General features: G+C 41.2%; 51 protein-coding genes, 1 tRNA gene and 2 pseudogenes. 31 read left to right on the forward strand and 23 right to left on the reverse strand.

Annotated features, from left to right (window positions below; genetic code table 11):
* Positions 1–147 precede the first annotated feature (147 nt).
* Positions 148–564: pseudogene (locus tag PL8927_RS14275) on the forward strand (transposase); the annotation flags it as partial.
* 31 nt (positions 565–595) lie between these two features.
* Here PL8927_RS14275 and PL8927_RS14280 read toward each other — a convergent pair.
* Together PL8927_RS14280 and PL8927_RS14285 are read right to left on the reverse strand one after the other, a co-directional pair.
* Positions 596–1,666 carry a hypothetical protein gene (locus PL8927_RS14280; RefSeq protein ID WP_083622666.1) on the reverse strand — a complete coding sequence of 357 codons (1,071 nt, stop codon included), beginning with the start codon at positions 1,664–1,666 and terminating at the stop codon, positions 596–598.
* Positions 1,667–1,968: 302 nt separating this feature from the next.
* Positions 1,969–3,186, reverse strand: a complete 1,218-nt coding sequence (locus PL8927_RS14285) for a glycosyltransferase family 4 protein (RefSeq protein WP_083622669.1) — start codon at positions 3,184–3,186, stop codon at positions 1,969–1,971.
* A gap of 347 nt (positions 3,187–3,533) precedes the next feature.
* On the opposite strand from PL8927_RS14285, the gene PL8927_RS14290 reads away from it, so the two are divergent.
* Entirely contained in the window at positions 3,534–4,352 is an 819-nt protein-coding gene (locus tag PL8927_RS14290) for a hypothetical protein (protein WP_083622671.1), read from the forward strand.
* 76 nt (positions 4,353–4,428) lie between these two features.
* On the opposite strand, the gene PL8927_RS14295 is transcribed toward PL8927_RS14290, so the two are convergent.
* The 6 genes from PL8927_RS14295 to PL8927_RS14320 form a co-directional block, all read right to left on the reverse strand.
* Positions 4,429–6,903: an ATP-dependent Clp protease ATP-binding subunit gene (locus PL8927_RS14295; RefSeq protein ID WP_083622673.1), complete on the reverse strand. Its 2,475-nt coding sequence runs from the start codon at positions 6,901–6,903 to the stop codon at positions 4,429–4,431.
* Between the two features lie 222 nt (positions 6,904–7,125).
* A complete protein-coding gene (locus PL8927_RS14300) occupies positions 7,126–7,734 on the reverse strand; it encodes a hypothetical protein (protein WP_083622675.1) in 609 nt (202 codons plus the stop codon).
* A 315-nt stretch (positions 7,735–8,049) separates the two neighbouring features.
* On the reverse strand, positions 8,050–8,430 hold the full coding sequence (locus PL8927_RS14305) for a DUF1823 family protein (RefSeq protein ID WP_083622677.1): 381 nt from the start codon (positions 8,428–8,430) through the stop codon (positions 8,050–8,052).
* Between the two features lie 74 nt (positions 8,431–8,504).
* Positions 8,505–9,065 (reverse strand): Uma2 family endonuclease, encoded by a 561-nt coding sequence (locus PL8927_RS14310; protein ID WP_083622680.1) that lies wholly within the window; start codon positions 9,063–9,065, stop codon positions 8,505–8,507.
* Between the two features lie 307 nt (positions 9,066–9,372).
* On the reverse strand, positions 9,373–9,756 hold the full coding sequence (locus tag PL8927_RS14315) for a PIN domain-containing protein (protein ID WP_083622682.1): 384 nt from the start codon (positions 9,754–9,756) through the stop codon (positions 9,373–9,375).
* 16 nt (positions 9,757–9,772) lie between these two features.
* Positions 9,773–10,033 carry a hypothetical protein gene (locus PL8927_RS14320; protein ID WP_083622685.1) on the reverse strand — a complete coding sequence of 87 codons (261 nt, stop codon included), beginning with the start codon at positions 10,031–10,033 and terminating at the stop codon, positions 9,773–9,775.
* A gap of 432 nt (positions 10,034–10,465) precedes the next feature.
* Between PL8927_RS14320 and brnA (PL8927_RS14325) the strand changes: the two genes are divergently transcribed.
* The 4 genes from brnA (PL8927_RS14325) to PL8927_RS14340 all read left to right on the forward strand — a co-directional run bounded on the left by brnA (PL8927_RS14325) (position 10,466) and on the right by PL8927_RS14340 (position 12,323).
* Positions 10,466–10,690: a type II toxin-antitoxin system BrnA family antitoxin gene (gene brnA, locus PL8927_RS14325; RefSeq protein ID WP_083622688.1), complete on the forward strand. Its 225-nt coding sequence runs from the start codon at positions 10,466–10,468 to the stop codon at positions 10,688–10,690.
* Positions 10,691–10,895: 205 nt separating this feature from the next.
* On the forward strand, positions 10,896–11,252 hold the full coding sequence (locus PL8927_RS14330) for a DUF433 domain-containing protein (protein ID WP_331281825.1): 357 nt from the start codon (positions 10,896–10,898) through the stop codon (positions 11,250–11,252).
* Positions 11,243–11,608, forward strand: a complete 366-nt coding sequence (locus tag PL8927_RS14335) for a DUF5615 family PIN-like protein (protein ID WP_083622690.1) — start codon at positions 11,243–11,245, stop codon at positions 11,606–11,608. Before PL8927_RS14330 ends, PL8927_RS14335 begins: the two co-directional genes overlap by 10 nt.
* Positions 11,609–11,678: 70 nt before the next feature.
* Complete coding sequence (locus PL8927_RS14340; RefSeq protein WP_083622792.1) at positions 11,679–12,323, forward strand: Uma2 family endonuclease; 645 nt, start codon at positions 11,679–11,681, stop codon at positions 12,321–12,323.
* A gap of 99 nt (positions 12,324–12,422) precedes the next feature.
* On the opposite strand, the gene PL8927_RS14345 is transcribed toward PL8927_RS14340, so the two are convergent.
* The 4 genes and pseudogenes from PL8927_RS14345 to PL8927_RS14360 form a co-directional block, all read right to left on the reverse strand.
* Positions 12,423–12,665: a hypothetical protein gene (locus PL8927_RS14345; protein ID WP_083622691.1), complete on the reverse strand. Its 243-nt coding sequence runs from the start codon at positions 12,663–12,665 to the stop codon at positions 12,423–12,425.
* Positions 12,666–12,672: 7 nt separating this feature from the next.
* Positions 12,673–13,956: pseudogene (locus tag PL8927_RS14350) on the reverse strand (NAD(P)(+) transhydrogenase (Re/Si-specific) subunit beta); the annotation flags it as partial.
* Positions 13,956–14,252, reverse strand: coding sequence for an NAD(P) transhydrogenase subunit alpha (locus tag PL8927_RS14355; RefSeq protein WP_079677602.1), 297 nt, complete (start codon positions 14,250–14,252; stop codon positions 13,956–13,958). The pseudogene PL8927_RS14350 and the gene PL8927_RS14355, both read right to left, overlap by 1 nt.
* Positions 14,253–14,272: 20 nt before the next feature.
* A complete protein-coding gene (locus tag PL8927_RS14360; RefSeq protein ID WP_083622695.1) occupies positions 14,273–15,430 on the reverse strand; it encodes a Re/Si-specific NAD(P)(+) transhydrogenase subunit alpha in 1,158 nt (385 codons plus the stop codon).
* Between the two features lie 394 nt (positions 15,431–15,824).
* Here PL8927_RS14360 and PL8927_RS14365 point away from each other — a divergent pair, with 394 nt between their 5' ends.
* The 4 genes from PL8927_RS14365 (at position 15,825) to brnA (PL8927_RS14380) (ending at position 20,559) form a co-directional block, all read left to right on the forward strand.
* The gene (locus PL8927_RS14365; RefSeq protein WP_231506013.1) at positions 15,825–16,307 is read left to right on the forward strand and encodes a DUF29 domain-containing protein; all 483 of its coding nucleotides are present in this window, start codon (positions 15,825–15,827) and stop codon (positions 16,305–16,307) included.
* Between the two features lie 442 nt (positions 16,308–16,749).
* On the forward strand, positions 16,750–19,626 hold the full coding sequence (locus PL8927_RS14370; protein ID WP_083622698.1) for a pre-peptidase C-terminal domain-containing protein: 2,877 nt from the start codon (positions 16,750–16,752) through the stop codon (positions 19,624–19,626).
* Between the two features lie 455 nt (positions 19,627–20,081).
* Complete coding sequence (locus tag PL8927_RS14375) at positions 20,082–20,354, forward strand: BrnT family toxin (protein ID WP_083622701.1); 273 nt, start codon at positions 20,082–20,084, stop codon at positions 20,352–20,354.
* Positions 20,335–20,559, forward strand: a complete 225-nt coding sequence (gene brnA, locus PL8927_RS14380; RefSeq protein WP_083622688.1) for a type II toxin-antitoxin system BrnA family antitoxin — start codon at positions 20,335–20,337, stop codon at positions 20,557–20,559. The genes PL8927_RS14375 and brnA (PL8927_RS14380) overlap by 20 nt, the downstream gene beginning before the upstream one ends.
* A 115-nt stretch (positions 20,560–20,674) precedes the next feature.
* On the opposite strand, the gene PL8927_RS14385 is transcribed toward brnA (PL8927_RS14380), so the two are convergent.
* Positions 20,675–20,881: an addiction module protein gene (locus PL8927_RS14385; protein WP_083622704.1), complete on the reverse strand. Its 207-nt coding sequence runs from the start codon at positions 20,879–20,881 to the stop codon at positions 20,675–20,677.
* 221 nt (positions 20,882–21,102) lie between these two features.
* Between PL8927_RS14385 and PL8927_RS14390 the strand changes: the two genes are divergently transcribed.
* The 9 genes from PL8927_RS14390 to PL8927_RS14430 all read left to right on the forward strand — a co-directional run bounded on the left by PL8927_RS14390 (position 21,103) and on the right by PL8927_RS14430 (position 27,297).
* Positions 21,103–21,612, forward strand: coding sequence for a DUF2808 domain-containing protein (locus PL8927_RS14390; RefSeq protein WP_083622707.1), 510 nt, complete (start codon positions 21,103–21,105; stop codon positions 21,610–21,612).
* A gap of 119 nt (positions 21,613–21,731) precedes the next feature.
* Positions 21,732–21,869 (forward strand): 50S ribosomal protein L34, encoded by a 138-nt coding sequence (gene rpmH / locus PL8927_RS14395; RefSeq protein WP_071782564.1) that lies wholly within the window; start codon positions 21,732–21,734, stop codon positions 21,867–21,869.
* A 110-nt stretch (positions 21,870–21,979) separates the two neighbouring features.
* The gene (gene rnpA / locus PL8927_RS14400; protein WP_083622709.1) at positions 21,980–22,384 is read left to right on the forward strand and encodes a ribonuclease P protein component; all 405 of its coding nucleotides are present in this window, start codon (positions 21,980–21,982) and stop codon (positions 22,382–22,384) included.
* A complete protein-coding gene (locus tag PL8927_RS14405) occupies positions 22,356–22,748 on the forward strand; it encodes a PH domain-containing protein (RefSeq protein ID WP_083622712.1) in 393 nt (130 codons plus the stop codon). Before rnpA ends, PL8927_RS14405 begins: the two co-directional genes overlap by 29 nt.
* A 165-nt stretch (positions 22,749–22,913) precedes the next feature.
* Positions 22,914–24,071 carry a membrane protein insertase YidC gene (gene yidC, locus PL8927_RS14410; protein ID WP_083622715.1) on the forward strand — a complete coding sequence of 386 codons (1,158 nt, stop codon included), beginning with the start codon at positions 22,914–22,916 and terminating at the stop codon, positions 24,069–24,071.
* Between the two features lie 2 nt (positions 24,072–24,073).
* Positions 24,074–24,550, forward strand: a complete 477-nt coding sequence (locus tag PL8927_RS14415) for a Jag family protein (protein ID WP_083622717.1) — start codon at positions 24,074–24,076, stop codon at positions 24,548–24,550.
* Between the two features lie 52 nt (positions 24,551–24,602).
* Positions 24,603–25,106, forward strand: coding sequence for a YceD family protein (locus PL8927_RS14420; RefSeq protein ID WP_083622720.1), 504 nt, complete (start codon positions 24,603–24,605; stop codon positions 25,104–25,106).
* A 71-nt stretch (positions 25,107–25,177) separates the two neighbouring features.
* Positions 25,178–26,689: an AAA family ATPase gene (locus PL8927_RS14425; protein ID WP_083622723.1), complete on the forward strand. Its 1,512-nt coding sequence runs from the start codon at positions 25,178–25,180 to the stop codon at positions 26,687–26,689.
* A gap of 149 nt (positions 26,690–26,838) precedes the next feature.
* On the forward strand, positions 26,839–27,297 hold the full coding sequence (locus PL8927_RS14430; protein WP_083622799.1) for an SH3 domain-containing protein: 459 nt from the start codon (positions 26,839–26,841) through the stop codon (positions 27,295–27,297).
* Between the two features lie 42 nt (positions 27,298–27,339).
* Here the strand turns inward: PL8927_RS14430 and PL8927_RS14435 are convergent, their stop codons facing one another.
* The 7 genes from PL8927_RS14435 to PL8927_RS14465 form a co-directional block, all read right to left on the reverse strand.
* Positions 27,340–28,152 carry a Uma2 family endonuclease gene (locus tag PL8927_RS14435; protein WP_083622726.1) on the reverse strand — a complete coding sequence of 271 codons (813 nt, stop codon included), beginning with the start codon at positions 28,150–28,152 and terminating at the stop codon, positions 27,340–27,342.
* A gap of 57 nt (positions 28,153–28,209) precedes the next feature.
* Positions 28,210–29,598, reverse strand: a complete 1,389-nt coding sequence (locus tag PL8927_RS14440; protein WP_083622728.1) for a hypothetical protein — start codon at positions 29,596–29,598, stop codon at positions 28,210–28,212.
* A gap of 31 nt (positions 29,599–29,629) precedes the next feature.
* Entirely contained in the window at positions 29,630–29,902 is a 273-nt protein-coding gene (locus tag PL8927_RS14445) for a DUF433 domain-containing protein (protein WP_083622730.1), read from the reverse strand.
* A gap of 71 nt (positions 29,903–29,973) precedes the next feature.
* Complete coding sequence (locus tag PL8927_RS14450; RefSeq protein ID WP_083622732.1) at positions 29,974–30,183, reverse strand: type II toxin-antitoxin system HicB family antitoxin; 210 nt, start codon at positions 30,181–30,183, stop codon at positions 29,974–29,976.
* A 10-nt stretch (positions 30,184–30,193) separates the two neighbouring features.
* Complete coding sequence (locus PL8927_RS14455; protein ID WP_083622734.1) at positions 30,194–30,517, reverse strand: hypothetical protein; 324 nt, start codon at positions 30,515–30,517, stop codon at positions 30,194–30,196.
* Positions 30,518–30,570: 53 nt separating this feature from the next.
* Positions 30,571–30,795, reverse strand: coding sequence for a hypothetical protein (locus PL8927_RS14460; RefSeq protein ID WP_083622736.1), 225 nt, complete (start codon positions 30,793–30,795; stop codon positions 30,571–30,573).
* A gap of 44 nt (positions 30,796–30,839) precedes the next feature.
* A complete protein-coding gene (locus PL8927_RS14465) occupies positions 30,840–34,082 on the reverse strand; it encodes a CHAT domain-containing protein (RefSeq protein ID WP_083622738.1) in 3,243 nt (1,080 codons plus the stop codon).
* A gap of 497 nt (positions 34,083–34,579) precedes the next feature.
* Here PL8927_RS14465 and PL8927_RS28040 point away from each other — a divergent pair, with 497 nt between their 5' ends.
* From PL8927_RS28040 to PL8927_RS14475, 3 genes are all read left to right on the forward strand, one after another.
* On the forward strand, positions 34,580–34,756 hold the full coding sequence (locus PL8927_RS28040) for a hypothetical protein (RefSeq protein ID WP_186440354.1): 177 nt from the start codon (positions 34,580–34,582) through the stop codon (positions 34,754–34,756).
* A 100-nt stretch (positions 34,757–34,856) separates the two neighbouring features.
* Entirely contained in the window at positions 34,857–36,449 is a 1,593-nt protein-coding gene (locus tag PL8927_RS14470) for a peptidoglycan-binding domain-containing protein (RefSeq protein WP_083622802.1), read from the forward strand.
* A gap of 117 nt (positions 36,450–36,566) precedes the next feature.
* Positions 36,567–36,875 (forward strand): transposase, encoded by a 309-nt coding sequence (locus PL8927_RS14475; protein ID WP_331281826.1) that lies wholly within the window; start codon positions 36,567–36,569, stop codon positions 36,873–36,875.
* A 280-nt stretch (positions 36,876–37,155) separates the two neighbouring features.
* Here the strand turns inward: PL8927_RS14475 and PL8927_RS14480 are convergent, their stop codons facing one another.
* Both PL8927_RS14480 and sigC read right to left on the reverse strand, forming a co-directional pair.
* Positions 37,156–37,701 carry a transcriptional repressor gene (locus PL8927_RS14480; protein WP_083622804.1) on the reverse strand — a complete coding sequence of 182 codons (546 nt, stop codon included), beginning with the start codon at positions 37,699–37,701 and terminating at the stop codon, positions 37,156–37,158.
* A 154-nt stretch (positions 37,702–37,855) separates the two neighbouring features.
* The gene (gene sigC, locus PL8927_RS14485; RefSeq protein ID WP_083622740.1) at positions 37,856–39,106 is read right to left on the reverse strand and encodes an RNA polymerase sigma factor SigC; all 1,251 of its coding nucleotides are present in this window, start codon (positions 39,104–39,106) and stop codon (positions 37,856–37,858) included.
* A 521-nt stretch (positions 39,107–39,627) separates the two neighbouring features.
* Here sigC and psbZ point away from each other — a divergent pair.
* The 8 genes from psbZ (at position 39,628) to PL8927_RS14525 (ending at position 43,601) form a co-directional block, all read left to right on the forward strand.
* Entirely contained in the window at positions 39,628–39,819 is a 192-nt protein-coding gene (gene psbZ / locus PL8927_RS14490) for a photosystem II reaction center protein PsbZ (RefSeq protein ID WP_083622742.1), read from the forward strand.
* 97 nt (positions 39,820–39,916) lie between these two features.
* Positions 39,917–40,501 carry a 6,7-dimethyl-8-ribityllumazine synthase gene (ribH, locus tag PL8927_RS14495; protein WP_083622744.1) on the forward strand — a complete coding sequence of 195 codons (585 nt, stop codon included), beginning with the start codon at positions 39,917–39,919 and terminating at the stop codon, positions 40,499–40,501.
* Positions 40,502–40,581: 80 nt separating this feature from the next.
* Positions 40,582–40,653, forward strand: a tRNA-Gly gene (locus PL8927_RS14500).
* Between the two features lie 102 nt (positions 40,654–40,755).
* Positions 40,756–41,259, forward strand: coding sequence for a hypothetical protein (locus PL8927_RS14505; protein ID WP_083622746.1), 504 nt, complete (start codon positions 40,756–40,758; stop codon positions 41,257–41,259).
* A gap of 184 nt (positions 41,260–41,443) precedes the next feature.
* Positions 41,444–41,668 (forward strand): type II toxin-antitoxin system HicB family antitoxin, encoded by a 225-nt coding sequence (locus PL8927_RS14510; RefSeq protein WP_083622749.1) that lies wholly within the window; start codon positions 41,444–41,446, stop codon positions 41,666–41,668.
* A gap of 25 nt (positions 41,669–41,693) precedes the next feature.
* Positions 41,694–41,831 (forward strand): hypothetical protein, encoded by a 138-nt coding sequence (locus tag PL8927_RS14515; RefSeq protein WP_156093199.1) that lies wholly within the window; start codon positions 41,694–41,696, stop codon positions 41,829–41,831.
* A gap of 98 nt (positions 41,832–41,929) precedes the next feature.
* Entirely contained in the window at positions 41,930–42,334 is a 405-nt protein-coding gene (locus PL8927_RS14520) for a hypothetical protein (protein WP_083622751.1), read from the forward strand.
* Between the two features lie 4 nt (positions 42,335–42,338).
* Positions 42,339–43,601 carry a glutamate-5-semialdehyde dehydrogenase gene (locus tag PL8927_RS14525; protein ID WP_083622754.1) on the forward strand — a complete coding sequence of 421 codons (1,263 nt, stop codon included), beginning with the start codon at positions 42,339–42,341 and terminating at the stop codon, positions 43,599–43,601.
* Here PL8927_RS14525 and PL8927_RS14530 read toward each other — a convergent pair.
* A complete protein-coding gene (locus PL8927_RS14530; RefSeq protein ID WP_083622756.1) occupies positions 43,598–44,431 on the reverse strand; it encodes an acyl-CoA desaturase in 834 nt (277 codons plus the stop codon). The genes PL8927_RS14525 and PL8927_RS14530 overlap by 4 nt on opposite strands.
* Before the next feature lie 85 nt (positions 44,432–44,516).
* Here PL8927_RS14530 and PL8927_RS14535 point away from each other — a divergent pair, with 85 nt between their 5' ends.
* Positions 44,517–45,749, forward strand: a complete 1,233-nt coding sequence (locus tag PL8927_RS14535; RefSeq protein WP_083622806.1) for a methionine gamma-lyase family protein — start codon at positions 44,517–44,519, stop codon at positions 45,747–45,749.
* Positions 45,750–45,819 lie beyond the last annotated feature (70 nt).

A 45,819-nucleotide genomic window follows, 5' to 3' on the forward strand; every position in this document is an offset into this window, starting at 1 on the left:
TAAAATAGCGCAAAAACCTTGCAGGAGTCGGGGAAAATGTACCGTAAAGACGAACAACCAAGGACACCAGCAGAGGAGTTCAAACTGCCATTTGAGGGAAAACTCTCAGAAGAGAATCGCTGGGTAATCATGGCCCAATGGATACCCTGGGAAGAATCAGTCCATGTAGATAAAATTTACCGGACTAGAGACAACCGAGCTTGGTGTAAAGACAGAGGAATTAGAATCAGTGGCCCCCCATTAGGGAGACCGCCAGCAAATCTTAGTAAAGCTACTAAGAAACAGGCGTTAGAAGATGAAAAGATTCGGAATTCAATTGAGGGCAAATTTGGGCAAGGGAAAAGAAGATTTAGCCTGAATCGGATTATGAATAAACTAGCTCATACTTCCGAAACGGCAATTGCTATTACTTTTTTAGTCATGAATCTCTCTGCCATTCTTAGGCAGATTTTGGTGTCAATTTTTTTAGTCAATTACTTTTTTCGAGTCATTGATTATCACAACTTATCGGTTAACTCCTTTCCTCCAAAAAAACTGATTTACCCTTCTAACTTCATTCGCTAGTTAATCATTCGTTTCCTTTTCTGTTACTTATTCAGCAAGCCCTAATTATTAATGTTAATAAAGATTTATGTATTTCCTCAAAAGATTCTTTTTTATGAGAAAACAACTTGACAGCAAAAGATATTAGCGCATCGTCATCCTGAGAAATCTTTTTAATTAAATCCGTAATACATACTTTTTCTTCAAAAGCTCGATACAAACTATAAATTTTCGCTTTATTTGATAGTTGATCCCACTCACTTGTTGAATTAGCTTTAAAACTATCCCATATAAAATCCACTTGAACTTTTGGCTTAAATGACTGAAAGATCTTTGGTTCTCCCTTTAAATTATTAGGAAGTTCGTGTATTAGGGTATTTTGTTCTTGTTCAGGACGATACTTAATGTAGATAGATACTTCATCGACTATTTCTTCTGTTTCTTCTATTTTTTCTGTTTCTGTACACTCTTGATAAATCTGATCATAGATATTCCAATAAGCTTCTGTCGTTAATATCCTTGATGCCATTAAATCCTTGAGTTTATTACGAAGGCTTTTTGATTCAATATAAACTCGTATTGGAATATCATTATAGAGCTCTGAATAATCTTCTGTTTCTAATTGCTCTAGCTCCTTGCAAAGCTCTGTTGATTCTAAATAAAGTATGTCAGGAATACTTTTTAGAAGATCAATCTTTTTCTTTGCCTCACTCTTATATAACAAATTAAGCAATTTCAATTTTAGGAAACACAGTTTTATGAGGGTATCTTTTTTTTCATCGTTTTTTTCATCGTTACTGATGGCACGATATAAAGATGTATTAAAAAAGAGTTCCCAGACACTTTTTTCGTTGCTCTGAGCGCATTTTGATAAAGTTTCTAAATCACTATCGGTTACTAGCTCAATATTAATTGCTTCCGGCTCGGATTTATCCTGTGGATGGTCAAGCTCAAATATAACAAAAACTTCTGGTTCTATCAAGAATTTATCGCATAAAATCCCATTTGTGTAGAAAGAATATTCCTGAGTTGTAGTAACAGACACAGAGCCAAAATACTTTTCTTCACCAGTTTTTAAACGTAAGCTTGTATAACGACTGACCCGCCCAACTACTTTAGTCATAAACCTGCACTGAACAATCCTAGTTGATACAAAGAATATTATATCTTACAAGAAGTTTTATTCAAGGTGGCGATTAGTTTTTGATTGCGGGCGATCGCATATTGCCTAACATAACCATCAGAAGCCCGATATTGCCCCTCCTTAAGCCTTGAAATAAATTTCAGGCTAAAAGCTCAAACCCGTTAAAACGGGTTAAGAAAGACAAGTATTTAGTTATCTTTAGATAACTTTAGCTTTCAGCCCGAAATGAGCGTTCAGGGCATTATAACTAAGTAAGGGCGGGAGAACCCCGCCCCTACGGATTAAACAACATGGCTCAATTCTAAACGCCGTTCTTGTAACAAATCTCGATAGAGATGTTCTAATTGAGTAATATTTTGGCTGAGGGTATAGCGTTCTAAAACCCGTTGACGGGCTTTCTGACCCACAATCGGAATCATTTCAGGATGATCTCGTAATAGAGGTAATAGAGTTCGCAGTTGGGAAGTAACGCCTTCAGTTTTTATAATAATTCCGGCGCCACCTTCCATCACCTCCCCATCAGCCCCCGCATCCGTCGCCACACAAGCAGTCCCACAGGACATCGCCTCTAATAAAGAGATCGATAACCCTTCCACTCTCGACGGTAAAACAAAGACATCCGACCCCCGCAGAATTTCAATGCGTCGGTCTTCATCTCCGACAAACCCAAACCAGATGATCCCATCTTCTGGCCCATAGGAGGCTTGTAAAGAGGCTTCTAATGGCCCATCGCCGACAATGACTAATAGACAATTTGACCCCATTTCCGACTTTTTCCAGGCTTTCAGCAGGGACTCAACGTTTTTTTCCGTTGCTAGACGTCCCTGATAGACAAAAACCCGTTCAACTCCCAATTCTTCCTTAAAACAGGATGGCCCCGGAGAATATTTATCCACATCTACCCCATTCGGAATTACCGCAACCCGATGTTTCGCCACACCCAGACGGTTTAACATCTCCCGTTGAACTTGGGAAAACACAATTACACGGTCATAGTTTGCTAAAAAAGGCGCGTAGATTTGATAGGTTAAATGTTGTGTCCCCGATTTGAGATTGCGGAATTTGTAGTCAAAGGGGGTGTGAAAGGTCGCCACCAAGGGGATATTCAGTTCTGCACAAATTTCGGGTAAGACGAAATCCAAAGGCGAAAGAGTCAAGGACGCATGAACAACATCCGGTTTCAGCCGTTGTAAGGACTGCGTGAGGACTTTGCTGGAACTGAGGGTGGGAATGGTATAGACTTGGGATTTATAGAGACAGGGTAAAGACACCTCTTGAGTCATGGGAAAGGGTGTCACCTTGCTATTGTTATCCTCTGTAAAAATTTTCCATTTACCGTTTTCCAGTTCCCATTCCGAGTTTCGCTCCGTTGCACTGTAGGCGGCAAAGTGGAGAAAACTGACTCGATGGCCCCGATCTAGCAGGGCGTTGGTAATTTCCCTAGAATAAGTAACGTTACCGCAGAAGGGTGATTTTTTTCCAAGCCAAGCAATGTGCATTCAAGTGATTTGGAATTTATTAAAATGGGTTTGTTGAGCATGACTTTACCACGATTACCGCGTTCTGTCCTAATATTAGTGGAACTGATCAGGTCAACAACCGACTACTGACCTGAACACAGGTTCAGTAGGGAACTTTCTGGGGGAAGAAAGATGACAGCGAGGGGAATTCCGCCACATCAGATGCTACTCTCAACAATAAAATGTGAGACTATAGCACTACGCATTACAGTTAGGACACTTCTAAATCCAGAAAACTCACTCACTGCTTACTGTTCCCTATTCCCTGTTCCCTGTTCCCTGTTCCCTGTTCCCTGTTCCCTTATTTTTTATTCAAACATCATAATATGGCTGACAATAAAAAAGACATTTGGGATAAAGCTGCGGTTATTGCTAATCTAATTTCTGCTGCGATAATTGCTGGTATTGGTATGGCGATTAATAGTTATCAACAGCAACAGAATTTAATGATTCAAGAGCAAAGAGCGATGATTGATCAAGTTCAAAATCAATTTAGAAATCAACTCGCAAATGCTCAATTAGTTGAAACCTTGATTGATGAATTATCGGATAGTAATGCCCAGAATAATCTTAAACAAGATATTGCTTTAACTGCTTTATATAATACCTTAAAAGACCAAAATAAACAATTAGTAACGGATATTTCAGAACGAATTATTATTAATATGGCTAATTATAATGATTCTACTTTTGTCTATGCCTATGAAATTTTAAAGCAGGAAGCACCGGAACGCGCCAAACCCATTTATAATCAAATGTTAAGAAAAATTCATCCGGTTTTAATGTCGGGACAGCCAGTTAAACCCAATGCTGATTTGATTTATAAACTGTCTCAATTAAATAATGAACATAATCTCCATTTTGTCTATATTCATATTCAAAATGAACAATTGAGATCGGTTGCTAAAGCTTTAGAAAATAGTTTAAATCAACAAGAAGAAACATTATTAGCTCCTAGTGTTAAATTAATTCCCGGAGAATATTCTAATGAAATTCGTTATTTCTATGATCAAGATTTACCCACTGCTACCCACATTAAAACATTGACGGAAAAACTATTGAATAAACCCTTTGTTCTTAAGAAATTTGGCACAGAAGGTACAGAAGCTCCTCAAGGTCAAATTGAAATTTGGATGGCTGGGTGAGGAGACTTTTTAATCTTACCTGCTCTAAAAGATAGGCAAAGCCCATCCTAGGAAAGATGGGTTTTGCCTATTTCTATTAAGAATGAGTGATCGCGTATTCATTGATTGAATTTAGGGCTTGATCTCCGGGTAAAATTGTGACTTTACCTTCAGGATCAACATCAACAAATGCGCGATCGCCATCTTTAATTGTTCCCGCTAATAACGCTTCTGCTAGAGCATCTTCTAACAGATTCATTAGTGCTCGACGTAAGGGTCTTGCTCCATACTTGGGATCAAAACCCACATTGACTAAATGGTCTTTGAACCGTTCACTTACCGTTAAGGTAATCTCCCGTTCAGTTAACCGAGCTAAGAGTTCTCGCAGTAAAATATCTGCAATTTGCTTAATTTCAGATTTCTGCAATTGACGGAAGACAATAATTTCATCTAAACGGTTAAGAAACTCAGGACGGAAATATTGTTTCAATTCCTCATTCACTAAATTGCGAATGCGGTTATATTGTTGATCTTCTTCCGAAGCAGACCATTCAAAACCTAAACCGCCACCGCCTTTTTCAATCACCTTAGAACCGACGTTAGAAGTCATGACGATCAAGGTATTTTTGAAACTGACAACCCGACCTTTAGCATCGGTTAAGCGTCCATCTTCTAAAATTTGTAATAACAAATTGAAGACATCCGGGTGAGCTTTTTCAATTTCATCAAATAACACCACCGTATAGGGACGACGACGCACTGCTTCTGTTAATTGTCCGCCTTCTTCATAGCCAACAAATCCAGGAGGAGAACCAATTAATTTAGAAACCGTATGGCGTTCCATATATTCCGACATATCTAAGCGAATCATCGCTGCTTCTGACCCAAAGAAATAGGCGGCTAAGGCTTTAGTTAATTCCGTTTTTCCGACTCCTGTAGGGCCAGAAAAAATGAAACTAGCAATGGGTCGGTTGGGATTTTTTAACCCCACACGAGCGCGACGAATGGCGCGAGAAACGGCGTTTACCGCTTCATTTTGACCAATCAATCGTTGATGTAAAGTATCTTCCAAGCTCAATAATTTTACCGATTCAGATTCGGTTAATTTAGTCACCGGAATGCCTGTCCAAGCTCCTAATACATCGGCGATATCTTCTTCAGTAACAACTAAAGAAGTTGAGGTAGAACTCAGTTTTTCCGCCGGGGTTTCTAGTTTATCCTTAATTTCCAATTCTCGATCGCGCAATTCACTGGCTTTATCGAAATCTTGCAGTTTTACCGCCGTTTCTTTTTCCGCAATAACTTTCGTTAATTCCCGTTTTAATTCGCGTAATTCTGGGGGAACTTTGGAATTCATCAGCCGAACTCGTGAACCCGCTTCATCAATTAAATCAATGGCTTTATCGGGTAAAAAGCGATCGCTAATATAACGATCTGATAAGGTCGCCGCCGCGTATAAAGCTTGATCAGAAATTGTTAACTGATGGTGTTGTTCATAAGCACGACGCAACCCAAACAGAATTTCAACGGTTTCTTCAACGGAGGGTTCACCGACCATCACGGGTTGAAACCGACGTTCTAAGGCCGCATCCCGTTCAATATATTTGCGGTATTCATCAAGGGTTGTCGCCCCCAAACATTGCAATTCACCCCTTGCTAGGGCGGGTTTCAGCATATTAGAGGCATCCATTGTACCTTCAATTGCACCTGCACCGACGAGAGTATGAATTTCATCAATAACTAAAATAATATTGCCCGCCGTGCGAATTTCTTCAACAATGGTTTTGAGTCGTTCCTCAAATTCACCTCGAAACCGGGTTCCGGCGATTAAGGTTCCCATGCTCAAGCTAATCACTTGTTTATTTTCCAGCATATCGGGAACATCGTTATTGACAATGCGTTGAGCTAACCCTTCCGCAATGGCGGTTTTCCCGACTCCGGGTTCACCTACCAACACGGGGTTATTTTTCGTGCGACGTCCTAGAATTTGAATCACACGCTCAATTTCTTTTTGGCGACCCACCATCGGGTCTAGTTTGCCTTCGGCGGCCAGTTGGGTTAAGTTAGTACCAAATTCGTCTAAGGTTGCAGTTTTGGCAGAACCTCGGCGATTGCTGCTTCCGGCGGCGACTGTGGTATCTTCCCCTAAAGCTCTAATCACTTCGGTACGCAGTTGAGAACGGTCAACGCCCAGATTTTCTAGGACTTTTGCCGCCACCCCTTCGTTGTCTTGTAATAATCCTAATAAAATATGTTCGGGGCCAATATAGTTATTCCCCATTTGGCGGGCTTCTTTCATGGCCGTTTCAAAGATGCGTTTGGCCCTGGGGGTAAAGGGAATTTCTACCGGGAGAAAACCTGACCCACGACCAATAATGGCTTCAACTTCTTTTTGCACCTCGCGCAGGACTAACCCTTGCTTTGTCAGCGTTTTGGCTGCAATATTGGTTCCTTCACTCATTAAACCGACGAGCAGTTGTTCGGTTCCAACAAAGTTATGTCCCAGGCGTCGGGCTTCTTCCTGAGCTAACATCACCGCCTTAATTGCTTTATCCGAGAAGTATTCAAACATTTTCTATGTTCACTCCCTTATGACGTTTGATTTTTATAGAGTTGTCATCCCTCTGGCGAGAGTGATGATGGATTTTAATGTCCAGATGTAAACTTTTGTTTAGATACTATACCTAATGTACCCTTATTGGGCTAAATGTGCAGTGAGGAGAGCCGTATTTTCCCTATCCGGTTGCAAAATCACCCTAGGATGCTTGAGGGGTAACGCATACCAGCCTAGGGGTTAATTTTTCAATTCTTCGCTAAAGTCAACTCCTGTACCTTTGGTATACATACCGTCGGGAACACCATCCCCATTTGAATCAACTAAGTTGGCTCCGGCTTGAAAATAACATTGTAAAGAGATTTTTTCATCTCCTGAAACTAAAATATTAATATCACCGCCATGAGTTGCACATTCAAAGCTCATCCGTTCGACTTGTTCCCTATTTCGATTTAAAATAGCTTGAATTTTGGGATCATCGCTAGAAATTTTTACCCCAAATTGTTGTTCATAACCGGGTAAAGGAAGAACCCCTAATGGTAGTCCGAGTCGTTCTCCATTCTCTATTTTAGGTTCCCAACAACTCAAATAAACAACTTTATATAGGTCGGAATTAGAGTCTACTTCTAACCCTAAAAGTTGAGGAGGTAAACAGTCCCGTTGATAACTCTGGGTTTTTTCAGGAAAATTAGACTGTAGGATTTTCCAGAGGTTTTCACAGGATTCTGTTTCACAGTTTCCGATTATTTTCATTGCGGGTTGAGCAGAAGCCGGGAGACAGAATAATAAATTGATTCCTGCTAAAATAAAAGATAAATTGATAATTTTTGACATTTTTAATAATTTCATTTTTGATCTAATAATTTTAGCAAATCCCAGGGAAGTATAGCAAGTCTAAAATGATTGTACTCATAATGATCAAGATTATTAACCTGAAAAATACCTACAGTTCCAGGTAGGGGCGGGGTTATCCCGCCCTTACAATGTTAAATCTTATGTAAAACTGATTTAGACTTGCTATATTATATGAAATCTTTAAATGTTGGCTACGCATCCGTCCCCTGTAGAGACGTTGCATACAACGTCTCTACAGGGGATTTAGAAAATTATCTGTAGTATCAATTTTAGGATTTCATATTAATTCCCCTATTTTTGAATTAGATTTTAAATCAATTTCATTTCTTTCATTTGAGATAATAACCAATTAGCCATCGTTGCTCGTCGAGTATCCCTAGGGTTAAACTCTCCTATTTTATAACCTTTAAAACCGAGTGCTTCCTTAAGGAGTTGTTTATTTTCTGCGGGAATAGAGCGAGTTAATTTTACCGTTGCAGGACGACTATCAATAAAATCAGGAGGCTCTGGATATTCTTCTTTCCAATGGGGGTCAACATTCGTTCCATCCCATTGATTCGTTTCAGGGTTATACTGATATCCCAGATAATACCAAACCAATTGATTAACGATGGCATCATCAATTTCTTCATTGATAATGGCCCAGATGGTATCTGTATTTAACGGGGGAAGTTCCAGGGAGTTAGTCATAGTCAAAAAATCAATATTTTAGCTATATTCTATTAAATCATAATTCTGCTTTGTTAGCGATCGCTGCTTTCAAGTTAACTCAAATTTAACCAGCTAAAAACCATCTCCGTTGTTAATTCTAACTCAATTCCTGCTAAAATAGGTAATTTTGCTCCACCTTGATATAATTCAACTCTTTGACCTGGAAATACTGCTAAAATACTTTCGGCTTCTGGGTCAATTAACCATCCCAACTCAGTCCCATTGCTTAAACAATGCAATAATTTACCTAAAATTTTAGTTTGGCTTTGTTCAGGAGAAAGTATTTCAATTGACCAGTCAGGATGAATTTCAAATCGATTAACAATTCTTCCCGATGGTAATAAAGGAATTCTTTCCCATCGAAATACGCTAACATCTGGAACAATAGATAATCCTCCAAAAGTACAGCGTAACTCTGGAAAAGCATAAGCTATTTTTGAGGGTTCAGTTATCTGGTTAATGACGGCACAAAGTTTACCCTGTAATCTGCTATGTTCACCTTGAGGCATCGGTTTATGAGTAATTTTTCCTTGAATAAATTCTGAAGCAGGTTTAGTTTCGGGAAGTTTAAGGAACTCCTCTAAAGTCAGTTGAGCTTGAATAACTGTAGTCATCGCATCTGTGATATAATTAGGGAATTAAATATTTATATTATAGGCGATCGCTTTCAAAAAAAGTAGTCTCACCCCCCAATTAGAAACCGGGTTTTTGCAGATAGCTTTGTTAGCAACCGAAAGATTAGGAGAAAAACCCGGTTTCTGAGTTTCTGAGGTTAAGACGGGGCGGGTTTATCGAAATTATCTGTTAATATCATAAATTATTACAGAACCCGCCCCTACATTTGATCTCCGTAGGGGCGGGTTCTCCCAGATATTTGATACCCACAAACCATCTAACAAAACCCGCCCTACTACTACTACCTCAAAATCGTGAATAAGGTTGTATCATCTGAAGACCAGATATAGCTTGATAATGTTTAACATTAAAAGTGCAAAGTATGGCATTCTGTCCAAGTGCACAAGCTGCAATTAAAGCATCTAGTAGTCCTAAATTGTGGGATAAATGGTAGGCTGTAAAATCTGATAAAGCACGGGCGAAATCTGTTTCGTTAGGCCAGATTATCGGAAGTGGAGCCACCAAATTGAGAACGTTACGGAGTTGTTGACTATTGCCAGTTCCTTGAATTAACTCCATAATTACAAAACCGGGAATGCTAGGAATTTCTGTCAAACTGGAAAACCAAGCTATTGCAGGAAGATACCCCCGTTGCACATCAATTAAAATATCTGTATCCAATAAATACATCTTTATAAGATAATGCCTAAACTTGTACTCTGGTTTCAGCTTGATGACGCAAATAACGGGCTTGTGCTTGGCTATCAGTTATATCAGGACAAGAATTAATCACACCCTGATTTTGCCAATAATTGACTAATTCTGCTCCTGTTTTTGGGAGATTATTAACAATTTCTTCACTCAACAAAATCCGTAAAATATAGTCAGACAAAGATAAATTTAGTTGAGATGCTTCTGTACTTAGTTTCTGCTCTAGTTCTGGAGGTAATTCAATCGTTATACTCATATTCGCTATTTAATAGAGCTTTTTTAATTATTATAACATAAGTTAAGACAGGGCAGGTTTAATTAGAAACCGGGTTTTTGTAGAAATCTTTGTTAGAAACCGAAAGATTAGGAGAAAAACCCGGTTTCTGAACCCCCACCTAGCACAAGAAACCGGGTTTTTGTAGATAGCTTTGTGAGAAACCGAAAGATTAGGAGAAAACCCGGTTTCTGAGGTTAAGACGGGGCGGGTTTATCAAAATTATCTGTTAATATCATAAATTATTACAGAACCCGCCCCTACATTTGATCTCCGTAGGGGCGGGTTCTCCCAGATATTTGATACCCACAAACCATCTAACAAAACCCGCCCCNACAGCCGTTATTACTTACAGATCAGAAAATATCCGAATTATTTCCGTCCGCCGTTCCCGTCCCAATGAGGTTATATGGTATGAAAGCCGAAGAATTTGACGCAAAATTTGATGCAGGTGAAGACCTCACCGAATTTATGGATTTCTCGACTGCCAGACGACCCAACCGAGAAAAACAAAAAATAGAACTCAATTTACCCCTGTGGATGATTCGCCAACTCGAAGCCGAAGCTCAAAAACAGGGTATTTCTCCCCAAACCTTTTTAGAAAACTATTTGGCTGAAAACCTTGCCCCTGTTAGATAAAGAATGATCAGGTAACTGTTCTATTAAATTTAATAACTCTTGCTTAACACTGGGTATTGATGACATCTGTTTAACCCTTCCTTGTTTTTTTGTTTAAGCGATCGCTTCACTGCAATTATTTTTTAAATAAATTGTTATAATGATGATTACCACCCACTTGCAAGCTAAAACAGGTCATCCTAAACAACTATAAACTTTCAGGAAAATGATACAATCATTAATTCAATTGCACGATTATTTTTATGTTCTTGCTTCTGATGATATCCGAATTAAAGGAACACGCATTAGCATTGAACAGATTTTGTATGAATATCTGTATAATCATCAATCCCCTGAAGAAATCCAAAAGCATTTTACAACAGTTACATTAGAACAAATTTATGCCACTATTCTTTATTATTTTAGAAATCAAGAACAGGTTTCTGATTATTTAGAAAATTGGTTAACAGCTACGAATCAAGCTGAAACAGAACATGATCAAAATCCCCCTACTGTTGTCAAAAGATTGCTGAAGTTAAAAGCTGAACAGGAAGCGGTTAAGGTGAGTCAAGAATGCCCATAAAATATCTAATTGATGAAAATCTGTCTTCTGTTTATCAAGAACAGCTTAAAAACCGTGTTTCTGATCTTGTTGTTTTAAGAATTGGTGATCCGAATACTCCCTCTATTGGAACGCTTGATCCTGAAATTTTGTCTTGGTGTGAAAAATTCGGATTTATTTTAGTGACTAATAACCGCAGTTCTATGCCTGTCCATTTAGCTGATCATTTAAACAATGGGGATCACATTCCTGGAATTTTAGTTTTAAGAAAACAAGCAAATTTTGGTCAAGTTATTGAGGATTTAATTTTAATTGCTTTAGCTGCGGTGGAAAATGAATATCAAGACATTATTAGTTATGTCCCGTTAAAAAAATAGGGAACAAGGATAAAATTTTTATTTTGAATTGTATTAAACTAAAAGTAACTCTTAGAAAAGGGTAATGGTGATGGTGACACTGCAATTCAAGCAACTCAGCGTTCCCCCAGGACAGCGTGTACTGTTTTTGGATGTAAGCTGGCAAGATTTTGAGGCGATTTTAGCGGAGTTGGGCGAACATCGGGGGGCACGAGTGGCTTATTTTCAAGGGATTTTGGAGATTAGAATGCCTTTACCAGAACATGAATTTAATAAAGAAATTATTGGAGATATGGTAAAAATTCTACTAGAAGAACTAGAAATAGAACGGGAATGTTTTGGATCAACAACATTTAAACGTCAAGGAATGGCGGCTGGAGTTGAACCGGATAATTGTTTTTATATTCAAAATTATCAAGCAATGATTGGAAAAAAACGCTTAGATTTAACGGTTGACCCACCGCCAGATTTAGCCATTGAAGTTGATGTCACTTCTAAAACTCAGTTAAGTGCTTATCAAGCGCTCGGTGTTGCTGAACTGTGGTGCTATGAAAATGATCAATTGCAAATTTATGTTCTGCTAAATGGAGAATATATTAACTCTCAAACTAGCCCAATTTTTCCCAATTTTCCAGTTATAGAAGTAATTTCTCAGTTTGTAGAAATGAGTCGGACAACGGGGACGAGTGCAGCGTTGAGATCATTTCGTAAATGGGTACGCGAAAGGATAGAATAATAAGTAAATTTTGGTCAGGGATACCTAATATACCTAAAATGCTGATCTTCCCTCTGATCATGTAACGTTAACCATCCCCAAGTATCAACAAAAAGTTGATTATCCATAAATTTCTTCATCAATATTCTGAGCTAATGAACCCTGATCAACAGCCCCAATAAATTCCGCAAGCGGATCTACTTCATGATCTGGTTTTTTTTCCTGATCAAAATTTAAACTAAAAGATTGATTTTGACAATAGATTAAAAAATTGACAAATTGCACAACTTCTGGAATTTTATGATCAGGTAACTGTTCTATTAAATTTAATAACTCTTGCTTAACACTGGGTATTGATGACATCTGTTTAACCCTTCCTTGTTTNAATGGTATGTTTGGCTTTATCAACATCTAAAATCGGCATCCCATAAATGGGGCTGTTTTTATCTTCCCGCGCCGCCGGGTTAACCACATCATTTGCTCCGATAACTAACGCCACATCAGTTTGATCAAACTGCGGGTTAATGTCATCCATATCATATAACTGAGGATAAGGAACATTTGCCTCGGCTAACAGCACGTTCATGTGCCCCGGCATCCGTCCCGCCACCGGATGAATGGCATATTTGACATCCACCCCATTACTTTCTAATTGATCCACCAACTCCTTAACACTATGCTGCGCCTGGGCTACAGCCATGCCATACCCAGGTACAATCACCACAGAACGGGCATATCCTAACATCATTGCCCCTTCCTCGGTGTCAATACTGCGAACCGTTTGATCCGTTGCACCCGCACCAGTGGCAGCCCCAGAACCTCCTTCTCCAGTACCAAATCCGGCAAATAGCACGTTAGTTAAAGAACGGTTCATCGCCTTACACATAATCACCGTTAGGATAATCCCCGACGCCCCAACTAACGCCCCAGCAATGATTAACAGGTTGTTCATCACCACAAACCCGGCGGCGGAGGCTGCTAACCCGGAAAAGGAGTTTAACAGAGAAATCACCACAGGCATATCACCACCCCCGATAGGAATGACGAATAACACGCCTAAAATTAGGGAAATGAACACTAACCCTAAAAATACCGATACATTAAAAGGGGTTAGGCAAATATAAAGACTACCCGCACCAAAGGCAACAAACAGCAGAATATTAAACTGTTGTTGCAGGGGAAATAAGATCGGAGAACCACTCATAATGCCCTGCAATTTTGCAAAGGCAATCATGGAACCTGTAAAGGTTATCCCCCCAATTAATACCCCTAAAATGGCGGTAATTGTTGTACCTAAAGGAGGAGTTTCTGCTAGGGCTAAATAGCGCCAAAATTCTCCCACCGCTACCATTGAAGAAGCAGCACCCCCCAAACCGTTGAGTAAACCTACCATTTGGGGCATTTCTGTCATTTGAATTTTATAAGCCATCACTGCCCCGATGACCGAACCAATAATTAAGGCAATAACGATCAGTTCATAGTTCAAAACCTGCCGATCTAACATTGTGGCAACAACAGCAATTAACATTCCAATGGCTGCCCATAAATTGCCACTTCTAGCTGTTGCTGGAGATCCTAACTTTTTCAATCCAAAGAAAAAGAAGGTGACAGCTACTAAATAGCTGAGTTGTATTCCTGTTAAGCGAATATCCATTAGGCTTTAACCTCTTTTTTCTTGAACATTTCCAGCATTCTATCTGTGACTAAAAAGCCACCAACCACGTTAATCATGGCGAGAATAATTCCAATAAATCCCAGAATTACGGTGACATTCCAATCGCGATCGCCCGCAATAATTAACGCGCCTAAAACGGAAATTCCTGAAATCGCATTTGCCCCAGACATTAAGGGAGTATGCAATGTCGGCGGAACTTTCGTAATCACTTCAAACCCCGCAAAGGTTGCTAAAACAAACACAAACAATGCGGAAATTAAGGTTTCAGTAGTCATAATTTCAGAACCATTGACAGTTAACTGTTGACGGGGGACTGTTGAGGATTTTGAGTTAAGGCTTGTTTAACTCTTTCAGAACGAATTTCACCGTTATGAGTTACACAAGCTCCATCAAGAATATCATCAGCAAAATTGAGGTCTAGTTGCTTCTCTTTATTAATCATTAATGCCAATAAAGCCGAAAGATTTTTCGCATAAACTTCACTAGCATGAATAGGCATCGAAGACGGTAAATTAATCGGCCCAATAATAGTCACGCCATGTTTCACCACATCTTTTCCCGGTTCGCTGCATTCACAGTTTCCCCCCTGTTCGGCGGCGAGATCGACAATCACCGAACCCGGTTTCATTTGAGCGACCATCTCCTCCGTGACTAATACCGGGGCTTTTCTCCCTGGAACTTGGGCCGTTGTCACCACCACATCGGAGGCGGCGACGTGCTGCGTTAGGACTTCACGGGTGCGCTCTTTCGCTTTTTCGGAGATTTCCTTGGCATAACCGCCCTCAGCAACGGTATCTTCCTCCAGGGAAACATCAACAAATTTGGCCCCTAAACTTTGTACCTGTTCTTTGACTTCGGGACGAATATCAAACCCTTCGACAATAGCACCCAGACGTCGGGCCGTGGCGATCGCTTGTAAGCCAGCAACCCCGGCCCCCAAAATTAACACTTTAGCGGGACGAATGGTTCCCGCGGCCGTTGTTAACATGGGGAAATATTTCGGTAAGGCCGTTGCTGCAATTAATACAGCCTTATATCCGGCCAGGTTCGCTTGAGAGGATAAGGCATCCATGCTTTGGGCGCGACTGGTACGGGGGATCAATTCCATACTAAAGGCGGTCACGTTCTGCGCCGCCAGTTTCTGAATTAATTCAGGGTTTCCCAAGGGGTTTAAAAAGGTGATTAACACCCCGCCAGAGCGCAGTTGAGACACTTCTGAGTCCTCTAATACCCCCACTTTCAGCAGGACGTCCACTTCGCCCCAAAGTGTCCCCTGATCAACAATTTTCGCCCCAACCTGTTCATAAGTGCTATCGGAAAAACAGGCCCGTTCCCCGGCTCCGGCTTCTACCCAAACTTCCACACCCTGTTTAACTAAACGGGCGACCACATCAGGGATGAGGGCAACTCGCCGCTCATCTACCTGACTCTCTTTCGCAATGCCAATTTTCATAAATCTCCTGATAATTTGTTCACAGTTAACAGTTAACGATTAACAGTTATGTTGTTTCCTCCGCTTAGGCAAGTTAATGCAATATGGGTCAATCCCGATAACATGAACAAGATCGTGTTATATTATATGCGAGGTTTTGAAAATTCGATAAGATTCGAGACATACAAGTTTAGGTTATACCTTAATACAGATAAACAAATATCCCTAAGAAAAAAGCAAGTAATAGTAAAGATAAAGCACGGTTAGCTGATACTAAGTTAGAAGATTAGCCCGGCGATCGCAAAATCTCAAGAAACCGGGTTTCTAATTAAAGTTAATTGTATCCCATCAAGATCTATTGAGAAACCCGGTTTCTGTGCCGCGATCGCATATTAGTTATGATAAGTTTGTGAATATGGCTAATCTCAAGGAAATGGCAATGCTGACTAAACAAGATTGGGACTGGTTAGCGACTGGATCAGAGTATCAAATGGCTGTAATGATCCAGCAACTCTTACAGGAGAATCAAGTAATGGAAGCAAAAGAAGGTTTAGAATCTCTAATTGAAGCAATGGGAAGAAATGACAGACGCGCCTTAAAAGGTCAGTTAATTCGGTTAATGGTTCATATTATTAAATGGAAATGTCAACCTCAAAAACGCACGAATAGTTGGGCGATTAGTATTTTCTCAGCCCGTCGAGAAATCGAGGATATTCAAGAGGACGTTCCGAGTTTAAATCGAGATTTTATTGAATCAATTTGGGATAAATGTTTTCAAGCTTCCCTGAAAGAAGCTGAACTGGAAATGAGGAAAGTTAAATGTCATTTGACTTCCCTTTCTTGGTCAGAGGTTTTTGAGGATGAATATATTTTATCGGATGATGACCCAGAAGATTAGTCTGGCGATCGCTCTCATCTCAAGAAATCGGGTTTCTAATTAAAGTTAATTGTATCCCATCAATATTTGTTGAGAAACCCGGTTTCTGTACTGCGATCGCACTTTCCCTTATGATTAAATCCCCCAACTGTAGGGGCGGGTTCGAGTCAACCTCTATCACATCACCCCAATCTTAATAAACCCGCCCTATCTCTATCACACCACCCCAATCTTAATAAACCCGCCCTATCTATCCACTCTACCCCCATTCATAAAATTTAATTTAATTTAATTTAATTTAACAAATTTTGATCACTTTTGATCACCTTTTCTTACTGTCAAATCCTGCGATTCAAGTTAGGGTTGTAAGTATCTCAACCAATTCCTAGAAACTGTTGATTCAGATTAGACAACAGTTATAGGGATTAGTTAATAACCCCTATTTTATTTGGACAGAGGGAATATGGATATTTTAGGAACAGAATCTACAGAAGTTTTGTTTGGCACAGAAAATTCCGACAATATTTTTGGAATGTCAGGTTTAGACACAGTCAATGCTTTGGGTGGTGATGATGTAATTTTCGGAAATCAAGATAATGATTTGATTGATTGTGGTCAGGGTTTCGATACAGTCTACGGCGGTAAAAACGATGATTTTATTCTAGGTGGCTTTGATAATGATTACCTAAGAGGCGATCTAGACAATGACGAAATTTATGGAGAAGATGGAGATGATTCTTTATTTGGCGGCAAATTTGATGACGTCCTAATTGGTGGCAATGGTAATGATCATTTATATGGTGATCTAGGGAGTGATATCCTTACAGGCGGAGAGGGGTCTGATTTCTTTGGGTTAAGACAAGATGGAGAAGGATCAGATCACATTATAGATTATCAAGATGGCATTGATTCCCTAATTTTACCCGATAATCTCACCTTCAATGATCTAATTATTATTCAGTCAGGGAATGACAATCAAACGATTATTACAGTTGCTAGTACAGGCGAACAACTTGCTATTCTTGATAACGTTCTGAGTACCAACCTCACCGAAGAAGACTTCAGGGGAACTGTCACTGGAACAGAAGCACTCACCCTTAATTTCAGTAATGCGATTGACTTAGGAATTTTAAATGATACGCAAACCCAAAGTCATACGGTTGGAAATAATAATCCCATCGATTTTTATCGCTTTACTTTGGATGCGCCCAAAGACTTAAACCTGCAATTACAAGGTTTGAGTGCTGATGCAGATTTATATTTAATTGAGGATGTTAATGGCAATAATCTGTGGGATGAAAGCTTAGATACTTCTGAAGTAATTCGCAGTTCATCAAATGCTGGAGTTGATCCAGAAACAATCGACTTTACTCAATTAGTGGCTGGTACTTATTTTGTAGGAGTAGCTCAATATGAAGGGGAAACTAACTACGATCTCACCTTAACCGCAACCGGCTTTACCCCTCGAACAGATGGGGCTGGCAATACCCAAGAAACTGCTCTAAATATTGGGGTTTTACAAGCAGAAAAAACTTTCAAAGATTTTGTGGGTAGTTCGGATTCCAATGATTACTATAAATTCAGTATCAATGCAATTAGCGACTTTAACTTGTCCTTAGAAAACCTCAGTAGTGATGCCGACATTCAGTTAATTGATTCCACAGGTAACGTTATAGATTTTTCGCTTAATCCTGGGAATGATTCAGAAACCATTAAATCTTCCGGTTTAGAAGCCGGAGACTATTATTTACAGGTTTCTTCATTCAATGGAGATACCGATTATGATCTGATTATATCAGCTAATCCTGTGGCGGTTATTCCTCCTGATGGTGCCGGAAATACCCTGGCAGAAGCGAAAGATTTAGCCATATTAACAACCGAACAAATTTTCAATGATTTTGTGGGTAATGTTGATCAAAAGGATTACTATAAGTTTATCCTGGACAAGAACGCTGATTTTCAATTAAAACTTGATCAACTTACTGCTAATGCGGATGTTGAACTATTAGATGATCAAGGACAACTGATTAAATCTTCAGCGAATGCTGATACTCAGTCTGAAACGATCACCGAAGGTTTAAACCCAGGGACTTATTTTGTTCATGTCCTACAAAAAGACGGAGATACTAATTATCAGTTAAGTCTCTTAGCCCAAGAACAATTACCTCCCCCAGACCCAGGAAGTACCCTAAAAACTGCTATTGAAGAAAACTCTCCTGTGTTCTCAACTAATGGTAATCTCAATGGAGATAAACCTGATAACTTTGTTAAATTTACGGTTAATGAATCGGGCGTGTTTAATGCCAACCTGTCAGGATTAACGGCTGATGTAGATGTGCGATTGATTGGGGATTTTAACAATGATCAACAAATTAATTCCGTAGAAGATCGCAACAATAATGGGTTTATTGATGATGAGGAAATTGAGGTTTTAGGCTGGCTCCCTGAACGCAATTCTAATGATGAATCTATTCGTGCTTTTCTGCAACCCGGAACCTATTATTTAGAAGTGGATAGTGTGGATAAACAAGCAACAAATTATACCGTTAATACCACATTTAACCCGGCTGCAACTGATCCCTTGGCTTTTAATATTGAATTCAATTATAAGGACGGAACGGCAGGACTTTCCCCAGAGTTTCGCACAGGCTTAGAACAAGCAGCCCGAACCTGGGAACGAATTATTCCTTACAGCAGTTTCGATGAATCTCATACTTTGAGTATTGATATTTATGGGAGCAATTTGCCAGGAGATACAAATGGATTTACCCTCGCCTCGGCTACGTATGGTAAAAAAGTTAATGACCAACAGAGTAGTTTTAGTGAGGGAATAGAAATCAAAAAAGATTTGCAAGGCAATTTTATGCCTGTAATTGGCAATGCCACTATTAGTACAAATCCATTAGCGCAAAATTCTTTCAAGGGTGATTCTCAGGCAATTCCAAGAGTCATGATTCACGAGTTCGGTCATGTTTTAGGATTGGTTGGTGGATTACTTCGTGGCTTTAACAGTATTACTGAATATCGTGACTTACAGGATTCAGGCAAGTTTTTCAATAAGCAAAAAGGTACACAGTATAACCCTAATACCTATGCGGGTATTGCCTATGGTGAATTAACAGGAAGTAATAACCCACTGGGTATTCCTATTGAAACGAGTACGGGATCGGAGGGATCTGACTATTCTCATTGGGAAGAAACAACATTTGATGCTGAAATTATGACTCCTGAAGATGAGAATAACAAGCCTCGACCCATCAGCCAATTTACAATTGCTTCACTGCGAGATTCCGGTTGGAATGTTAACTACGGTGCAGCAGAACCTTTCAGCCTTGCTTAATTCACTCATTTTGAGTTAAAAACTCAATACAATTAAACCCCCTTCTTGCCATCAAAAAAGGGGGTTTAATCCTTAATTGATAATAATCATACGGATAATAATTGAAGTTATTTTTATTGGGTAAATTCCTCTCGTTCCATTATTGATAACATTTATTTAAACCTTCCTTGTTTTTTTGTTTAAGCGATCGCTTCACTGCAATTATTTTTTTATATCAATTGATAAAAAGTGCCAGTATTGATTATGTTCTTATTTTCCAAGATTTCGGATCTCTCCGACTGTGAAAAATTGCTGTTACAATTACAAAAAGCCTTTACAGGTCAACTCACCCAATAAAACTGCTAAAATGTACAAAACAGTCAAAAAGCTCAGGAAATGAACAGCTACATCCTGACCGAAACCCGTAACAAACACGGATTTGCCAGCCTCCTAGAGACCATTCCCCAAGGCTAACCATGTATAGCTTTGAATATGACGACAATAAAAGTCGAACCAACCAACAAAAACACGGCATAGACTTCATCGAAGCCCAACAACTTTGGCAAGACGATGACTTGTTGGAAATTCAGGCTAAAAGCGAAACAGAATCGCGTTTTTTAGCCATTGGCAAAGTTAAGGAAAAACACTGGACAGCCGTTATTACTTACAGATCAGAAAATATCCGAATTATTTCCGTCCGCCGTTCCCGTCCCAATGAGGTTATATGGTATGAAAGCCGAAGAATTTGACGCAAAATTTGATGCAGGTGAAGACCTCACCGAATTTATGGATTTCTCGACTGCCAGACGACCCAACCGAGAAAAACAAAAAATAGAACTCAATTTACCCCTGTGGATGATTCGCCAACTCGAAGCCGAAGCTCAAAAACAGGGTATTTCTCCCCAAACCTTTTTAGAAAACTATTTGGCTGAAAACCTTGCCCCTGTTAGATAAAGAATGATCAGGTAACTGTTCTATTAAATTTAATAACTCTTGCTTAACACTGGGTATTGATGACATCTGTTTAACCCTTCCTTGTTTTTTAGTTTAAGCGATCGCTTCACTTTAATTATTTTTTTATATCCTCCCAAGTCATAACATCATCTGGATTTGTTTCATAAGCAGTAATTCTATGATCAAGTTCTTGCTTTTCTACCTCTGTTAAATCGGGGTAAGCTTGCTCTGCTGCAATACTATCCCAAATATCTTGCACGAGGCGAATCCGGTCTTCAATACCCAGAGATATAATTTGATTTAAAGTGACAGTAATATCCATGCTCATAACTTATATAGAAGGCTTCACAACTAATACACCTAAAATATAACAGATATTAAGAAGTACCATAATTAGTATAAGATGGAGTAATTCTTGCACCAAAAGCCGAAAAATGGTATCATTATCGGCGGATTTGGTCAATGAGATTCTTAATTCTCTAACTTGTCTTTGATATACTTGAGAAAATTTAAACAAAATTCAATTTTTTTACAGGAGTCTTTATGCGACAACTATTATCTGCTATACTAATCACGGGTTTGGCTCTGACAAGTTTACCTAAAATTGCCCAAGGGCAAGGTTTACCGGGTATTACTCTGTTTAGTGGCCCTGATAAAAGTAATGTTTTAAATTATTTTCTTGAAAGCGGACGCTCAGGAGAATGGGATCGTTACAAACTCAGACTTCCGGCGGATAAGTTGAATTTAGCGATCGCGGAAGTTTCCATCACCTACCCCGACTATTATAAAGGTACGATTGACCCCGACCGGGTACAAATTCGGGTTAAAAATAAACCCATTCCCTTAGAAGAAGTGATTTGGGATAAAGAAAACCATATTATCCAAATTTATCCTCAAGAACCGATTCCAGCAGGGACAAAAGTAGAAATCGTTCTCTCTAACGTCAAAAATCCCACCTTTGGGGGCGTTTTCAACTTTAACGCCAATATTCGCACCCCTGGAGATGTTCCGATGTTGCGCTATGTTGGAACTTGGATTTTGAGTATTGAGTAATTTTTGAGGGTTGACTGTTGACGGTTGACCGACAACCGAGAACAGTCAACAAAATTGTGATATACTGAAAAATTGTGACTTTTGATTAAAAATTAACGAAAAGGCACCGGAGGTAAGCAATGGCTCAACAAACCCTGCAAGGAACAAACCGCAAAAAGAAAAGAGTTTCTGGCTTCAGGGTAAGAATGCGGACAAAAAACGGTCAAGCCGTGATTAAAGCCCGTCGCAGAAAAGGACGGGCGCGTTTAACCTTTTAATTCCTTCAACAGAATTAAAAACCACCTATTGCTATTCCCACGAACTCATGGCGATCCCGATGGTCAAGCGGAGGGAAATGAGTGAATTTGTGGGTGGCAGTACCTGATTCATGTTACCCAAAATTAATCGACTCCGACATCCCAAAGACTTCAAAGCCGTCTATAGCAAAGGACTGCATCGCAAAACCCCTCATTTGACTTTGAGGGCGTTACGAGGTCAACCCTATAGAACAAAACCCAATTCAACGGACTCGTCCTCTGTTCAACCGACTCGGATGGGAATTTCTATCAGCCAAAAAGTCAGTAAACGTGCGGTGGTAAGAAATCGGATCAAACGCCAAATTCGGGCAGCTTGGCATCAGTTTTTACCTCTGATCTCCCCCGGTTGGGATGTGGTAATTATCGTCAAACCTATGGCCGATCAGTGCAATTATGCAGAAATTCTGCAAGAATTAAAAAAGTTGTTGGTAGAAGCAGAGGTTTTAAATGGGTATACGGGAGGAGAGTTTTTATGAAGGAGGCCCTGCCATCGGTGACCTCATTATCAATCTATTAATAGGACTGACGATTATTGGCATCCCTCTGGCTATTGGGGCGATTGTCCGGGCTTTGTGGCTGCGTTATCGGATCACCAATCGCCGGATATCCGTGATTGGCGGATGGATGGGTCAAGATCGGACTGATATCGTCTATTCAGAAATCGTCAAAATCGTTAAAGTTCCCAGAGGATTTGGAGCTTGGGGGGATATGGTTTTGACCCTGAAAAATGGTTCGCGTCTGGAACTGCGGGCTATTCCTCGTTTTCGAGAAGTCTATGACTTTATCCTAGAGAAAGTCTCACCCCAAGCTCAAAAAGCCAGTGCAACAACGAGCCGATGATCCTCATAAGGGAAAACATCGCTGTGAACAGGATTTAGTTCCTTCGGGTTAAGCCGAAACGCCGACAACTAGAGGGGGTTGCCACAAACCCATCGGTCAAACGTTGGCGAATGGTTCTTAAAATTAATCTATATTCAATCCAAGCAGTTCAATAAACTCAAAAGAATGGACTTTGGCATCGGGTTTCTTTCCAACAATGTGATGTTGCCGATCCTAGATTTTTTCTACGGGATCGTGCCCAGTTATGGATTAGCGATTGTAGCGTTAACCTTAGTGGTGCGTTTTGCGCTTTATCCTTTGAATGCGGGTTCAATTCGCAATATGCGGCGAATGAAAGTCACCCAACCGTTAATGAAGGAACGGGTTGACAAAATTCAACAACAGTATAAGGACGATCCCGTGAAACAACGGGAAGAAATGAGCAGAGTCTATAAAGAACTGGGAAATCCCTTAGCCGGATGTTTCCCGCTTCTGATTCAAATGCCCATTCTCTTTGCTTTGTTTGCTACTTTGCGGGGTTCACCCTTTTCTGATGCTAACTACACCGTAGATGTGCAGATTTTTCCGCGTGAACAAATTCAACAAATTCAACCCCAAGCCTACGCCACTAAACCGCAAAACTATTATTTTGCCGATGGAATTCATGCCTCTGTTGTGGCGATGATTCCCAGTGGAAACCGTTTAGGCGTTGGGGATCAGGTACCTGTTGAACTCCAAACCGTTGACGGTAAACCCTTACAAGCAGAATTAGCTCAATATCCAGACGTGCATTTAACACCGACCTGGAAAATTCTCAAAGGGGAAGATAAAATTCAAGTCAATGAAAACGGCCAAATCATTGCCTTAGCGCCTGGGGATGCCAGTATTCAAGTCGGTCTGAGAGGGTTAGCATCCGATAAAGGATTCTTGTTTATTGATGCCTTGGGTCGAGTGGGGGCCGTTGATCCCGATGGTACGATTCACTGGGATATTGTCGGCATGATTCTTGCCTTTGGGATATCTTTATATCTCAACCAAGTCTTATCAGGACAAGGTTCGAGTAGTGGCAATCCTCAGCAAGATACCGTTAATAAAATTACTCCGGTAATTTTTAGTGGGATGTTCTTCTTCTTCCCTCTCCCGGCGGGTGTGTTGCTGTATATGCTGGTTGCCAATATCTTCCAAACCATTCAAGCATTTATTTTGTCACGGGAACCCCTCCCCGAAAACCTGCAAAAAATTGTGGAAGAATCGAATAAAACCACTAAATTAGCGACGGTTGAAGGGGGACGGGAATCATTACCCTTTGAACCAGGACGTTCTAAGAAAAAGGCGCAATCCTAGCAATGAACAATAGCGATATACAACAGGGGCAAGAGTGGTTGGAGAAATTGCTCAAATTAGGAGCCGTTCCCTCCACCGTAAAATCGAGTTTAGAACCTGACTCCTGTTGGTTAACGATTGATGAGGTCAATCTCACCCCCGAACAAGTGGCCATTTTGGTCGGCCAGGATGGGGAAGTTTTAGATGCGATTCAATATTTACTCAACGCGATTCACAATTTAGGTAAAGACGACGAAGAACGAACTTCTTACACCGTAGAACTGAACGGATATCGAATTCGACGTCATTTAGAACTGCGGGCCTTAGCTGATCACGCGGCTAATCGTGTCCGTCAAACCGGAGGAGAGGTAGAAATTAAATCCCTTTCTTCTGGAGAACGACGTCTGATTCATTATTTTCTCCAAGAAAGCGATGATTTAGAAACCTATAGTCGGGGACAAGAACCCGATCGTCGTTTGGTGGTTAAAATGAAAGGCTAGACGAGGAAATCTTGTTTAGCCTTGCTTATTGTTGGAGGGTCAAAAAGCAACTATGGACTCTATCTATATCCCTCATTTACTGAGAACCCAAAACCGATCTTTAGAATTTGAGTTTCAAGAGTCTTTCCCAGACTTAGAAACTTTGACTCCGATTCGGGGTCGGATGCGAGTTAGTCACAAAACCACTTATCTTGAAGTTTGGGTACAAGCTGAAACCATTGTCACCCTCACCTGTGACCGATGTTTAAAACAATATAATCATCGCCTAAAAGTGGATACGTCCGAGTTGATTTGGTTAGATGTTTTGGCGGATCAACTCGATAGTTCATCGGGTGAAGTGGAAATTTCTTTAGATGAACCTGTGGAAAGTTTGCACCCCCAAGGTCATTTTTTACCGGGGGATTGGCTCTATCAGCAATTGTGTCTAGCTCTGCCTCTGAGACAACTCTGTGAAGGGCCCTGTGAACCCCCCAAACCGACACAAATAGAATCCCAGCCGATTATTGATCAGCGCTGGGCTGCATTGCAAGCTTTGAAGCCAAATCTACCGAATTGAAAGGATGTTGACTGTTGACTGTTAACAGCCAACAGCCAACAGACAACAGACTATACACCCCTCTTCTTTCTATGAGCAAATTCCATCAAGAATTGAAGCTACTATTGCGATCGCGCTACGCGATTATTTATATTCCAACTTTAGAAGAAGAACGGGTCGAAACGGCAATTAAACAAGCGGCAAAAGAACAAGGAAACCGTGCAGTTTATGTCTGGGATTTTGTCGAAGGATATCAACAGGGAAATCCTAATGATTTAGGGGCGGGAAAACGCAATCCTTTACAAGCCTTAGAATTTGTAGAAAAATTACCGGAGGCGATGCCCTCTATTTTTATTTTAAGGGATTTTCATCGATTTGTAGACGATATTTCAATTTCCAGAAAATTAAGAAATTTAGCTCGAAGTTTGAAATCTCAACCGAAAAATTTAGTTATTATTTCCCCTCAAATATCGATTCCTTCTGACCTCGGTGAAGTGTTGACGGTGTTAGAATTCCCCTTACCTGATAAAGCCGAAATTAAGACGGAAGTTGAACGATTATTAATCGCCACCGGACATCCGGTAGAACCTCGTTTACTCGATGAAATGGTGCGTTCTTTCCAAGGACTTTCTCAGGAAAGAATTCGCCGAATTTTATCAAAAGCGATCGCTACTCATGGAGAATTACAAGGAGATGATATTGAATTAATCTTAGAAGAAAAACGCCAAACTATTCGCCAAACTCAAATTTTAGACTTCTATGCAGCCCAAGAAAATATTTCTGATATTGGGGGGTTAGATAATTTAAAAGATTGGTTATTACGCCGGGGAGGAGCTTTTTCAGAACGTGCTAGACAATATGGTTTACCTTATCCCAGAGGGTTATTATTAGTCGGAATTCAAGGGACTGGAAAGTCTTTAACGGCAAAAGCGATCGCCCACCATTGGCATTTACCCTTATTAAGATTAGATGTAGGGCGTTTATTTGCGGGATTAGTCGGAGAATCCGAATCTCGTACCCGACAAATGATTCAATTAGCAGAAGCTTTAGCACCCTGTATTTTATGGATTGATGAAATTGATAAAGCCTTTTCAGGATTAGATGGAAAAGGAGATTCAGGAACCACAAATCGCGTATTTGGTACGTTTATTACTTGGTTGGCTGAAAAAAAATCCCCCGTTTTTGTGGTAGCAACGGCAAATAATATTCAATCTTTACCTGCGGAAATGTTAAGAAAAGGGCGATTTGATGAGATTTTCTTTGTGGGATTACCCTATCAAGAAGAACGAAAAGCAATTTTTGAAGTGCATTTATTAAAATTACGCCCTCAGAGTATTAAAAATTATGATATAGAGCGATTAGCTTATGAAACTCCTGATTTTTCCGGGGCGGAAATTGAGCAAACCTTAATTGAAGCTATGCACATTGGTTTTAGTCAAAACCGAGATTTCACAACAGATGATATCTTAGAAGCAGCGAGTCAAATTGTTCCCTTAGCCCGGACTGCAAAAGAACAAATTCAGTTTCTTCAAGATTGGGCGGCGGCAGGAAAAGCACGTTTAGCTTCTCGACAGAGTAGTTTAAATCGTCGGCTATCGAGTTGATGAGATCAAGAAACCGGGTTTCTGACCGAGAGCTTATGGATAAAATCCCAATTTTTCTTTGAGAACCCGGGTTTCTGTATCAGTCCAATTAATGATATCATGTTTGTTTTTAATCCTGTTTAATCATGTATAAAACTGTTCCCAAAACTATGAATCTTTATGGTGTTTTTAAATTTATCGTTGGCTTTTTTCTAGCTATTTTAATTTTAGCGGGTGCAACGGTGGCGACGGCTTTATATTTTGCAGCGCGTTTAGCAGAATTGCCCGAACGTCCGACCTTTCCTAATGATAACCCCAAGGCAAAAGTTGCCTCAAAAGCAACAACTCCTAAACCCCAAGTGACTCCCAGTCCAACCCCAACCCCAGCAGAAGAAAAGCTCGAACCCGGTGCTTATCGGGCAATTGTAACACAGCCCATTGGTTTAATTTTACGCGATAGTCCGAGTACAGACGCGAACAGAATTGGGGGAATTGCTTATAACGAAAAAGTGATTGTGTTAGGAGAAAGTGACGATAAAGGATGGCAAAAAGTTCGGGTTTCTCAGGATAGCGATCGCACCGGATGGGTTAAAGGAGGAAATACCGAAAAAATTGAATCAGAAAACTAATATTTAATCGAATATAGCACTATACCAGAAAACGAAAAATAATTAGTCTTCGGGTGTAATTCCTAATGCTCGTAATTGTTCGGCTAACCGTTCCGCCCGTTGGCGTTCAGTTTCTGCCCGTTGGTGTTCAGTTTCTGCCCGTTGGCGTTCAGTTTCCGCTCGTTGACATTCAATTTCCGCCCGTTCATTCCCGGTTAATAACAAATTCCCTTCACTATCCCACCAGCGCAACCAAGGTAATTCGACATTTTGATATTGACCTTGCCAAATTCCTAATTCAACATTTAGGGACGGGATAAAATAATGTCCGCGTTCATTTTTGGGCAGAAGTTCAAAGCGATTTTCAATCAAATGATAGACTTCAATACTGGCTTTTTCGACTTCATAAATCCCATAAAATGCCGGATGAATGACTTGCTCATAAACCCAAAATTTACCCGGTTTTTTGCCTTCTGCTTCTGCTGTCCATAAAGATGTTTTATCCCGTTCTTCTGAACCATCCCCAGAGACAAATTCTACAATAATTAAAGGGGCAACATATTCTTGCCAAAGCACATAGGAACGTCGCATTTGACCGTTTAAACTGGGGGGAACATTAGGAACATAAAACCAGTCCGGTGCTTCGGCTCCCCGTTGGGGTGGGTCTGTAATTCGCCAATAAATTCCACTATCTTGACCAATACAATAATATCCGTCAGGATGAATATTTTGCAGAATTGGGTTAATTGAGTCGGTGAGTAAAATACTCTGAGGATGTTCTTGAAAGTTTTTCACAAAGGTTCCGTCTGAGTCAGGGAGTTGGGTGTGGTCAGGTAAGGTTGTTGTAAGTTGTTCGGGGGGGAGTGTTGTTGTCATAGCAGCATTGAAAGTGGGGTTAATTTTAGGATAGCAAAATTAGAAGTTTATATAATTTTATTTCAGGGTAGATCGCCTTTTTTTAATCACTTTTTTTGAAAACCAAAATGCACCCCATGAACACAATATACTCGCAAGCAAAGCAATTACAAAGGGGTGAGGAAAAAGAAAAATATGATCACGACTTGGTAAACTCCAAGGTTGGGTGATTAAACCCGATACGGATGCAAAGATCGCACCCGCCGCAATTCCTACACCGATCGCCTGTATATGATCTTGCAAGCTTTGGTTCGCGTCTGCTTGGTCAATTTCCACAATTCCGCGAATTGAGGCGATCGCTGTATTTACTAAATCGGTTCCATGTTTAAAATAGCCTAAATCTGCTTTGATTTGGCGCTCAAAATAGGGGGCGGTTTGTTCACCGAAATACTTCAGAAACGATAGTTCTTCCTTATCAATTTCTAGTTTACCACAAATCTGCTCAATTGTCTCCTGATAATTGTAAAGATTGATCTCAATAGTATTGCCAAAATCTTCCATTTTTCTCAATAAACGGGTGTAGGGTAGGGACTCTTTGGCGAGGTTTTTTAACTCGGTTTTAAAACTTTTGAGATAATTATCGTTAGCCGAAATATCGTGACGGGTAGCGAGTTCTGTTTGGAGGTTATCGAGATTATCTGCAATGAGACTATAGGCTTGATCTAGCATTGTATAAACCAAACGACTATCAGCAAACGCCTTAACAATTTTAGTGCGATAGAAAAATAAAGCAATCAGTTCTTGTTGATATTTGTTATATTGTTGATCTGCGTTTTCATCCCGAAATAACCAGACGAGAACTTGAGGATCTCGATCAGGTTTCCCATATTCAAAAATAGCACTTTCAAACAATTCTCCAGTGCGATAGAATGGGGGTGTTTTGTCTCCGAGTAAGTTTTGACAACATTGGTCAGCTAACTTGCGGAGATAGTCTGGATCGCGTTGTTTGGTTTTGTTGGTTAACCAGGCAGTAATTAGCAGAGTTTGCCCTAATATTTTATCATCTTTAGGCAAAATTAAAATATGATTAGGATTTAATTTTTGTAGTACCTCAACCTCGACATCTCCCACAGTCTCATCTTCATCAGAATAGCCAATATTAAGCCAAAGTGCATAACTATCTTGGATTTTTTGGGGTTGAGCAAATCCTTCAATTTCGGGATTTTGAGTGCTAGTAAAAGCGAGGTAGCTGTCTTTAAATAAATAGAGGCGATCGCTCGTTAAATCATCGGGAAAAACTAGATGTTCCGTAATAGTTTGATTTGAAAAAGCCTTGAGAATTTTATCTCCCTGTTTCCACAGAGGATTATCTAATTTTTTTGCATTATTAATCAGACAATAAGTAAACAGATAAACATTAGGGGCAAAAATCCGATAATCGCTTTTTGGGTTTGTTTGAGAATTCATATAAAATAACCTAACTATTTTATCATGGTTTTTAAATCGGCAAAGAACGCACCCGGTAATATTCATTATCTTCGGATTTTTGGATAGGAATTACTCTTTCTTCCATCAACCATGCAGCATAAAGCAATGATTGTCTAATATCTTCCGGTTCCAAATAGGGATAGTCTTCGATTATTTCTGCGGTTGTTTTACCATTAGCTACTAAATTAACCACCAAAGATACCGGAACTCTCATACCTCTAATACAGGCTTTTCCTGTCATTATTTTGGGGTCAAATGTGATTCTGTCTAAGTGTTGTAACATGAAATAATCTCCTGATTTTAATTTTATCATTCATCACACTATCCCAACAAATATATTAGGTAGTTTTGCCACTAGACTACCACCTTTTGAATGCCGATAAATTCTGTTGTTGATTCTTCTTCAATTTCCTCAAGACACATTTCAATTACCTCGCGGATATTTTGGATTAACTCATCAATGGTTTCTCCTTGGCTATAGCAGGCTTTAAGTTGCGGAACTTCACCAATATATAAGCCGTCTTCGTCTCTTTCAATCATCACATAAAATTCTTTGCTTGGCATTTTCATATCCTCACTTTTGTTCAGATTTTTCGATTTTTTCCCGCAAAACTTTCGACAATTCAGGATAGCGGTTATCCAGAACATTCCCTAAACTTGTATCTTCACTTTTTCTCGGTTTGGGTTTGCGACTGGCTGCGAGTACCGCATCTCGAATTATCGGATGGTTTTTACACCAGTTTTGAATGAGTTTAGCAATATCTTCATTAGATTGATCTGAACTAATCGACTGATTCAGATTATCTAAATCTGCCTCGATATCTGATACTAGAAAAAAATCTGGGTGATTTTTCCAAACTTCTAAAAAAGCCGCAATTGTTTGTTCTGGTGTCATCATATTTTTAATTTCCTTGACAGTATCGTGTAGAGACGTTGCATGCAACGTCTCTACTACTTATAATCCATTGCAGTTGCTTTTCCCATCGCTTTTTCCCGTTTCGCCTGTCGCGCTGCTGTCACCAACGCGGACTGCGTTCGACTAAAGGAAATATCCCACCGTTGTTCATCCTGTAAATCGGCAATATACTCGCGTAAATGCTCTACTACTTGCTGTTGTACCTCACTGGGTAAAGCTTCTACTATCTCCACTAAATCTTTGATTGCGGCTGATGACATAATATTTTACTCTCAAAAGGTATGTAGTTGGGCTTTAGCCCCTTTTACTGTCCAACGGCGCAAAACCCTGCCCAATAATAGGGGGATTGAAAGGCGATTGCTGTAAGGTTATACCATCCATCTAAATCATTGCATATTGGTTGGCGTCGTTCCTCACTAATTAACTTACAGTTGTTAATCCACTCTAACAAATCCGCTACTGTTCTTGAGCGCATCCATTCCTGGGTTTGTTTCAACGCTAACGCGACTGGAATTTGCGTTTCTCCTAAGAGAATTTCATAAAAATGAATCATAAAAATAGCGGTAGAAACGTCATTCACCGCCCATAATGTGCCTAACACATTGCGAGCGCCTGCAAAGAAAAACCCGGCCAGAATGCTAATATATTCATCGCTGCTGGTGCTAATATCGGTGATACCCGTTTCACAGGCAGATAGGGCAACTAAACGACATTGCCGCAAGCGCAGGTTAAAGATTTCGGGTAATGTCAGACATTCATCGGCGTTAAAGTCACCTCGACGAGAACGAATGCGGGGGATGTCTTTTTCGGTGGCGGTGGTTTCGGAGAGTTTGGCATTGGCGAGAATGAGTCCTGAAATCCGGGGGTTGGCGAAATTAAAATAGCCGTGACAGGAGAAATGGGCGAAAATTGTTTCGTTTAATTGGGTTGATTTTTGGTTAAATGCGGTTTTACTCGCATCTTCTCCTTTTAATATCGTTGGGGAGTTGAAGGCGGTTTGAATGGCTTCCACTTCGATATCGGTGTAGGCTAAATCTTCCGTAGGATTTTGGATAGCGAAGAGAGATCCCCCCCCAGCCCCCCCTTGGTAAAGGGGGGAGAAAGAGGAGAGTGATGTCTCTCCTTGCCCAGGGGGGGTGCTGTCTTCGGATAAGGATAATTGCAAAATTTGACTGCTGGGAGCATAGCGAATACCTTGGGGGAATTTGTCGCTGAGATATGCTATTTCTTCTCCGCCTTTATTAAGGGGTAAGGCGTGGAGGGGGAATAAATGCAAGGCGCGATAGGGAACTAAAACTAACTGCTGACAATTGGGGGGAATTTGGGAGATGAGGTGATTGAGTTGCAGTATTTCCGCTAATTGTTGCAGATAGGAGGATAACTGCTGACGCCAGTGGTTGTCATCCTTGAGATAATCGTTTAAATACTCCTCTTTCAACTGTTCCAAAGCAGCTAAGGCGTTGCTATCGGTAGAGACAACAATAGGCTGTTGTCCTTGGTCGGTGACGATGAAGGCGTGGATGCCTTTATAGGTAAAGTACCACTCGACAATGGCGGTGTGTTCGTCTACTAATGCCTGAATTTCTCGGTAGGCAATGAGTTGGACTTGTTGACCGAAGCAGAATTTAGGGTCTTGGGGGGTGATTTCGGTGGCGATGAAGTCGTCGATTTTTTTGCGTAAGTGGGTGAGGTTTTGGGGGTTGGCGGTGGCGACTGTTGAAGGGATGGGGGAGGAAACACCGATGCTGCGGGTGTCGTTGTTGGGGGAAGAATTGTCTGGGGGGGAGGCGCTACTGTCGCCCTGCTGCTGGAGGTTCCACCACTGTTGATATAAATTGTTGTAACGTTCCCAGATTTGCGGGGAAATGCCTTCGGGTTTGAGGCGGGTAGCGGCCAGAAGTTCAACTAAGTTTCTGGCTTTGCTGCGTTCGGCATATTCCAAGGCTGCGGCGTAATTTTCTAATTCTAGGCAAACTTCGATCATTTCCACATAGAGTTTTTGCCATTCTTCGGCTAATTTCTGTCGGTCTGCTTCACCACCCAGGGTGATGCCGCTGCGAATTTCTTCTACAGTGTCAATAGCTGCGGCAAAGGTATCATAGGCATTTTGGTTTTGGGAAACTTCCCGATAGGCAAGTCCTAAATTAAATAAGGTTTCGGCATGGTTTTGGGGAAAAGCAGTCCGGGTTCTGACTTCTAAAGCGGCTTGAAAGGCTGCGATCGCCATTTCCAGGTTGTCGGCCCGCTCTCCCCGGATGCGGTCACTGTAGGCATTCCCCAAGTTATTTTGGGTCATTGCCCATTTTTCGGGAAAAGCAGTCCGGGTATAAACTTCTAAAGCGGCTTGATAGGCTGCGATCGCATTTTCCAGGTTGTCGGCCCGCTCTCCCCGGATGCGGTCACTGTAGGCAACCGCCAAGTTATTTTGGGTGGTTGCCCATTTTTCGGGAAAAGCAGTCCGGGTATAAACTTCTAAAGCCGCTTGATAGGCTGCGATCGCCTTTTCCAGGTTGTCGGCCCGCTCTCCCCGGATGCGACTATAGTAGGCAGCCGCCAAGTTATTTTGGGTCATTGCCCAATCTTCGGGAAAAGCAGTCCGGGTATAAACTTCTAAAGCAGCTTGATAGGCGGAGATCGCCTTTTCCAGGTTGTCGGCCCGCTCTCCCCGGATGCGGTTTCTGTAGGCAGTCCCCAAGTTATTTTGGGTGGTTGCCCATTTTTCGGGAAAAGCAGTCCGGGTTCTGACTTCTAAAGCCGCTTGATAGGCGGAGATCGCCTTTTCCAGGTTGTCGGCCCGCTCTCCCCGGATGCGACTATAGTAGGCAACCGCCAAGTTATTTTGGGTCATTGCCCAATCTTCGGGAAAAGCAGTCCGGGTTCTGACTTCTAAAGCCGCTTGATAGGCGGAGATCGCCATTTCCAGGTTGTCGGCCCGCTCTCCCCGGATGCGGTTACTGTAGGCAGTTGCTAAACTGTTTTGAATTGTTGCCCATTCAGTAGAATTATTATTTTGATCGAAAAAGTTTAGGGCAATACTATAAATAGTGATGGAAATTTCTAGGTTGACATCTCGTTGACCGAGGGGAAATTGTTGGACTAAATTAGCAAAATTAAACAGATCTATAATTGTGCTGCGTGTCGCAAACGCTCGGATAACTTCAATTAAGCTGAGATTAAGTTTGGCTTGCTGACTCGCCAAAAATGGATAGACAATTGATGGGTTAACATCACTCTCAGAAGTTAACCTCAGAGCTTCTTTTAAGAAGACTAAATACTCTTGCTGTGTGGTATTCCCTTGAGTTTCCCTACCTTCACCCCCAGAGGCGTTGAGATATTCCCCCACCTGTTGCGCCAGATTTCGCAAAAAACCCGCCTGATTCTCTTCCCCGGCTTCCTGCAACTGTTGCGCCACCTGTTCGCACACCTGCACAAAACCCTCATCTACCAAATCGAGAGATTGATTCAGGATTTGGGGTTCCTCGCCATTGGGACAGGTGAGGAGTTGTTGAATTAAAGTGAGATAAGCCTGGATGCGTTCTTCGTTCATGGCAACCTTTGAGAAACGGGGTTTCTGAGTTAAGTCCGGTTAGATTAAGTTAATTATGGCAGAAATCGGTTTGTTTGTGCTGGCGGTTGCGGGGTGTTGATGATGACGTACAGCCGAAAGCCTTGAAATAAATTTCAGGCTCAAAGCTAAAACCCGTTAAAACGGGTTAATGAAGAATGATCTTAGTTATCTTTAGATAACTTCAGCTNGCGATCGCATTTTAGAGGGGCGGGTTTAGTTAGATTATTGGTTAGAATCGAAGATAATTACAGAACCCGCCCCTACATTTTATTGTGGAAAAAATGCGATCGCATTTGAGATGGGGAGGGACATCACCCCTAGGATAAAATATTACAACCTATACAAATTGATTAAGAAAAGTATCCAAATTTAAAGCTTAATTGCAATTTGGACTCCAATTGATAAATTTTATAGATCGAGGTGATAGGGTTAAAGCCATTCAAACATCAGGCGTTAATCCCCCTTAACCTAGAATTATGAACCCTAAACCTTCACAACGCGATCCCCTGGAATCCGCCGTCACCGCAGCATTAGGCGCGGGTGTAGCCACTTCTTTTGCGGTGAGTCAAGGTCAAAGTCCTTGGGTTGCTCTAGGAATTACAGCCTTTGCTGCGATTGTTGCGTTAATTTGCGATCGCGCCGGGCTAGTTTAAACCTCACTTTTAAGCCTGATATACAATGGGGGAAACAAACCCTTCCAGAAAGAATTTTGTGGAAGGTTGAAGTTGATTAATAATGTTTCTCCCAAAAACAATGATTGAATCCTATGCGTTTCTAGCTTTAGCCTTAACCTATGAAGATCCGGCTTCTGATCCATTCCCAGGATTGAATCAGGTTAATTGGAAAAAGCTTTCCAGTCAAACCTACCGCTACTTTCTCGGTTTAGCCGTAGCTGTTTCAGTCCTAACTCTCGCCCAAAGCGCCCAAGCTTTGGTAATGTCTGGAGATTCGGGTGCCCAAGTCAGACAAATTCAACAACGCTTACAAGAACTAGGCTATTTTAACGCGAATGCTACAGGTTATTTTGGCAGCCTGACTCAAGATGCGGTGATTCGTTTTCAACGAAATTACGGTTTATCCGCCGATGGAATTGTTGGCCCCCAAACGCTCAGGGCTTTGGGATTAATCACCACCGACCCCTCTAATCCTGGCAGTAATCGAGACTTAATTGGACTGGGGACAGGGGATAATGGCCCCGGTGTTTCCGATTTACAGAGACGGTTACAAGCCTTGGGTTATTTCAACCAACAACCTACAGGTAACTTTGGGACTGTCACCCAAAATGCGGTGATTCGACTCCAACAGGACTATAATATTCCGGCAACGGGTTTGGTAACAGAAGCTACCCTCGCCCTCCTCAACAGTACACCGCAGCCACTCCCTGATATCTTACCCGGTACAACGTTACAACTGGGCGATTACGGATCTGCGGTTGCCGCATTACAAGAAGGGCTACAAAACCTCGGCTTTTATGATGGCAGTATTACAGCATATTTTGATGATCTAACAGAAGTCGCTGTTCAACGGTTTCAACAATCTCAGGGAATCTCGGCTACCGGAGTCGCTACTTCCGCAACATTAATGGCTTTAAATCTGTATGTTCCGGGGATGCCCTCTAATCCTCAGTTTGATGATATTCTCCGATTAGGGAGCCAAGGCTCGGCTGTCCGGTTATTACAAGGACGATTAAAATCATTAGGATACTATACCGGGATAGTCAATGGTGTATTTGGTCGATCTACCCAACAGGCTGTGATCAATTTTCAACGTGCTTATGGGATTACCGCAAAGGGAGAAGTGGGGCCGACCACTACTGAGTATCTCGTCACTGCCATAACCAATAACCGATCTGCTTCAGCGATCGCCCTTCCTATCCCAATTCGTCAACCTAATACTATTCCGATCAGTAATACTTTATCAACAGTTTCTTTAGGAGATACCGGAGGCGAAGTCAGAAAAATTCAACGACGCTTACGACAATTAAACTATTATAATGGCCCCATTAATGGCTTTTTTGATAATGCAACTCAAAATGCTTTAATGCGGTTTCAACAATCTGCTGGAATTACAGTCAACGGAATTGCTGGCCCAACAACTCAAACCTCTTTATTTAATCCTCGACCCGTTTCTGTAACCCCAACTCGTACTATTGTTGTCGTACAAATGACTCCGCCTGTTTCTGGTTCAGCCCAGGTTCGACAATGGCAACAAACATTAAGAATTCAGGGACTTTATAATGGCCCTATTAATGGAATTTACGATCGTTCAACACAACAAGCTGTTGCACAAGCCAGAGCTTTTTATGGCCCTAGTGCAGATGCCGTCTTATTTGGAGGAGGTTTATAAATAGTAACTACTTTTGACAACAATTACCGAAAATTTTGGGTTTAAAGCCCCTAAGTTCCACTTAGGCTTTTTATTCCAAATTGGTGTATGATTTAAAAAAGAGATTTAGAAGAAAAAATGAAAGCCAGATATCGATTTAGATGCTACCCAACACCCTCCCAAAAATTGGCGTTAGCCAAATTATTTGGGTGTGTACGGGTCGTGTGGAACGATGCTCTGGCTTTTTGTGTTTCCGAGTACAAAGGAGGTAAGAATAAACCCAAGAATGCTGAACTGCAAAAACAATTCATCACTCAAGCTAAGAAGTTAGAAGAACGGGAGTGGTTATCGGAAGTATCAGCAGTTCCCTTGCAACAAAGCTTAAATGATTTAGAACAAGCTTATCAAAATTTCTTCAATTTCTGTAAAGGAACTAGAAGATGTTAATGCCGCAGTTAATATAAAAGTCGCCGGAGGGCTTTCGGAGACTTTAAACGGACGTGGAGGCAAGCGTCAGACTACAGCTATTTGTAGCAGCAGCCAGCGAATCGTCAACCCACCAGCATTTCAACAATTATCGATTTTCGATTTGTTGTAATAGATGGAATCCCCGTGCGTTTACGCCGGGGCGGATGTCAAACAGATTGAATACAGGTTTTAATCAGTCTGATCTTTCCCTAATCCTCCTAATTTAATCCGTGCAATCCGTGTAATCCATGTAATCCATTTAATCCGTGTTCCCATCTTCCGTTAACTCAGAATCCATTTCAAAATTACAATCAGCGATCGCCTTTGAACAAGTCCAATTACTAGAAATTAGCGACGGCCAACCCATGCGTAAAGCCTCATGACAAATCGTATGAATCGTTAATTGGCAATCTAATAAATGAAACCCCGATTTTTCCGCTTGCTTCATGCTAGTTTTAGAAATGGAATCATTTTTAAATTCAATAGTTTTATTACACTGAACACAGACTAAATGATGATGGTGATGGGGATAGGGCTGATTAATTTCATAGTGTTTATGACCTTCAGCTAATTCCAATTCGCGTAAAATTCCCATCCGGGCCATTAGCTTCAAAGTGCGATAAATTGTTGATAAACTAATCGCTTCCCCTCGGCTTTTGAGTAAATTGTACAGATCTTCCGCACTTAAATGATTTCCTTTCGGTAAATTCTGAAAGACCTGCAAGATCGTTTCCCGTTGGGGAGTTAACCGCCAACCTTTATCGTTGAGTTCAGATTTAAACGAGACTGTTGTATATAAAGCCATACGCTCACTTGCTTTCAATAAAGCTTGCATATTGACAATAATACACAACAAATTTCCAGATTGTCAAAAAAAACCAGTTATTTTCAATAACTGGTTTAGATTTCAGATTCACAGATTTAAAATTCTTGCGGTGGGCCGATCCAGGGTTCTCCGATTAACTCAGGGTTTCCAGATAATCCCGAACCCGGTTGCGACGTTTCGGTTGGCGTAATTTTTGCAGAGCTTTAGCTTCAATCTGGCGCACTCGCTCCCGTGATAATTCTAGCGCTCGGCCAATTTCAGCCAAGGAATAGGGATGACCATCTCCTAACCCATAACGCATCAGAATCACATCCCGCTCCCGACTGGTTAAATCTGCCAACAGGTGTTGTAAATCCCGATGCAAAGATTCCCGCATCAGCAATTCTTCCGGTGTCACCTCTTCGGTTTCCAGTAAATCCCCTAATTCTGTATCTTTATCCGTCCCGACTTTCGTTTCTAAAGAAACCGAACGAGGAACCCGTAACAAGACTTCTCGGACTTGAATCGGAGTCATCTCTAACTCCAGGGCAATATCCTCAATGGTAGCAGTACGACCTTTTTCTTGAGAAATTTTTCGTTGTGCTTTTTTAATTTTGTTGAGTTTTTCGGTAATATGAACAGGCAAACGAATCGTGCGGCTTTGGGTTGCGATCGCCCGTGTAATTCCTTGACGAATCCACCAATAAGAATAGGTGCTAAACCGATATCCCCGTGTCGGGTCAAACTTGTCAACAGCCCGTTCTAGTCCTAAAGTTCCTTCTTGAATTAAATCAAGCAGTTCTAAACCCCTATTTTGATATTTTTTCGCTACCGAAACCACTAGACGCAGGTTCGCTTTAATCATGTGGTCTTTGGATTTTATGCCATCAGCTTGAATCTGATCCAATTCCTCAACGGTTAAACCCACGATCTCCGCCCAACGGCGTTTTCCGGCGGCTAAAATCGGCTTCAGTTCAGTCACATCAACGCCCCCCGTTGTCGCCCATCGCTCTAAAGACGGACGATGACCCAACTGTGCGGATAACTGATCACGGGTTTTAATCAGGCGCACATAGACGGTAATCACACCCTCTTCTTGGTTGGCTGCATTATCGCGTAAATCAACTAACCTCAGATAACGCTGAACTTTTTGGGCTTCCGATACTTCTTCATCTCGTCCTAACAGACGAACTCGACCAATTTCTTGCAGATACAGTCGAACCAAATCCGTTGTCCGACGATTAACAGATTTCTGGAGTTTAGCATCACTGGCATCCTCTATATCCAGATCAATTAAATCATCCACATCCGGCTCCAGGTTACTATTTATAAGATCTTCAGGTTCAGAATAGCCCTCAAAAGGCTGGTTCGAGTTATTGTCGGCATAGATTTTAGTGGCTGGCATAGTTTCTATCTCAGTTGATCTGGATAATTAAGAGGCTGCACTTACGGGGGGTTAGCTAACCGATGGAATGCCCACTGTAGGATGACGAACTATCAAGGTTCTCAGTTCCCTTATCTAACTTATAATGCCCTGGAATCATCGTTTTAGGTCAAGCCTAGAGAACAATTTTAATTATGGGCAGTTACAAGCACAAGGAGTAAAATCAGGTTAGCAACAATTGTTTTTTACTACCTTATTAGTTAGTATAAGAATAAGTAGCCTATTTATCAGTGATTCTCGTCAAACCCCCGATTAATTGTCATCACCTCTTACAGGCGCTTGAGATCACTACAAAGAAACTTTACCTCTTTCGTTATAAAAGTTAATATTAAAGGTTGACGGTTGACAGACAACAGACAACAGACAACAGACTTCTCAGAGGTGGCAATTTCTGGTAGTTTTAACTATGAACCGCTAAACAGGATTCGGTGAGCCTGTCAGCAGTATTTTTACTTACTGCCAAGTCAAGTTGGGAGAAAAAAATGTTAACAATTCTGTTTCAAGTTGTCCTTGCGGCACTGGTGATCTTATCTTTTCTGATGGTGGTAGGCGTTCCCTTTGCCTATGCCACCCCCCAATACTGGAGCCAATCTAAGCCTCTGCTTTATGTCGGTTCTGGTCTTTGGTTCGTATTAGTGATTTTAGTAGGTGTATTAAACTACTTAGTGGTTTAATTCACAGGCGGAATTGCGGGTTAGACGGTGTAGGATAATTCCCCTAAGCAGTTTAACCTACAATTCCCCCTGGATCTATAAACAAAGGATAACAACAATGACGGTTTTTGAGGGGAATTTTACTCAAACAGACTCCCTGCGGTTTGCAATAGTAATTGGTCGGTTTAATGATTTGATCACAACCAAATTATTAGAAGGGTGTCAAGATTGTTTAAAACGACATGGCATTGATCCTGATCCCCAGGGAACACAGGTTGATTATGTTTGGGTTCCAGGGAGTTTTGAGATTCCCTTAGTTGCTCATCAGTTAGCCTTAACCCGTCGTTATGATGCGATTATTTGTTTAGGGGCTGTAATTAAGGGACAAACCCCCCATTTTGATTATGTCTCGGCGGAAGTCTCCAAAGGCATCGCAGCAACAGCGTTTCAAACGGGTATTCCGGTGATTTTTGGGGTGCTGACAACGGACACGATGCAGCAAGCCTTAGAACGAGCCGGAATTAAAGCCAATCACGGTTGGAACTATGCGATGGATGCGATTGAGATGGCAAACTTAATGCGTCAAATCAAGCAAAGTGCTACAACTTCCCATACAACAGTAGATTCTACAGCGATTTTATCCGCCAGTTCCAGTCCAGCGTTAACTGGGGAAACCTTGAAACAGCAGTCACAAACCCATTAAACCCTAGGGTTCTAAAAATTTTTGCGAAAAGGGTTGACAAATCTAAAGATTTTTGGAATCATAGAAAAGGTGAAAGGTTTGCGGGTGTAGCTCAGTGGTAGAGCGTCACCTTGCCAAGGTGAATGTCGCGCGTTCGAATCGCGTCACCCGCTTAAAAAAATATAGGATAATTTGTTAACGGGGTGATTTATTAATCGCCCCGTTAATTGTTTACAGGAATATCCGGTAAGCCTAAACCCCAGATAAAAAAATCCATGAAACTGATAGAGCATAATTCTAATCAACTGATTTTTAAAGACTCTACTGTTAGATCGTGGATGATTAGATTGGTATGTACTCCCTTTTTAATTTTAGCTGTTCTGGGATTGTTTTTAGTCATTACTGAAAAAGTTTTTCCAAGTTTCTTCATCATTTTTTGTTTGGTCGTGGGTATTTTCGGAGTTTTCTGGACTTCCACTCAAACGGTTTATCTTAATAAAAGCCAAAATAGATTAAGAATTGAAACCCAAAGATTATTAGGAACAAAAAGACTAGAATATTCACTCGAAAACCTCAATGTCAGGGTAGAAAAAACTATTTTTCGCGTCAAAACCTATAGTTCTCTATTAAAAATCAAAAAAGAACCCATCTGCATCGTTGTTTTAGAAATTGCTTCTAATGCTCAAACTATCAAGATTTCTAGTAATTATAGTTTAACCCGAAATCAAGCTGTTGAAATTGCCGATCTGATTCGCACTTTTCTGAATACACCACCCTGAGAACCCTTTCAACCGAACATTTCTGCTGATATCCAAAACATTTCCGGTCGTCTTAAATTAAACCCCAATCTTGGGAATTGCCAAGCTTTATAATTAGCGGTAATTATAATAATTGCTACAATCTGGAACAAGATTGATGCAAAGACTTTTCCTGGGATTCAATATCAATAAAGGATCAACAACAATGAAAAGCTCTTATACTATTATTATTCAATGGTCAGAAGAAGATCAGTGTTATGTGGTCAGCCTTCCTGAATGGGGAGAACATTGTCACACCCATGGGGATACCCATGAAGAAGCCTTAAAGAATGCACAAGAAGTTTTAGAACTCCTGATAGAGTCGGCGTTGAACAATCATGAGCCTTTACCCAAACCTCAACTTTTCGGAAAAACATTAGAGAGAGTGTGAAAATTCCTTAAAATTATTGAAACTCTTGGCAATTTTCAATGACAATCAACAAGAAAATAAGAGTGTGAAAGTGGCGATCGCTGGCTCTACAGTAAAAGAGTGTAAAAGTGGCGATCGCTGGCTTGAACGAGGGAACGAGGGAACAAGGGAACAAGGGAACTAAAGAAGGATACGGGTAAGGATGGAGTTGAGTATAATAATTGAAAATAGCCAGTTTTGACTTAATTATTGTAAAAACATTATTAAATTAACGGATCGCTTGTGCCATCCCAAAAAGCTCAAAAGATTGATTTGAATGGTGATTATCCTTGCCCCTGTCGGCGGAGGGGGCGGTTAGTTCCCATTGCGCTGACCGAAGCCTTTGGCTGCGATCGCTGTCAGCAAATTTTTGTTGTCGATGAGAGTGGTTATTGTTTAGAACAACTCGCAACCCATTATCCTTATAAACAGGCTTGGCGTTGGACAGGTCATCAATGGAATAGAGCCAGTCCAGGGTTAAGGGCGCATTATTTACCGATGGCTTTGGGAATGCTCTTAGTTCCGTTAGTGATCTGGTTACCATTAGCCTTGTATTCACCGGGGCCAAATCTTGTGTTATGGGCGATGGTTGCTGTACTGTTAGCGATGTTACCCGCACTCATGGTTTGGCTAGCTTACAGGCGTTAGCTGCATGATAATTGATGATTTTTCTCTCCTTCCTGCTGACCATCCCCTCCGTCGTGCGTACCTTGCTAGTTTTCAACTGGCAAAAACGAAGGGAATGGATCGGAGTCGAGCCTTGCAACTGATGGCGAAAGCCTTGCGATCGCGACAGAATGATATCCTAGAAGCCAATACCCTCGACTTAGAAGCGAGTCGAGACTTAGGATTATCAGAACTAATAACCGACTGGCTGAAACTCACCCCTGAACGCCTAGAAACCACCGTTCAAATTTTAGAACGTCTGGGACAATTGCCCGATCCCATTGGCCGGGTGATGAGTGCTTCCTATCAACTAGAACAGGGACAAACCTATTATCAACATATTCCTTTAGGAGTAGTCGCCTTAATTTATGAAGCCTTCCCCGAACTGGCCGCCATTGCTACGGGACTCTGTTTAAAAACAGCCAATAGTTTAGTGTTATTAGGGGGAACAGAAGCGACCCATTCTAACAATATGATCGTTGAAACCTTGCAAATCGCCTTAGAAGAATCGGGGCTCCCCCCAGGCTGTTTAGAAATCCTCCCTTCAGAACAGAATGCCCCCATTCAACAGTTAGTCACCCAAGACCAATATGTCAATTTAGTGATTCCCTACGGACGCCCCCATTTTGTGCAGCAAGTAGTGAATCAATCTACCGTTCCTGTTTTGCGTTCAGCCATGGGAAACTGTTATTTATATTGGTCATCCACGGCGAGTGTAGATACGGCGCGATGGATGATATTAGATAGTCATGACAGTAAACCTGATCCCGTGAATGCCATTGAAAAAGTTCTGATTGATCCCAATCAAAAAAGCTCATCCTTAGTAAGATTGTGGAATAACTTAAGGGAAGCCGGATTTCAATTGCGGGGGGATGAAGCCCTGGCTGAAGAATTTACCGAATTAACGGCTGCTGAAACAACAGAATGGTCAAGACCCTATTTAACTCGAACCGTTGCCTTTAAAGTAGTAGAAAACTTAGAAAAAGCGATCGCTTGGATGAATACCTATAGTAGCGGTCATGCTAACTGTTTAGCGACAGAATCTTACTCCGAGAGTCGAAAATTTGCCCAAGATGTTAATAGTGCCTTAACCTTTATTAATGCGTCTCCTCGATTTTCCCGTCACTTGAATCGTGGAGACGCAATCTTTCTGGGAATTTCTAACCAGAAAGGATATCGTCGCGGATTAATAGGTTTAGAAGCCCTAATGACCCTGAAGCACGTTGTTCAGGGTAATCGGCAATTTTAAATCCGTTGGGCTTCAGCATTGGCGGGGGGTAATTTCACTTTTTGGGCTAACCCTAACGCTTGTAACAGCGAAATTGTCATCCAGGTTAAATCAATTTCCCACCATTGCAAACCGTGACGGGCCGAATATTGGAAAGCATGGTGATTATTATGCCAACCCTCACCATAAGTAACAACAGCAACCCACCAACAATTGCGGGAAGCATCTCCCGACTGATAGGTTTGATATCCAAATTTGTGAGTGGCACTATTAACAAACCAGGTGCAGTGAAACATCACTACAACCCGAAAGAAAATACCCCAAACGACAAAAGACCAACCTCCAATCAGATATAGCAATAATCCAAAGATCACCTGAATGACCAGAAAATATTTTTGGAAAAACAGATAGACTGGATCGTCGGCAATATCTTTTGTAAAACGGGGGATTTGTTCATCCGCCGGAGTATGGAACAACATCCAGCCGAGATGACTCCACCAAAACCCTTTTGTGGAATCATGGGGATCTTGATCTTGATCAGAATATTGATGATGGAGACGGTGTAAACCGATCCAATCAATCGGCCCTCCTTGGCAGGCCAGGGTTCCGCAAAAGACTAAAAAATATTCTAGCCATTTGGGAGCCTCAAAACTGCGATGGCTAACCAGGCGGTGATACCCTAGGGTAATTCCCAAGCCTCCAGTAACCCAATGTAAAAATAGAGCTAGGCCTACGGCAGCCCAGCTAAAGTTACTCGGTAAAAATGCCAACAGTGCGGCAGCATGGAGAGACACCATAAAAACAATGGTGATCCAGTCGGGCTTATATTGAGGTGAAGTTGCAATCGTCATGAAACGAAAATTCGAGCTTTTTTTAAACGAAAGAGTCCTATTTGCGTCATAATATGCACCGCCCCCAAATGGAGTGAGTTCGGTGATCCTATCTAGCATAGAACAACTAAAAGAAGCAGAACAGGAACTATTTCCGATTTTTTCTGGTATTGACACGCAGGTCAAGCATAATCTTCAACGAGTTTTAGAGGCCTTTCGTCGTTACCGAGTAGGAACCCATCACTTTGCAGGTGTTACAGGTTATGGTCACGACGATTTAGGACGTCAAACCTTAGATCAAGTCTTTGCCGAGATTATGGGTGCCCAAGCCGCTGCGGTACGAGTGCAGTTTGTTTCTGGAACCCACGCCATTACCTGTGCCTTATTTGGCTGTTTGCGTCCTGGGGACGAAATCCTGGCGGTAGCTGGCGCTCCCTACGATACCTTGGAAGAGGTCATCGGTTTGCGCGGTCAAGGCCAAGGTTCATTATTAGAGTTTGGCATATCTTACCGTCAATTAGATCTAACTTCTGACGGAAAAATTGACTGGGAGAAGCTAAACTCGGCAATAACTGCTAAAACTCGCCTGGTTTTAATTCAACGTTCCTGTGGCTATTCCTGGCGTTCTAGTTTGTCTATTGATGATATTGAGCAAATTGTTCAGAGTGTTAAAAAACAGAATCCTCAGACGATTTGTTTTGTCGATAATTGTTATGGAGAATTTATTGAAACTTGTGAACCTCCTGCGGTTGGAGTTGATTTAATTGCAGGTTCATTAATTAAAAATCCGGGGGGAACTATTGTTCAAGCGGGGGGTTATGTCGCGGGAAGGGAAGATTTAGTTGAAGCCGCAACTTGTCGATTAACAGCGCCGGGTATTGGTAGCAGTGGGGGAGCAACTTTTGATCAAAATCGGATTCTATTTCAAGGGTTATTTTTAGCACCTCAAATGGTAGGAGAAGCGATTAAAGGAAGCCATTTAATTTCTTATGTTTTTAATCAATTAGGATATAAAGTTAATCCTTTACCCTTTGAACCAAGAAAGGATATTATTCAAGCCATTGAGTTAGGTTCTCCTGAGAAATTAATTGCTTTTTGTCGCGCCATTCAACAGTATTCTCCGATTGGTTCCTATCTGGAACCTGTTCCCGCAGAAATGCACGGATATGAAAGCCATTTAGTCATGGCTGGAGGTACATTTATTGATGGCAGTACCTCGGAATTTTCCGCCGATGGGCCGTTAAGAGAACCTTATATTGTCTTCTGTCAAGGAGGAACCCATTGGACACATATTTCCTTAGCATTAGAAGCCGCAATTGCAGCGATAGGACAGGTGTGAACTACCCACACTTCTCTACGAGTAAGTGTGGGCTTCTAGCATCAACGGGGATAGCATCAGAAGAAACAGA

It is taken from the genome of Planktothrix serta PCC 8927, assembly GCF_900010725.2.
In the GTDB taxonomy this organism is placed as follows: domain Bacteria; phylum Cyanobacteriota; class Cyanobacteriia; order Cyanobacteriales; family Microcoleaceae; genus Planktothrix; species Planktothrix serta.

What these genes read in the sequence shown, in the direction of transcription:
- PL8927_RS14340 (WP_083622792.1), top strand. Translation starts at nt 11,679, where the DNA reads ATGGTGACACTGCAATTCAAGCAACTCAGCGTTCCCCCAGGACAGCGT.
- PL8927_RS14445 (WP_083622730.1), bottom strand. Translation starts at nt 29,902, where the DNA reads ATGTTACAACACTTAGACAGAATCACATTTGACCCCAAAATAATGACA.
- PL8927_RS14425 (WP_083622723.1), top strand. Translation starts at nt 25,178, where the DNA reads ATGAGCAAATTCCATCAAGAATTGAAGCTACTATTGCGATCGCGCTAC.
- PL8927_RS14525 (WP_083622754.1), top strand. Translation starts at nt 42,339, where the DNA reads ATGATAATTGATGATTTTTCTCTCCTTCCTGCTGACCATCCCCTCCGT.
- yidC (WP_083622715.1), top strand. Translation starts at nt 22,914, where the DNA reads ATGGACTTTGGCATCGGGTTTCTTTCCAACAATGTGATGTTGCCGATC.
- PL8927_RS14335 (WP_083622690.1), top strand. Translation starts at nt 11,243, where the DNA reads ATGCCCATAAAATATCTAATTGATGAAAATCTGTCTTCTGTTTATCAA.
- brnA (WP_083622688.1), top strand. Translation starts at nt 10,466, where the DNA reads ATGAAAGCCGAAGAATTTGACGCAAAATTTGATGCAGGTGAAGACCTC.
- PL8927_RS14375 (WP_083622701.1), top strand. Translation starts at nt 20,082, where the DNA reads ATGTATAGCTTTGAATATGACGACAATAAAAGTCGAACCAACCAACAA.
- PL8927_RS14305 (WP_083622677.1), bottom strand. Translation starts at nt 8,430, where the DNA reads ATGACTAACTCCCTGGAACTTCCCCCGTTAAATACAGATACCATCTGG.
- PL8927_RS14285 (WP_083622669.1), bottom strand. Translation starts at nt 3,186, where the DNA reads ATGCACATTGCTTGGCTTGGAAAAAAATCACCCTTCTGCGGTAACGTT.
- PL8927_RS14470 (WP_083622802.1), top strand. Translation starts at nt 34,857, where the DNA reads ATGATTGAATCCTATGCGTTTCTAGCTTTAGCCTTAACCTATGAAGAT.
- PL8927_RS14510 (WP_083622749.1), top strand. Translation starts at nt 41,444, where the DNA reads ATGAAAAGCTCTTATACTATTATTATTCAATGGTCAGAAGAAGATCAG.
- PL8927_RS14430 (WP_083622799.1), top strand. Translation starts at nt 26,839, where the DNA reads ATGAATCTTTATGGTGTTTTTAAATTTATCGTTGGCTTTTTTCTAGCT.
- PL8927_RS14320 (WP_083622685.1), bottom strand. Translation starts at nt 10,033, where the DNA reads ATGAGTATAACGATTGAATTACCTCCAGAACTAGAGCAGAAACTAAGT.
- PL8927_RS28040 (WP_186440354.1), top strand. Translation starts at nt 34,580, where the DNA reads ATGAACCCTAAACCTTCACAACGCGATCCCCTGGAATCCGCCGTCACC.
- PL8927_RS14390 (WP_083622707.1), top strand. Translation starts at nt 21,103, where the DNA reads ATGCGACAACTATTATCTGCTATACTAATCACGGGTTTGGCTCTGACA.
- rnpA (WP_083622709.1), top strand. Translation starts at nt 21,980, where the DNA reads ATGTTACCCAAAATTAATCGACTCCGACATCCCAAAGACTTCAAAGCC.
- PL8927_RS14530 (WP_083622756.1), bottom strand. Translation starts at nt 44,431, where the DNA reads ATGACGATTGCAACTTCACCTCAATATAAGCCCGACTGGATCACCATT.
- brnA (WP_083622688.1), top strand. Translation starts at nt 20,335, where the DNA reads ATGAAAGCCGAAGAATTTGACGCAAAATTTGATGCAGGTGAAGACCTC.
- PL8927_RS14290 (WP_083622671.1), top strand. Translation starts at nt 3,534, where the DNA reads ATGGCTGACAATAAAAAAGACATTTGGGATAAAGCTGCGGTTATTGCT.
- PL8927_RS14420 (WP_083622720.1), top strand. Translation starts at nt 24,603, where the DNA reads ATGGACTCTATCTATATCCCTCATTTACTGAGAACCCAAAACCGATCT.
- PL8927_RS14455 (WP_083622734.1), bottom strand. Translation starts at nt 30,517, where the DNA reads ATGATGACACCAGAACAAACAATTGCGGCTTTTTTAGAAGTTTGGAAA.
- sigC (WP_083622740.1), bottom strand. Translation starts at nt 39,106, where the DNA reads ATGCCAGCCACTAAAATCTATGCCGACAATAACTCGAACCAGCCTTTT.
- PL8927_RS14315 (WP_083622682.1), bottom strand. Translation starts at nt 9,756, where the DNA reads ATGTATTTATTGGATACAGATATTTTAATTGATGTGCAACGGGGGTAT.
- PL8927_RS14310 (WP_083622680.1), bottom strand. Translation starts at nt 9,065, where the DNA reads ATGACTACAGTTATTCAAGCTCAACTGACTTTAGAGGAGTTCCTTAAA.
- rpmH (WP_071782564.1), top strand. Translation starts at nt 21,732, where the DNA reads ATGGCTCAACAAACCCTGCAAGGAACAAACCGCAAAAAGAAAAGAGTT.
- PL8927_RS14280 (WP_083622666.1), bottom strand. Translation starts at nt 1,666, where the DNA reads ATGACTAAAGTAGTTGGGCGGGTCAGTCGTTATACAAGCTTACGTTTA.
- PL8927_RS14295 (WP_083622673.1), bottom strand. Translation starts at nt 6,903, where the DNA reads ATGTTTGAATACTTCTCGGATAAAGCAATTAAGGCGGTGATGTTAGCT.
- psbZ (WP_083622742.1), top strand. Translation starts at nt 39,628, where the DNA reads ATGTTAACAATTCTGTTTCAAGTTGTCCTTGCGGCACTGGTGATCTTA.
- PL8927_RS14385 (WP_083622704.1), bottom strand. Translation starts at nt 20,881, where the DNA reads ATGGATATTACTGTCACTTTAAATCAAATTATATCTCTGGGTATTGAA.
- PL8927_RS14415 (WP_083622717.1), top strand. Translation starts at nt 24,074, where the DNA reads ATGAACAATAGCGATATACAACAGGGGCAAGAGTGGTTGGAGAAATTG.
- PL8927_RS14345 (WP_083622691.1), bottom strand. Translation starts at nt 12,665, where the DNA reads ATGTCATCAATACCCAGTGTTAAGCAAGAGTTATTAAATTTAATAGAA.
- PL8927_RS14370 (WP_083622698.1), top strand. Translation starts at nt 16,750, where the DNA reads ATGGATATTTTAGGAACAGAATCTACAGAAGTTTTGTTTGGCACAGAA.
- PL8927_RS14405 (WP_083622712.1), top strand. Translation starts at nt 22,356, where the DNA reads ATGGGTATACGGGAGGAGAGTTTTTATGAAGGAGGCCCTGCCATCGGT.
- PL8927_RS14435 (WP_083622726.1), bottom strand. Translation starts at nt 28,152, where the DNA reads ATGACAACAACACTCCCCCCCGAACAACTTACAACAACCTTACCTGAC.
- PL8927_RS14300 (WP_083622675.1), bottom strand. Translation starts at nt 7,734, where the DNA reads ATGAAATTATTAAAAATGTCAAAAATTATCAATTTATCTTTTATTTTA.
- PL8927_RS14460 (WP_083622736.1), bottom strand. Translation starts at nt 30,795, where the DNA reads ATGTCATCAGCCGCAATCAAAGATTTAGTGGAGATAGTAGAAGCTTTA.
- PL8927_RS14355 (WP_079677602.1), bottom strand. Translation starts at nt 14,252, where the DNA reads ATGACTACTGAAACCTTAATTTCCGCATTGTTTGTGTTTGTTTTAGCA.
- PL8927_RS14505 (WP_083622746.1), top strand. Translation starts at nt 40,756, where the DNA reads ATGAAACTGATAGAGCATAATTCTAATCAACTGATTTTTAAAGACTCT.
- PL8927_RS14330 (WP_331281825.1), top strand. Translation starts at nt 10,896, where the DNA reads ATGATACAATCATTAATTCAATTGCACGATTATTTTTATGTTCTTGCT.
- PL8927_RS14440 (WP_083622728.1), bottom strand. Translation starts at nt 29,598, where the DNA reads ATGAATTCTCAAACAAACCCAAAAAGCGATTATCGGATTTTTGCCCCT.
- ribH (WP_083622744.1), top strand. Translation starts at nt 39,917, where the DNA reads ATGACGGTTTTTGAGGGGAATTTTACTCAAACAGACTCCCTGCGGTTT.
- PL8927_RS14480 (WP_083622804.1), bottom strand. Translation starts at nt 37,701, where the DNA reads ATGGCTTTATATACAACAGTCTCGTTTAAATCTGAACTCAACGATAAA.
- PL8927_RS14365 (WP_231506013.1), top strand. Translation starts at nt 15,825, where the DNA reads ATGGCTAATCTCAAGGAAATGGCAATGCTGACTAAACAAGATTGGGAC.
- PL8927_RS14465 (WP_083622738.1), bottom strand. Translation starts at nt 34,082, where the DNA reads ATGAACGAAGAACGCATCCAGGCTTATCTCACTTTAATTCAACAACTC.
- PL8927_RS14475 (WP_331281826.1), top strand. Translation starts at nt 36,567, where the DNA reads ATGAAAGCCAGATATCGATTTAGATGCTACCCAACACCCTCCCAAAAA.
- PL8927_RS14360 (WP_083622695.1), bottom strand. Translation starts at nt 15,430, where the DNA reads ATGAAAATTGGCATTGCGAAAGAGAGTCAGGTAGATGAGCGGCGAGTT.
- PL8927_RS14450 (WP_083622732.1), bottom strand. Translation starts at nt 30,183, where the DNA reads ATGCCAAGCAAAGAATTTTATGTGATGATTGAAAGAGACGAAGACGGC.